Origin of the sequence: Psychrobacter sp. UBA6291, assembly GCF_002439405.1 — a bacterium.
In the GTDB taxonomy this organism is placed as follows: domain Bacteria; phylum Pseudomonadota; class Gammaproteobacteria; order Pseudomonadales; family Moraxellaceae; genus Psychrobacter; species Psychrobacter faecalis.
Window position 1 is genome coordinate 1 of sequence record NZ_DJUD01000014.1, and the last position, 55,474, is coordinate 55,474.

68 protein-coding genes and 3 tRNA genes (1 of these 71 cut by a window edge) are annotated in these 55,474 nt (G+C 43.9%); 15 read left to right on the top strand and 56 right to left on the bottom strand.

Features of this window, described 5'->3' with window-relative positions:
- Positions 1–290: 290 nt before the first annotated feature.
- The 4 genes from B3R91_RS01405 to B3R91_RS01420 all read right to left on the bottom strand — a co-directional run bounded on the left by B3R91_RS01405 (position 291) and on the right by B3R91_RS01420 (position 5,205).
- Complete coding sequence (locus B3R91_RS01405) at positions 291–1,937, bottom strand: GMC family oxidoreductase (protein WP_286796061.1); 1,647 nt, start codon at positions 1,935–1,937, stop codon at positions 291–293.
- A 109-nt stretch (positions 1,938–2,046) separates the two neighbouring features.
- Positions 2,047–2,379, bottom strand: a complete 333-nt coding sequence (locus B3R91_RS01410) for a DUF779 domain-containing protein (protein WP_201620128.1) — start codon at positions 2,377–2,379, stop codon at positions 2,047–2,049.
- A gap of 173 nt (positions 2,380–2,552) precedes the next feature.
- Positions 2,553–3,581, bottom strand: a complete 1,029-nt coding sequence (gene adhP / locus B3R91_RS01415; RefSeq protein ID WP_286796064.1) for an alcohol dehydrogenase AdhP — start codon at positions 3,579–3,581, stop codon at positions 2,553–2,555.
- 97 nt (positions 3,582–3,678) lie between these two features.
- On the bottom strand, positions 3,679–5,205 hold the full coding sequence (locus B3R91_RS01420; RefSeq protein WP_286796066.1) for an aldehyde dehydrogenase family protein: 1,527 nt from the start codon (positions 5,203–5,205) through the stop codon (positions 3,679–3,681).
- 322 nt (positions 5,206–5,527) lie between these two features.
- Between B3R91_RS01420 and B3R91_RS01425 the strand changes: the two genes are divergently transcribed.
- The 3 genes from B3R91_RS01425 (at position 5,528) to B3R91_RS01435 (ending at position 8,967) form a co-directional block, all read left to right on the top strand.
- Positions 5,528–7,471 (top strand): AAA family ATPase, encoded by a 1,944-nt coding sequence (locus B3R91_RS01425; RefSeq protein WP_286796069.1) that lies wholly within the window; start codon positions 5,528–5,530, stop codon positions 7,469–7,471.
- A 118-nt stretch (positions 7,472–7,589) separates the two neighbouring features.
- Complete coding sequence (locus tag B3R91_RS01430; protein WP_286796232.1) at positions 7,590–8,723, top strand: type I glyceraldehyde-3-phosphate dehydrogenase; 1,134 nt, start codon at positions 7,590–7,592, stop codon at positions 8,721–8,723.
- Between the two features lie 153 nt (positions 8,724–8,876).
- Positions 8,877–8,967: transfer RNA gene (locus B3R91_RS01435), tRNA-Ser, on the top strand.
- A gap of 222 nt (positions 8,968–9,189) precedes the next feature.
- Here B3R91_RS01435 and B3R91_RS01440 read toward each other — a convergent pair.
- The 13 genes from B3R91_RS01440 to B3R91_RS01495 form a co-directional block, all read right to left on the bottom strand.
- Positions 9,190–10,359: an Arm DNA-binding domain-containing protein gene (locus B3R91_RS01440; RefSeq protein WP_286796071.1), complete on the bottom strand. Its 1,170-nt coding sequence runs from the start codon at positions 10,357–10,359 to the stop codon at positions 9,190–9,192.
- A gap of 310 nt (positions 10,360–10,669) precedes the next feature.
- Entirely contained in the window at positions 10,670–10,924 is a 255-nt protein-coding gene (locus B3R91_RS01445; protein WP_286796072.1) for a hypothetical protein, read from the bottom strand.
- A gap of 2 nt (positions 10,925–10,926) precedes the next feature.
- Entirely contained in the window at positions 10,927–11,124 is a 198-nt protein-coding gene (locus tag B3R91_RS01450) for a TraR/DksA C4-type zinc finger protein (protein ID WP_286796074.1), read from the bottom strand.
- 4 nt (positions 11,125–11,128) lie between these two features.
- On the bottom strand, positions 11,129–11,287 hold the full coding sequence (locus B3R91_RS01455; RefSeq protein WP_286796076.1) for a hypothetical protein: 159 nt from the start codon (positions 11,285–11,287) through the stop codon (positions 11,129–11,131).
- Between the two features lie 77 nt (positions 11,288–11,364).
- A complete protein-coding gene (locus B3R91_RS01460; RefSeq protein ID WP_286796077.1) occupies positions 11,365–11,904 on the bottom strand; it encodes a hypothetical protein in 540 nt (179 codons plus the stop codon).
- Positions 11,904–12,080 (bottom strand): hypothetical protein, encoded by a 177-nt coding sequence (locus tag B3R91_RS01465; protein WP_286796079.1) that lies wholly within the window; start codon positions 12,078–12,080, stop codon positions 11,904–11,906. The genes B3R91_RS01460 and B3R91_RS01465 overlap by 1 nt, the downstream gene beginning before the upstream one ends.
- An 86-nt stretch (positions 12,081–12,166) precedes the next feature.
- Positions 12,167–14,833, bottom strand: coding sequence for a toprim domain-containing protein (locus B3R91_RS01470; protein WP_286796080.1), 2,667 nt, complete (start codon positions 14,831–14,833; stop codon positions 12,167–12,169).
- A 28-nt stretch (positions 14,834–14,861) separates the two neighbouring features.
- Entirely contained in the window at positions 14,862–15,206 is a 345-nt protein-coding gene (locus B3R91_RS01475) for a hypothetical protein (RefSeq protein WP_286796082.1), read from the bottom strand.
- Between the two features lie 11 nt (positions 15,207–15,217).
- The gene (locus B3R91_RS13525; protein ID WP_414707486.1) at positions 15,218–15,436 is read right to left on the bottom strand and encodes an ogr/Delta-like zinc finger family protein; all 219 of its coding nucleotides are present in this window, start codon (positions 15,434–15,436) and stop codon (positions 15,218–15,220) included.
- 74 nt (positions 15,437–15,510) lie between these two features.
- Positions 15,511–16,149, bottom strand: coding sequence for a hypothetical protein (locus B3R91_RS01480; protein ID WP_286796083.1), 639 nt, complete (start codon positions 16,147–16,149; stop codon positions 15,511–15,513).
- Between the two features lie 64 nt (positions 16,150–16,213).
- Positions 16,214–16,840: a hypothetical protein gene (locus tag B3R91_RS01485; RefSeq protein ID WP_286796086.1), complete on the bottom strand. Its 627-nt coding sequence runs from the start codon at positions 16,838–16,840 to the stop codon at positions 16,214–16,216.
- Between the two features lie 53 nt (positions 16,841–16,893).
- On the bottom strand, positions 16,894–17,175 hold the full coding sequence (locus B3R91_RS01490; RefSeq protein ID WP_286796087.1) for a hypothetical protein: 282 nt from the start codon (positions 17,173–17,175) through the stop codon (positions 16,894–16,896).
- Positions 17,165–17,374, bottom strand: coding sequence for a hypothetical protein (locus tag B3R91_RS01495; protein ID WP_286796089.1), 210 nt, complete (start codon positions 17,372–17,374; stop codon positions 17,165–17,167). The genes B3R91_RS01490 and B3R91_RS01495 overlap by 11 nt, the downstream gene beginning before the upstream one ends.
- Positions 17,375–17,483: 109 nt before the next feature.
- On the opposite strand from B3R91_RS01495, the gene B3R91_RS01500 reads away from it, so the two are divergent.
- Positions 17,484–17,813, top strand: a complete 330-nt coding sequence (locus tag B3R91_RS01500) for a helix-turn-helix domain-containing protein (RefSeq protein ID WP_286796091.1) — start codon at positions 17,484–17,486, stop codon at positions 17,811–17,813.
- A 3-nt stretch (positions 17,814–17,816) separates the two neighbouring features.
- Positions 17,817–18,074, top strand: coding sequence for a hypothetical protein (locus B3R91_RS01505; RefSeq protein WP_286796093.1), 258 nt, complete (start codon positions 17,817–17,819; stop codon positions 18,072–18,074).
- A gap of 6 nt (positions 18,075–18,080) precedes the next feature.
- On the opposite strand, the gene B3R91_RS01510 is transcribed toward B3R91_RS01505, so the two are convergent.
- Positions 18,081–18,293, bottom strand: a complete 213-nt coding sequence (locus B3R91_RS01510) for a hypothetical protein (RefSeq protein ID WP_286796095.1) — start codon at positions 18,291–18,293, stop codon at positions 18,081–18,083.
- A gap of 99 nt (positions 18,294–18,392) precedes the next feature.
- Here B3R91_RS01510 and B3R91_RS01515 point away from each other — a divergent pair, with 99 nt between their 5' ends.
- Together B3R91_RS01515 and B3R91_RS01520 are read left to right on the top strand one after the other, a co-directional pair.
- The gene (locus B3R91_RS01515; protein WP_286796097.1) at positions 18,393–19,034 is read left to right on the top strand and encodes a hypothetical protein; all 642 of its coding nucleotides are present in this window, start codon (positions 18,393–18,395) and stop codon (positions 19,032–19,034) included.
- A 423-nt stretch (positions 19,035–19,457) separates the two neighbouring features.
- Positions 19,458–20,030, top strand: coding sequence for a hypothetical protein (locus tag B3R91_RS01520; RefSeq protein WP_286796099.1), 573 nt, complete (start codon positions 19,458–19,460; stop codon positions 20,028–20,030).
- A gap of 5 nt (positions 20,031–20,035) precedes the next feature.
- Here the strand turns inward: B3R91_RS01520 and B3R91_RS01525 are convergent, their stop codons facing one another.
- The 29 genes from B3R91_RS01525 to B3R91_RS01665 all read right to left on the bottom strand — a co-directional run bounded on the left by B3R91_RS01525 (position 20,036) and on the right by B3R91_RS01665 (position 38,635).
- The gene (locus B3R91_RS01525) at positions 20,036–21,028 is read right to left on the bottom strand and encodes a contractile injection system protein, VgrG/Pvc8 family (protein WP_286796101.1); all 993 of its coding nucleotides are present in this window, start codon (positions 21,026–21,028) and stop codon (positions 20,036–20,038) included.
- A gap of 1 nt (position 21,029) precedes the next feature.
- Positions 21,030–21,464, bottom strand: coding sequence for a phage tail protein (locus B3R91_RS01530; protein ID WP_286796103.1), 435 nt, complete (start codon positions 21,462–21,464; stop codon positions 21,030–21,032).
- Positions 21,464–24,073 (bottom strand): phage tail tape measure protein, encoded by a 2,610-nt coding sequence (locus B3R91_RS01535; protein ID WP_286796105.1) that lies wholly within the window; start codon positions 24,071–24,073, stop codon positions 21,464–21,466. Before B3R91_RS01535 ends, B3R91_RS01530 begins: the two co-directional genes overlap by 1 nt.
- A gap of 19 nt (positions 24,074–24,092) precedes the next feature.
- Complete coding sequence (locus B3R91_RS01540; RefSeq protein ID WP_349681526.1) at positions 24,093–24,212, bottom strand: GpE family phage tail protein; 120 nt, start codon at positions 24,210–24,212, stop codon at positions 24,093–24,095.
- A gap of 5 nt (positions 24,213–24,217) precedes the next feature.
- Positions 24,218–24,625, bottom strand: coding sequence for a phage tail assembly protein (locus B3R91_RS01545; protein ID WP_286796107.1), 408 nt, complete (start codon positions 24,623–24,625; stop codon positions 24,218–24,220).
- Positions 24,626–24,798: 173 nt separating this feature from the next.
- Positions 24,799–25,314: a phage major tail tube protein gene (locus B3R91_RS01550; RefSeq protein WP_286796109.1), complete on the bottom strand. Its 516-nt coding sequence runs from the start codon at positions 25,312–25,314 to the stop codon at positions 24,799–24,801.
- 27 nt (positions 25,315–25,341) lie between these two features.
- Positions 25,342–25,941, bottom strand: coding sequence for a phage tail sheath C-terminal domain-containing protein (locus tag B3R91_RS01555; protein ID WP_286796111.1), 600 nt, complete (start codon positions 25,939–25,941; stop codon positions 25,342–25,344).
- Positions 25,942–25,952: 11 nt separating this feature from the next.
- Complete coding sequence (locus B3R91_RS01560; RefSeq protein WP_286796113.1) at positions 25,953–26,537, bottom strand: hypothetical protein; 585 nt, start codon at positions 26,535–26,537, stop codon at positions 25,953–25,955.
- Positions 26,537–27,493, bottom strand: a complete 957-nt coding sequence (locus tag B3R91_RS01565; protein ID WP_286796115.1) for a hypothetical protein — start codon at positions 27,491–27,493, stop codon at positions 26,537–26,539. Before B3R91_RS01565 ends, B3R91_RS01560 begins: the two co-directional genes overlap by 1 nt.
- A 2-nt stretch (positions 27,494–27,495) precedes the next feature.
- Positions 27,496–27,933 carry a hypothetical protein gene (locus B3R91_RS01570; RefSeq protein ID WP_286796116.1) on the bottom strand — a complete coding sequence of 146 codons (438 nt, stop codon included), beginning with the start codon at positions 27,931–27,933 and terminating at the stop codon, positions 27,496–27,498.
- Entirely contained in the window at positions 27,909–28,454 is a 546-nt protein-coding gene (locus B3R91_RS01575) for a hypothetical protein (RefSeq protein WP_286796117.1), read from the bottom strand. Before B3R91_RS01575 ends, B3R91_RS01570 begins: the two co-directional genes overlap by 25 nt.
- A gap of 26 nt (positions 28,455–28,480) precedes the next feature.
- Positions 28,481–29,020: a phage baseplate protein gene (locus tag B3R91_RS01580; protein WP_286796119.1), complete on the bottom strand. Its 540-nt coding sequence runs from the start codon at positions 29,018–29,020 to the stop codon at positions 28,481–28,483.
- Positions 29,021–29,036: 16 nt separating this feature from the next.
- Entirely contained in the window at positions 29,037–29,828 is a 792-nt protein-coding gene (locus B3R91_RS01585) for a phage tail protein (protein WP_286796121.1), read from the bottom strand.
- Positions 29,829–29,857: 29 nt separating this feature from the next.
- Positions 29,858–30,307 (bottom strand): hypothetical protein, encoded by a 450-nt coding sequence (locus tag B3R91_RS01590; protein ID WP_286796123.1) that lies wholly within the window; start codon positions 30,305–30,307, stop codon positions 29,858–29,860.
- A 9-nt stretch (positions 30,308–30,316) separates the two neighbouring features.
- A complete protein-coding gene (locus B3R91_RS01595) occupies positions 30,317–30,844 on the bottom strand; it encodes a phage tail protein I (RefSeq protein WP_286796125.1) in 528 nt (175 codons plus the stop codon).
- Entirely contained in the window at positions 30,837–31,781 is a 945-nt protein-coding gene (locus B3R91_RS01600) for a baseplate assembly protein (RefSeq protein WP_286796127.1), read from the bottom strand. Before B3R91_RS01600 ends, B3R91_RS01595 begins: the two co-directional genes overlap by 8 nt.
- Positions 31,778–32,143 (bottom strand): GPW/gp25 family protein, encoded by a 366-nt coding sequence (locus B3R91_RS01605; RefSeq protein ID WP_286796129.1) that lies wholly within the window; start codon positions 32,141–32,143, stop codon positions 31,778–31,780. The genes B3R91_RS01600 and B3R91_RS01605 overlap by 4 nt, the downstream gene beginning before the upstream one ends.
- Positions 32,140–32,700: a phage baseplate assembly protein V gene (locus B3R91_RS01610; protein ID WP_286796131.1), complete on the bottom strand. Its 561-nt coding sequence runs from the start codon at positions 32,698–32,700 to the stop codon at positions 32,140–32,142. The genes B3R91_RS01605 and B3R91_RS01610 overlap by 4 nt, the downstream gene beginning before the upstream one ends.
- A gap of 120 nt (positions 32,701–32,820) precedes the next feature.
- Positions 32,821–33,000 (bottom strand): hypothetical protein, encoded by a 180-nt coding sequence (locus B3R91_RS01615; protein ID WP_286796133.1) that lies wholly within the window; start codon positions 32,998–33,000, stop codon positions 32,821–32,823.
- A gap of 8 nt (positions 33,001–33,008) precedes the next feature.
- A complete protein-coding gene (locus B3R91_RS01620) occupies positions 33,009–33,449 on the bottom strand; it encodes a phage virion morphogenesis protein (RefSeq protein ID WP_286796134.1) in 441 nt (146 codons plus the stop codon).
- Complete coding sequence (locus B3R91_RS01625; RefSeq protein ID WP_286796136.1) at positions 33,446–33,853, bottom strand: phage tail protein; 408 nt, start codon at positions 33,851–33,853, stop codon at positions 33,446–33,448. Before B3R91_RS01625 ends, B3R91_RS01620 begins: the two co-directional genes overlap by 4 nt.
- Complete coding sequence (locus tag B3R91_RS01630; RefSeq protein WP_286796138.1) at positions 33,850–34,365, bottom strand: glycoside hydrolase family 108 protein; 516 nt, start codon at positions 34,363–34,365, stop codon at positions 33,850–33,852. The genes B3R91_RS01625 and B3R91_RS01630 overlap by 4 nt, the downstream gene beginning before the upstream one ends.
- On the bottom strand, positions 34,358–34,696 hold the full coding sequence (locus tag B3R91_RS01635) for a hypothetical protein (RefSeq protein WP_286796140.1): 339 nt from the start codon (positions 34,694–34,696) through the stop codon (positions 34,358–34,360). Before B3R91_RS01635 ends, B3R91_RS01630 begins: the two co-directional genes overlap by 8 nt.
- Positions 34,693–35,157, bottom strand: coding sequence for a hypothetical protein (locus tag B3R91_RS01640; protein ID WP_286796142.1), 465 nt, complete (start codon positions 35,155–35,157; stop codon positions 34,693–34,695). The genes B3R91_RS01635 and B3R91_RS01640 overlap by 4 nt, the downstream gene beginning before the upstream one ends.
- A 1-nt stretch (position 35,158) precedes the next feature.
- Positions 35,159–35,383 carry a tail protein X gene (locus B3R91_RS01645; RefSeq protein WP_286796143.1) on the bottom strand — a complete coding sequence of 75 codons (225 nt, stop codon included), beginning with the start codon at positions 35,381–35,383 and terminating at the stop codon, positions 35,159–35,161.
- The gene (locus B3R91_RS01650) at positions 35,380–35,820 is read right to left on the bottom strand and encodes a head completion/stabilization protein (RefSeq protein ID WP_286796144.1); all 441 of its coding nucleotides are present in this window, start codon (positions 35,818–35,820) and stop codon (positions 35,380–35,382) included. The genes B3R91_RS01645 and B3R91_RS01650 overlap by 4 nt, the downstream gene beginning before the upstream one ends.
- 103 nt (positions 35,821–35,923) lie before the next feature.
- Positions 35,924–36,661, bottom strand: a complete 738-nt coding sequence (gene gpM / locus B3R91_RS01655) for a phage terminase small subunit (RefSeq protein WP_286796146.1) — start codon at positions 36,659–36,661, stop codon at positions 35,924–35,926.
- 3 nt (positions 36,662–36,664) lie between these two features.
- Positions 36,665–37,666 carry a P2 family phage major capsid protein gene (locus tag B3R91_RS01660; RefSeq protein WP_286796148.1) on the bottom strand — a complete coding sequence of 334 codons (1,002 nt, stop codon included), beginning with the start codon at positions 37,664–37,666 and terminating at the stop codon, positions 36,665–36,667.
- 63 nt (positions 37,667–37,729) lie between these two features.
- Positions 37,730–38,635: a GPO family capsid scaffolding protein gene (locus B3R91_RS01665; protein WP_286796150.1), complete on the bottom strand. Its 906-nt coding sequence runs from the start codon at positions 38,633–38,635 to the stop codon at positions 37,730–37,732.
- Positions 38,636–38,788: 153 nt separating this feature from the next.
- On the opposite strand from B3R91_RS01665, the gene B3R91_RS01670 reads away from it, so the two are divergent.
- Together B3R91_RS01670 and B3R91_RS01675 are read left to right on the top strand one after the other, a co-directional pair.
- A complete protein-coding gene (locus tag B3R91_RS01670) occupies positions 38,789–40,591 on the top strand; it encodes a terminase large subunit domain-containing protein (RefSeq protein WP_286796152.1) in 1,803 nt (600 codons plus the stop codon).
- Complete coding sequence (locus B3R91_RS01675; RefSeq protein WP_286796154.1) at positions 40,588–41,592, top strand: phage portal protein; 1,005 nt, start codon at positions 40,588–40,590, stop codon at positions 41,590–41,592. The genes B3R91_RS01670 and B3R91_RS01675 overlap by 4 nt, the downstream gene beginning before the upstream one ends.
- A 995-nt stretch (positions 41,593–42,587) precedes the next feature.
- Here the strand turns inward: B3R91_RS01675 and B3R91_RS01680 are convergent.
- From B3R91_RS01680 to B3R91_RS01690, 3 genes are all read right to left on the bottom strand, one after another.
- Entirely contained in the window at positions 42,588–43,343 is a 756-nt protein-coding gene (locus B3R91_RS01680; protein ID WP_286796156.1) for a hypothetical protein, read from the bottom strand.
- A gap of 235 nt (positions 43,344–43,578) precedes the next feature.
- Entirely contained in the window at positions 43,579–43,908 is a 330-nt protein-coding gene (locus B3R91_RS01685) for a CopG family transcriptional regulator (protein WP_068408103.1), read from the bottom strand.
- Positions 43,909–44,115: 207 nt separating this feature from the next.
- Positions 44,116–44,191: transfer RNA gene (locus B3R91_RS01690), tRNA-Asn, on the bottom strand.
- A gap of 455 nt (positions 44,192–44,646) precedes the next feature.
- Between B3R91_RS01690 and B3R91_RS01695 the strand changes: the two genes are divergently transcribed.
- The 3 genes from B3R91_RS01695 (at position 44,647) to B3R91_RS01705 (ending at position 46,585) form a co-directional block, all read left to right on the top strand.
- A complete protein-coding gene (locus B3R91_RS01695; RefSeq protein ID WP_082894398.1) occupies positions 44,647–44,991 on the top strand; it encodes a DMT family transporter in 345 nt (114 codons plus the stop codon).
- A 51-nt stretch (positions 44,992–45,042) separates the two neighbouring features.
- On the top strand, positions 45,043–45,531 hold the full coding sequence (locus tag B3R91_RS01700) for a M48 family metallopeptidase (RefSeq protein WP_286796159.1): 489 nt from the start codon (positions 45,043–45,045) through the stop codon (positions 45,529–45,531).
- 103 nt (positions 45,532–45,634) lie between these two features.
- Positions 45,635–46,585, top strand: a complete 951-nt coding sequence (locus B3R91_RS01705) for a DMT family transporter (protein ID WP_286796161.1) — start codon at positions 45,635–45,637, stop codon at positions 46,583–46,585.
- A gap of 72 nt (positions 46,586–46,657) precedes the next feature.
- Here the strand turns inward: B3R91_RS01705 and B3R91_RS01710 are convergent, their stop codons facing one another.
- A complete protein-coding gene (locus B3R91_RS01710; RefSeq protein ID WP_286796163.1) occupies positions 46,658–47,407 on the bottom strand; it encodes a type 1 glutamine amidotransferase in 750 nt (249 codons plus the stop codon).
- A 211-nt stretch (positions 47,408–47,618) separates the two neighbouring features.
- Between B3R91_RS01710 and B3R91_RS01715 the strand changes: the two genes are divergently transcribed.
- Positions 47,619–47,695, top strand: a tRNA-Val gene (locus B3R91_RS01715).
- Between the two features lie 267 nt (positions 47,696–47,962).
- Here the strand turns inward: B3R91_RS01715 and B3R91_RS01720 are convergent.
- The 4 genes from B3R91_RS01720 to B3R91_RS01735 form a co-directional block, all read right to left on the bottom strand.
- Complete coding sequence (locus tag B3R91_RS01720; RefSeq protein ID WP_068406030.1) at positions 47,963–49,465, bottom strand: tripartite tricarboxylate transporter permease; 1,503 nt, start codon at positions 49,463–49,465, stop codon at positions 47,963–47,965.
- Positions 49,466–49,470: 5 nt separating this feature from the next.
- Positions 49,471–49,926: a tripartite tricarboxylate transporter TctB family protein gene (locus B3R91_RS01725; RefSeq protein WP_068406033.1), complete on the bottom strand. Its 456-nt coding sequence runs from the start codon at positions 49,924–49,926 to the stop codon at positions 49,471–49,473.
- 117 nt (positions 49,927–50,043) lie between these two features.
- A complete protein-coding gene (locus tag B3R91_RS01730; RefSeq protein ID WP_068406035.1) occupies positions 50,044–51,081 on the bottom strand; it encodes a Bug family tripartite tricarboxylate transporter substrate binding protein in 1,038 nt (345 codons plus the stop codon).
- Positions 51,082–51,381: 300 nt separating this feature from the next.
- On the bottom strand, positions 51,382–52,671 hold the full coding sequence (locus B3R91_RS01735; RefSeq protein ID WP_286796167.1) for an SLC13 family permease: 1,290 nt from the start codon (positions 52,669–52,671) through the stop codon (positions 51,382–51,384).
- A gap of 298 nt (positions 52,672–52,969) precedes the next feature.
- Between B3R91_RS01735 and B3R91_RS01740 the strand changes: the two genes are divergently transcribed.
- Positions 52,970–53,695, top strand: a complete 726-nt coding sequence (locus B3R91_RS01740) for a GntR family transcriptional regulator (protein ID WP_286796169.1) — start codon at positions 52,970–52,972, stop codon at positions 53,693–53,695.
- A gap of 37 nt (positions 53,696–53,732) precedes the next feature.
- Here the strand turns inward: B3R91_RS01740 and B3R91_RS01745 are convergent, their stop codons facing one another.
- A complete protein-coding gene (locus B3R91_RS01745) occupies positions 53,733–54,506 on the bottom strand; it encodes a sulfite exporter TauE/SafE family protein (RefSeq protein WP_286796171.1) in 774 nt (257 codons plus the stop codon).
- A gap of 425 nt (positions 54,507–54,931) precedes the next feature.
- Between B3R91_RS01745 and B3R91_RS01750 the strand changes: the two genes are divergently transcribed.
- Positions 54,932–55,474, top strand: partial view of a glutathione S-transferase family protein gene (locus B3R91_RS01750; protein ID WP_286796173.1) — the 5' portion only. Its footprint extends 435 nt past the window's final position; 543 of the gene's 978 nt are visible here — the first part of the coding sequence; the start codon lies at positions 54,932–54,934; the stop codon falls past the right edge of the window.

Below are 55,474 nucleotides of genomic sequence, written 5' to 3' on the forward strand. Positions count from 1 at the left end.
TTGCTTATGTTTTTCAATGGTTTTCAATGGTTTCTCAATTCTATACAGCACCTATGCAAAACGAAAATAAGTCAGGTGTTTTTAACTCAAATTGTGGGCTGCGATAAATATCGATATAAATAAGCGGTTTAAATATACTACCTTACGCAGTTGTAACGCAAGGTATCAATATATTTAATTTGATAGAAAATGTCCCGTTTTAATATCTGTATTTTTGAATGTAAGTGCTATTTTCAATAGAAAAGTTATGAGATAAAAGCGCTTGCCGTAAAATATTTTACTTATTTTTTCTATGATGCGATTTGCTCAGCGTGATGATGTTTTGCTTTAATGAAGTCAGCCATTTTTTCGGCAATCATAATGGTTGGCGCATTGATATTAGCGCTTATCAAGGTCGGCATCACAGACGCATCAATAACCCGTAATCCATTGACGCCGCGCACTTTTAGTTCTAAGTCGACCACAGACTTATCATCTGAACCCATACGGCATGTGCCGACTGGATGATAGATGGTATCTGATTTATTACGAATATAGCCAAGCATGCCGTCTTTTTCGATATAAGGGGCAGGGTAGTCTTCGGTGATATATTTGGCGATGGGTGCTTCTTGCATGATGGCGCGCGTACGCTCAGCGCCTGCGACCATATACTCTACGTCTTTAGGATGGGAGAGGAAGTTGGGATCAATCAATACGCACTCTGAGGGGTCAGCTGACGCAAGCCTAACCGTACCGCGGCTTTCAGGGCGCAAGTAGCAGGCGTGACAAGAAACAGCAAAACCGCGTCTAAGGTCACGACCGTGTTCAATCACGCGAGATATGACAAAATGCAGCTGGGTATTTGGCCACTCTTTTGGGGCGTCACCAACGCTAAAGAACGCACCAGCTTCGGCGTAGTTGGTAGATAGTAGCCCTGTGCCATCTTTTCTCCATTGGCGAATGCTTTTAGACAAGGTTGAGAGCGTTGCCATACCAATACCGATCACATCGGTAGTATTGACCTCGTAATCAAATACCACGTCTAAATGGTCTTGTAGATTACCGCCAACCTCGGGCGCATCGACCAATACATCGATACCGTGCGCCTGCAAGTGCTCGGCAGGACCAATACCAGATAGCATCAAAACTTTCGGCGAACCAAAAGCGCCACCTGACAAAATAATTTCCTGACGTGCCATCACTGTATGCTCGACGCCGTCTTTTTCATAAGCGACGCCAACGGCTTGTTTGTCTTCAAAGATGACACGGTTGGCTTGGGCGTGGGTGATAACGGTTAAATTTGGCCGACTTTTTTGTACGGGGTGTAAATAGGCGGCGGCCGCAGAGCAGCGTTGACCTTGTTTTTCACCATGAAAATGGGTGACTTGATATAGTCCTGCGCCGTCTTGTTTTTTACCATTAAAATCAGCATTTTTATCTAAACCATTAGCGACAGCCGCTTCTACAAATGCTTTTGAGATTTCACGCGGGCTTAATAAATTACTGACGTGCAAAGGGCCGCTATCGCCATGCAGTTCATCCGCGCCGTGGACATTGTTTTCAGCTTTAATAAAGTAAGGTAGCACATCGTCAAAGCCCCAACCCTCACAGCCTTGCTCAACCCAGCGCTGATAATCAAGCGCGCTGCCGCGAGTATAGATCATTGCATTAATGGCGGATGAGCCGCCCAAGCATTGACCGCGCGGTTGAAAGCCGCGTCGATTATTAAGATGGGTTTGCGGAGTAGTATGAAAGCACCAATTGTTTGATTTTAGCGGTTTGCCTGGTACTAAAAGGATTAAACCTGCCGGTACGCGAATCGCAAGGTCTTTGCCTTCACCGCCGTACTCTAATAAACACACACTGATATCGGGATTTTCTGTCAGCCGGCTAGCGAGCACACAACCTGCAGAACCGCCACCAACGATGACGTAATCAAATTTTGCGTCAAATTCCATTTTTATATTCCTTATAGCTTCCATGCCAATCAAACTGGAGAGCTAGCTTTCCAGTATATAGGTCATTGATTAGTATAGACCTAACAGAATACTGACGCTAGGCATTCATTCAATCTTCAATGGCGCATATTTCAGAGCGCACAATAAAGCGTTTGCCTTCAGGTATTTCCAGTGAAAAACTCGCACCACGACCATCGACTACATCGATAGTTAAATCAGTATGTTGCCAGAGTTTATACTGGGCTTTACCCATATAAAATGGACAACCAGCGAGCTCACCGATGAGCACGTCTTGACCACCAACTTTGAACTCACCCAGCGGATAACACATCGGTGAGCTGCCATCGCAGCAGCCGCCAGATTGATGGAACATCAGGTCACCGTGTTTGGACTTTAATAGCTCAATTAACGCAACGCAGGCTTCTGTCGCTTCAAGTTTCATAACGTGCTCCTTATTTTTAAACTTTTACCCAAACTAATCGGTAAAATATAAAAGGTCGTATCATCTTCACTCACATCATTCATAGCATGTGACTGAAAACGATACGACCTAGCGTTAGTGATTAAGTGATGTTTTGTGACTAAACGTACCAATCACTGAGACAGTTGCAATGTCTACATAGCGTAGTCAATCACGATACGTCCCTCAATCTTGCCATCACGCATACGATCAAGAATATCATTGATATTCTCAAGCGGCTCAGCGGCAACGGTCGCTTTTACTTTACCTTCCGCTGCCATATCTAGCGACTCTTGTAGGTCTAGACGTGTACCAACGATTGAGCCACGAATGGTAATACCATTTAGTACCGTATCAAAGATAGAAACAGGGAAGTCGCCTGTTGGTAGACCATTACAGACCAAAGTACCACCGCGGCGCAGCATGGTCAGCGCTTGATCAAAGGCCTTAGAGGAGACGGCTGTCACTAGCACACCATGAGCACCGCCGATCTCTTCTTGCAGATACTCACCAGGATCGGTGTTTTTGGCATTGACGGTGACTTTTGCCCCCAGTTTTTTGGCAAAATCGAGCTTTTCATCGTCAATATCGACGGCAGCAACGTTCAGTCCCATGGCAATAGCGTACTGTACCGCCATGTGACCAAGTCCACCGATACCTGAAATGACGACCCAATCACCTGGTTTGGTGTCTGTCATTTTCAGACCTTTATATACCGTCACACCCGCACATAGAACTGGTGCAATCTCAACAGAGTCAACGCTCTCAGGAATAATGCCAACATAGTCAGCATCTGCCAATACGTATTCTGCAAAGCTACCATTCACTGAATAACCAGAGTTCTCTTGACTTAGGCACAGGGTTTCCCAGCCGCCTAGACAATGCGTACAGTGACCACAGGCAGAGTAGAGCCAAGGCACACCGACACGGTCGCCTTCTTTAACATGCTTAACACCTTCACCCACAGCAGTGATCAGGCCGACACCTTCATGACCAGGGATAAACGGGGGGCTTGGTTTGACTGGCCAATCGCCTTCGACAGCGTGCAGGTCGGTATGACAGACACCTGATGCCTGCATTTTTACTACAATTTGACCAGGACCTGGGGTAGGGATATCAACTTCTTCAATCTGCAGAGGTTGGTTGAACTCATGTAGTACGGCCGCTTTCATTTTATTACTCACGTTGCATTCTCCTTATCGTGGATGGTGAGTTGATAGATGTCATATCTACCAACTCATTACTTTATGGTGGCTGCCATAAAGTGCGTGACAGACAGGCTTAAAAGAAGCCCATCTTTTTGGGACTATAAGAAACCAGCATGTTTTTGGTTTGCTGATAGTGATCGAGCATCATCAGATGGTTTTCGCGGCCGATACCCGATTGCTTGTAGCCACCAAATGCAGAATGCGAAGGATAGATGTGGTAGCAGTTGGTCCACACGCGACCTGCTTGGATGCCACGTCCGAAGCGATAGGCTTTGTGTACACTGCGTGTCCAGACTCCAGCACCAAGACCATATAAGGTATCATTGGCAATGCTCATGGCCTCTTCGTCGTCTTTAAATTTCGTGACGGCAAGTACTGGTCCAAAGATTTCCTCTTGGAACACGCGCATGTCGTTAGTGCCTTCAAAGATAGTGGGCTGCACATAGTAGCCATCTGCAAGGTCGCCGTCATGCTTGGCTTGTTCGCCACCGACCAATACTTTCGCGCCTTCTTTTTTACCGATATCCAGATAAGATAAGATTTTTTCTAACTGGTCTGAGCTGGCTTGTGCACCAATCATGGTGTCAGTGTCTAATGGATTGCCCATTTTGATGGCTTCAACACGCTCGACACAGCGTTTGATAAATTCATCATAAATACTCTCATGTACCAGCGCACGCGACGGACAGGTACAAACCTCACCTTGGTTTAAGGCAAACATGACCAAACCTTCAACGGCTTTATCCAAGAAATCATCGTCTTCGTCCATGACATCAGCAAAGAAGATATTTGGACTCTTACCACCCAGCTCTAGGGTAACTGGAATGATATTTTCACTGGCGTACTGCATGATTAGGCGACCAGTAGTCGTCTCACCAGTAAAGGCAACTTTATTGATACGTGGATTGGAGGCAAGCGGCTTACCAGCTTCAACTCCGAAACCGTTGACCACGTTGAGGACACCTTTTGGTAAGATATCAGCAATCCCGATCGTCTCTAGCATAAATAGGATAGAGGCAGGCGTTTGCTCTGCAGGCTTGAGTACTATACAGTTACCAGCAGCAAGCGCAGGGGCTAGCTTCCATACTGCCATGAGGATCGGAAAGTTCCATGGGATAATTTGGCCGACGACACCAAGTGGCTCATGGAAGTGATAAGCAACCGTGTCATCATCAATTTGACTGATGCCGCCTTCTTGTGCACGAATGGCACTGGCAAAATAGCGAAAGTGATCGACAGCTAATGGAATGTCTGCTGCTAGGGTTTCACGTACAGGCTTGCCGTTTTCATACGTTTCGGCAATGGCGATGGCTTCTAAATTGGCTTCCATCTTATCTGCAATTTTGAGCAGTAGATTGGCACGTTCAGCGACACTGGTTTTGCCCCAAGCGTCTTTGGCAGCATGAGCAGCGTCTAAGGCTTTTTCAATATCCGCTTCTTTTGAACGCGCTACTTGGCAGATGACTTTACCGTCAATGGGGCTGGTGTTGTCAAAGTATTCTCCATCGGCTGGTGCGACCCACTCACCATTGATAAAGTTGTCATATTTTTCGCGGAATTGGACGGGGCTGTTTTCTGTATTGGGATAGGCGTGTAGCATTAACGACTCCTTGTTGTATTAATTTATAAAGCAAATAAACGTTCAAGCCTTTGATATATGATCTTTTGAGGTCATATCTATAAAGTCACTTGCACGGTTTTGCTGGATCTTCCTGATCAGGTTGTCAGTCTATCCTACTGAACTTTTATACATAAGGATAGTTACTTTTACTAAAGCAAATCAGGTTGTTTCATAAATTTAGGTTATGCATAAGTATCTGCTTAAATTGGTTCGAAAACTTGGTACAGCTGTTATAATTGCTACCATTATGATGCTACGACGGTAGTTTCCTTTTTCTTATGTTATTGGTTGGTTTAGATATATGCGTCAATCTTCTGCTCTTGATATTTTAAAAACGGGTCAAAATGTATTTTTGACTGGCTCAGCAGGTTCAGGTAAGACCTATACACTCAACCAATATATCGATTATCTACGCGCACGCCGTGTCCCTGTGGCTGTGACCGCGAGTACGGGCATTGCTGCTACCCATATGAACGGCACGACCATTCATAGTTGGTCGGGCATTGGGATTAAAGATGAGCTGTCGGACCGCGATTTGGCCAACTTATCTCGTAAGCAGTTTTTGGCCGATAGATTAAAAGACACGGCGGTACTTATCATCGATGAGATATCGATGCTGCATGCCAAACAGCTGAACTTGGTCAGCCAAGTTTTAAAGTATGTGCGCAAAAACGACAAGGCCTTTGGCGGTATTCAGGTTGTCGTCGCTGGGGATTTTTTCCAGCTGCCACCGATTGGGAATAAAGGCGAAACCAACCGTGAAAAATTTGCCTTTATGAGTGAGGCGTGGCTTGATGCCAAGTTTCATATTTGCTACTTGTCTGAGCAACATCGTCAAGTGAGCGAAGCAGCAAATGGCGGCCTTGATTTAGACGATATCCTCAATCAAATTCGCCGTCAAGAAGTGACCTTTGAAGCCATTGCTGCCTTAGAGGCGACCTTTGATCAAGACGTTGATATCAAGCGCACCCGTCTCTATACCCACAACCTCAACGTTAATAAAATCAATGATAAAGAACTGGCAGCGCTTGAAGGCGAAACCATGCGGTTTGAGGCCACCGCGACAGGTGATAGCAAACTGGTTGAGACCCTCAAAAAAACGGTACGCACTCAAGACGATTTGGTATTAAAGGTCGGTGCTAAGGTGATGTTTATCAAAAACAACAGCGAGCTTGGCGTCTCTAACGGTACGATGGGCGAGCTGATTGGTTTTGCTGCGGTAAAAATTGACGACAGTAAAGATACGAGCGACGATTTAATTGAAGACAATACGAAAAATGCTGTAAGCGCTACTGATAAGAGTATAAAAAACAAAGGCCAACAGACTACCAAAGATAAAGGCAGTGATAAAAAGCCGCCAAAAGATAAAAAGCCAACCACGCAAAAAATGCCGGTAGTGCGGCTAAACTCTGGTCGTGAAGTGATTGCTGAGCCTGAAGAATGGATTATCGAAGATGAAACCGGCGACGTGCTGGCAAGCTACTTACAAGTGCCGCTATGTTTAGCTTGGGCCATTACCATTCATAAGTCGCAAGGCATGACCCTTGAGGCGGCCGAGATTGATTTATCGCGCACCTTTGAGCTTGGGCAAGGTTATGTGGCATTATCACGCTTAAAGTCGCTGGCAGGTTTGCAACTGCTTGGTATGAATGACATGAGCTTGCAGCTTGATCCGCTGGCACGCGGCGCCGATAAACGCTTTTTGGCACTGTCTGACGAAGCGGATGCCAATTATGCCATGCTTGATGAAGAAAGCATGACGCAGGCGCATGAGAAATTTATTCTAAAATCAGGCGGCACGCTTAGTAAGTCAGTGATTGAAGCGTATGCTAATTTACAGAAAAAACGCCGCGAGCAACAACAAGCTCAGATAGATAAAAAACAGAAACTCGGCAATCAAGTTTCTGATAAATCGGACAGCACCTTGCTGGCGACTCGTATTTTATTAGAAGAGAGCTTATCGATTGCCGAGATTTCGCAGATGCGGCAGCTGTCACAATCGACCATCATGCGCCATATTGCAGAATTAAAATCGCAAGATCCAAGTTTGGCGTGTGATCATCTGCGCCCAGACGACGAAGTGATGACGGCGGTTGGCAACGCTTATGTGGCCATTAAGGTCGCCAATAACCCTAATGACTTTAACGATGATGGTAGTATTAAGCTGCGTCCAATCTTTGAGCATCTAAAACAAGCGATTGATTACAACACCATTCGTTTGGCATTGATTTTTATTACGCCGTAGCCTCCAATCAGTGAGAAAAAATCTCTAAAGATAGACTCTCATCATGCTGATAATATTCAATGTAGCGCGCCACTCTTTTTATATCTCTTTATAGCGATACCCTTTTATGTCTGACGTTATGCCTGATTTTTCTAGCGCAACTTACCAATTGAACGCCGAACCTAGAGTGGCGCTTACGCATGCGACAGGCGAGCATACGCAGCCGCTGAGAATTGCTATCAATGGCTTTGGCCGTATCGGACGTAATGTACTGCGTGCCTTGTTAGAGCGCTTTGAGGTGTTAGGGCGCGCTATCCATGTGGTGGCGATTAATGATTTGGCATCGGCTGATATCTTATTGCATTTGTTAAAATTCGATAGTACTCATGGCCGCTTAAGCCGACTTGGCGTCAGTGCAGAGGTTTTAGACGATAAAAACAATACTCAGCTGTGTTTGACTAAAAATAATCTGACCTACTGCATCAAAATGCTCTCAGAAGCTGACCCAAAAAACCTGCCATGGCACACGCTTGGTATTGATGTGGTGCTAGAGTGTACGGGGCATTTTCGCTCTTATGAGCAAGCACAGCTACATATAGCAGCGGGTGCACAACAAGTCATTATTGGTGCTGCGCCCTTTGATAATGTCGATGCTTGTATTGTTATGGGCGTCAATACCGCTGAGCTCACGCGCAAGCTGCCGATTATCTCGAGCGTTTCTTGTACCACGCAGGCCTTGGTACCGCTGATTGCTACCCTTGATAAGGCATTCGGCGTTAGGTCTGCAATGATGACCGAGATTCATGCTGTGACTGCTGACCAGACAGTGCTCGATCAAGCGCACCGCGACCCAAGACGCGCACGCGCCTCTGGTTATAATATTATTCCGACCACCTCAAGTAGTATTGCTGCGACAGAACGGGTATTGCCTGCGATGGTAGGGAAGATAAACGGTCACTCGATACGCGTACCGACCATTGATGTGGCGGCGATTGATGTGACGTTTGTCTTTGATACGCCGGATGTCAGCGTCGATGCGATACGAGAAAAGTTAAGAGCTGCTAGCCTTGGTGATTTGATAAATATCATGGCGTATACTGATGAACCGCTCGTTTCCAGTGACTTTATCCATCAGCCAGAATCGCTGATTATCGATGGGCAGCAATTGATGCAAGTAGGCGAGCAATATAAGGTTTTTGCTTGGTACGATAACGAGTGGGGGTATGCCAATAGGCTGCTTGATATGTGCTTACATCTCACTTTAAGTAAATAACATATTTGAAGTGAATATATTGAGATAAAAGGCTGAGTAGAAAGAATTGACACAAGCTAAGTCATTGATTTAAAAATGGCTGTAAATTAATTTCATTTTTTTAGTATGAAGCGCTTGCATTATACGATGATATCTATATAATGATGCACCAATGGAGACGTGGCAGAGCGGTTGAATGCACCGGTCTTGAAAACCGGCAAGGGTTCATAGCCCTTCGAGAGTTCGAATCTCTCCGTCTCCGCCAAACATCGGGTAATAGCTGAAAACGTTGGAACCCTTAAAGAGCCTGCCTTGCGCAGGCTTTTTTAATGCCTGTAATTTGAGGTTGGTTTGGGGTGCTGGGCTAAGCTGTGGGCTAGGTATTTTGGTAAAACTGTTATGTTGGCTTTGTGAGCGCCCGTAAATAAAGGCTTTCTAGCGTTGTTACGCTAAAAAGCCTGATTCTTTTGCCGTGGGCTGGAATGGGCTATATCTGTAAGGCGTGGTCTAGTATCTTGATGATGTGGCCTGAGTCTTGCGGAATGAATTTGCCGTAATGCTTGTGGATCATGTCAGTGTTGCTATGGCCAAGTTGTTTGGCCAACCATTCAGCAGTGACGACGCCAGTTGATAGTACCTGACTGGCGTAAGTGTGCCGGCCATTATTTAGCGGTCGATAGTCTACATTGATGCGCTCTAAATAATCCGCCCATTGGTGGCGCAGCTGTTCATATGTGTGATGGGTACCAGTGTTTGGATTGTGCCAAAGAAACTGCAGCGAGTGCGGCCGCTCAGTGCGATGGTCACGTTCAGTAATCATAACTGTCTGCAGGGCAGTGTCTTTTATCAAATCAATCTGACTACGCAGTGCTTCTACGACGATAGGCAATAACTCAACTTGACGCTTACGCCTTCTGTTCTTTGTGACACGATAAACGCCTTTGACGACACCACGTCTGATATAAGCGTGACCACTCTCTAAATCTAAATCTGATACGGCCAACGCTAATAGCTCGTGTGATGACAAGCCTGACCATATCATAACTGTCCATAGGTTTTTGCGTGCTTGATCGTCTTCGTTTTGTATAATGAGACTTATTTCACTCTTGGAAAAGGGTCGTATGTCTTCTGGGTCATTATAATTGAGCTTTATATACTGTGATGGGTCATTCGCTGTGCTCTGATGTCTTGACCAGTAACTATAAATTTTGCGCCATAACCCTAAAATTTCTTTAATCGTATTTGAGCTGAGCTGCTTTTGTTTGATTAAGTCTTTATATACCCAATTCTCAACGTCTTCGACTTTAATTTTGGCAATTTGTTTGTGTGACCAGTACCCACTGATGTGATTGTTCACTTTGCTTAGATATGTTGTCCATGACGTATCAGAAACCAATGATTCTTCCGTCGTTTTCCATTGATTAAGATAATGGCCAAAATAACTTGCTTTGCGCTTGGGGGAATGAGGGAATGTCTGGTCACGGTCAAACGTACCCATTTCTATCTGAGTGTCTATCGATTGTGCTATGGCATTGGCTTTCTTAAGATTGGCATCTGTGGGCGGGGTGTCATATAGTGTTTCGCGGTCGCGCTTACCACTGGCGTCACGCCACCAGATACGGATACTGGTTTTTAATGGTTCTATGCCTGCAGACATAATATATCCTTTGATTTCAGGTCAAAAGTAGCGTTATAACGTGGATGTGCTCTTTATGTGAGCGGTAAATGCGCCGTAAAACTACGGTAGTAAAAAAGAGGTAATAAAGGTAATTACTTTATTATCTCTTTATATGTTACTGATTTTATTTAGATTATTTATTACCTTTGACTGGTAAATTTAAGGTAGTTTTACTCGCTTAAAATCGCTACTGCCACAATAATCCAAGTTTTCTCTTGTATTGCTAGGGCAAATAAGGTCTACTATTTTTCTTTTTTCTGTCTTAATCCAAGTTCTTATCATTAAAGATTCAGAACCTACCCACCCGCATTTTTTGCATTTCCATATTTTTTCTTTCATTTCTAGCAAATCCTTTATTATCTAGCTCTTGAATAGCTATCATGACAATTGCATCATTAACTTGTTCTACGCTTGCCATAATTACTTCGACACCATTCTGTTGTTGTTTTTTAAATTCGATAATAGCTGATCTTATTATTCCAGATAACTCCTCATCAGATTTTTCGTGAAGTTCCGATAGAGAGTATTTGCTTTTATCAGGCATAATTATCGCCTCCTCTCTAAAAAATTTTGACAGTCGATGCAGCGTTTGATACCGCCGATTTGTTGCCGTTGATAGGGTATATCTTCGCCACAATCCAGACATTCAGGATATGACACCCCGCTGAACTTGGGCGCGTTGGCGATAATTCTATCCATTGCTTCTTGAGCTACGTCATTCGCTCTATCGATATCGTCTGCCATTTATTTATTCTCCAATCCTAATTTCAGTGAGTGATTCGAACTTACGTTCTTGATAGACTTCGACCTCGCAGCGCATTTCAATTTTGTCTTTATTGATGCTGTAATGTTTGTTTTGATAAAGCGCTCGATGCTTGTGGGTTGGATGCATTGAGCAATCGATCATCTGACCGCTTACGGTGTCGAAAGTCAGCCAATGCAAGGGACTTTCTCGGTCATAGGGGAATAGGGCGCGGACTAAGTTCATTGCATTGACACTCTGTTTATTGGACTTTTTTGCCAATTTGTCTTGTCGTAACCCCAGCCAATTGGGTATGAAGTCACTTCTCCATACCTTGTCGTCGGTGCAAACTCCCCTCCGCTTGGCTGCAAATCCTCAGCTACGCAGCTCCATAGTTCAACAAGTCCGTCTTTGCAAACAGCTGCACTTCTCACATCTGGCGGCGCGTCTATAAATACATCTTGATTAAATGGCTTGCCTTTTATCAGTTCCGCGGTCTTTTGAACTGTTGTGCGTGTAACTTTTTCCGCAAACTCTGTCATTGCTTTTATTTCTTCTTCAGCTGCATAGGTATTGTTGTCAGAATTAGATTTTATATAGTCCGTTACAGCATCAGCAGACTTTTGCAATTCCACCCCAATTTGATAGGGGCTTAGTAGTCGATTGATAGTTGCTGACAATATTGTTACCCGCAATGATTCTAAGGTATCGTTAAAGGCGTTAGCGTCAGATTGCTTCTGCTGATGCTCTATCGCCATTTGCATTAATTTGTTTAAGTCCATTATTCGTCTTCCTTATACATAAAGTGGCCAATTGGGGCGGGGCATTCTTCATTGATAATTTCTAGTTCATAACAATCATCGCAGAGGTCGGCGTGAGGTGCTGCGCTCTGCCCAAGCCATAGCTCGCAACCGCATTCATCGCAACCGTCTTCCATGTTTTTAAAGTCGTAAGTCATAAAAAGGCTCCTATTAATTTGCCCAGTAAATAAGCAATAGTTATTAGCGCTACTAAAAAAGCTATCAGTCCGTTGTCACTCATGCTCTAAGCCTCCGACCCATTTTCAAACACCCAGCACTTGACCGTCTTGGCGGTATATACCTTGCTATAAACCGCAACATTCGAGTCTATAAACTTATGCTTGCGGCTTGATTTGAGCAGGCGCTTCATTTCAGTTTGTTCTGGTAGACGCTGCCCTTCTTGCTGGGCAATTTTGTAGAATGCCGGCAAATTGATTGCAATCTTAGTTTTGTCCGACGAATGATTCATCTCGCACTGGGCCCAGGTGTCCAGATACTCATAAATCTCCCAGAACTGCTCAACTAATGGATGGTCGCTCGATAGTCTGGCCACGCGCTGTTCTGACATCGCAACTAATGTACTCTTGGCAGTTTTGGCTTGGTCTTCACTCATAACGCCATCTAAGACATGCAGATGCAGACAATCGACCATCGCTGCTATCTGTGCGTGATTGAGTGCGATACGGGTATGAGTAATGCCTGCTGAGTGATAAAAGGTTTCGTAAATGCGCACCTTTTCTTTGTACGTCTGTAGGATGGCTTCTTCGTTGCGGATAGCCTTTGCCATAAACTGACTGGTGATCTCGAGCGGAATGCGGTCAAGCTCATCGACAATGTGTTTGCCTTCTAACGTCTGGCCTTCACGGGTTAAACGAATATGAAGTAAACGCGTGAGCATAGCTTCAGATGCTTGGATGGGTTCGTTTTGGCTGATCATGATGGCCGCACGAAACGGCGGTGAGTAAGTATCGTTGCCGTTATTCTTGACGCCGCGACTACGGATAGAGCGACCGTTGAAAGCGTCCTTTAGTTGGTCCCATTCGAATTTTGAATAAGATTGTTTGCCGTCTTGATCGTTACGGTCACCTTCAATTAAAGCAATGGGTATATTGGATACCTGGGCAAACTCTCGATAGATAGCAACTGATGTGGCTTTCGATGGGTCAAAGCCCTCATAGTCCTCACGGCCTGATAAACGCCATAAAAACTCAAGTAAGCGCGACTTACCCGCACCTGCTTGGCCAACCAATTCAAAAAATGGAAAGCTGCGATCGATGCCGCGTATCTGCTCGGCAAAATAAGTGCCAAGCCACCAAGCCATGACGACGGTACCATAGTCGCCGCGCACTCTATTAAACTTGGGCCACCAATCAAAGTTTGGTTTGTCTTTGGTGTTGAGTTGTATGGTAGGAGAGTTAGCCAATGATTTGACCTCCAAGCGTCCAAGCTTGAAGTAGTCTTGATTGTTGATAGCAACTGATTTGCCTTTATGTATGGCCACATCATTAAAGATATAGGCGCCAAACTCTTTGCTGTAGCCAATGAAGTCAGTGGTTTTTACTTCTTTGAGTGCTTCGGTCTGATGACGCATGATGATGTCTAGCTGACCTGCTGCACCTGTCCAAAATACACCAGCATAGACAGATAATAAGCGGGGCTTGAATTTGGATGGACTGGATAACTGGTCACCTGTAATAGTCGTCGTCACATCGCCTTTTGCCGTACTGACGCGCATGAAGTACCAGGACTCATCGGTAATCTCGTTACGCTGAAAATAAAGGGCTTCGAGCTTTGCATTACACAGCTCGGTGACCGTACTGCAGCTCTTAACAAACTCTGGCATTTGCTCGTCAACGTCGGTCAAGTCGCTGACTGAGTCAAGGTAAGCGCCTACTTGGTGTTTCTCTACGCCAATACAGGTGGAAAGCGCTTTTGTATCGAGCTCAAACCACCATGTACGGTAGTTATACTCAAAGTAAAAGCTGCCGCGCTTGGTATGCATATACATGATGACCGCGGCTTGCATCGCTGATGTGGCCGTTAGTAAGTCGCCAAAGTAACGATAGTTTTCAATATGTTCAGGTGTGAGACGGCCCATTTCATGCAAGTCGTTCCAATCTAACTGGCGGTGCTTTTCGTAGGGCGGCTGAGCGGCCGCGCAGTCAAAGCCCATATCAGTCGCTGCTTTTACACAGCGATGAATGCCATCCTTACCAGCCTTATCATTATCAAATGCCCATACTAGCTTGGGCAAGGTATGCTTGGCTTTAGCGTACTGACTCTTTAACTCATGCAGGCTGTGCTCAGGGAAGTTTGAGCAGCTGATAGAGCTGACAGCATCAATACCATGCTCACCCAATGCAATGGCGTCAAAGATACCTTCGGTAATCCATATCTCTGTCGGCATCTGAGTATTGGCTGGATGCCACCACCAGTGGCCCTTTACGCTATATCCGAACTTAATGTTTGCTTTACGCGGGAATCTGTCTGCCTTATCAATGATGCGCTCCCACCAGCCGCCATTTGGCAGCTGGAAACGGATAGTCGCTGATGAGATGTTTAAATCACGATTAACATACAGCTCCTGGTTATAGCTGCCTTTAACTGACTGAATGTTAAGACCTCGGCCTTCGTTTAAATAAGCATCGGCAGCGGCATTGGGACTAACGTCGGTTTGCTTGTACGTCGCCGACCAATCGGTGAATAAGTCGGTAAAGAGATCCTTTACATGGACCTCCATACCGCATTTATTTAGACGGCCGCACTTGACGACGCGGGGTGTGGTAGCGTGAGTAAATAAAGATTTTTTACTGCAATCTGGACAGCGACCCTCTCTGAGCCATTCGCCTACAATCTTAAATCCGTAGTCCGATACCAGGCGGTCTACGACTTTGTCATTAATTCGTGTCATGGTGTTACCTAAGTTCTTTTGAGTATGATTAAGCGGTTTGGTTAGCTGCAGCGATGACTTTTTGTAGCTCGTCAAGCCAAAAGTCGCTGCCCATTATCGATTTGTAGGTTTTGGCTATATTGCGCATATAGCGCTCTGAGAAATCACATAGTGAGATAAGGTTTGCATCGTGCTTTTGGTCTCTCTCATCTTTAGCTAGGTGCTCAGCTAGCCAATCCTTGCGCTGTAGGTAGTCTCTTTTGTGAGAATGAAAGGCTGCACAAAATACTTCAGACAATGAGTCTCTAATATCATCAGTAAGTCTGAATGGGTTATGCGCCGTACTTTGAATAGCTATGTCGCTAACAGGCGCTTGAGTAGTCGGATTATTCATCGTGATTATCCTTATCTAGTCAGTGCCGCCGCAATTTCGGGATTGGGCTGCAGACTGGGCTGTAGTTGTTGAGATATCTCTACAGTTACCTTGGCTGTAAATAAACAGTCTGGATTATGGCAAGCTGCTGTGAGCTGCTTGGTTAAAGCACTGAATATAACGTGCCCATGTGTACGCATGCGCGAACCGCAGTGAGGGCAGCGGATGCCAGCCGGTGTTGAACTTGCCATAGTGTCTCCAGATATGATTATTGGGTGTGGGAGGTCATCGTGGCGACTCCTTTCAGGTGAGTTATCGTTATGTTTTACAAGCCAGTGAGTAAGTCTTTATCTTCTGTTCTAGCAATACCCAAACAGGCATCTATCTGCTGAGATACAACATACTTTTGCTGCTTGTCATTCAGGCCTTTATATATGTCAGTTAGGAGCTTGAGCTGCTTTGTGTTATTGAACAGACTGGACTTGATGGCTATACCATGCGTCTCATAGCTATGCAGTGCTTGTGCCCATTCTGTCTGTAGGCTGAGTAAGTAGTCAGCCGCATCTTCATTGCCGTTTGCCCTAATTCTCGATGTATTAACCCGAGCTAAATACATCTGAACTCGGTCTAAACGCATACATAAAATGTCCAAAAATTGCGAGTTCTCAGCTATTTCTGTATCAGTGGCGACCATATCACCGCCTAAAAGTGGGGTGTCGGGGGTCTTAAGACCCCCCAGATTGTCAATTTTTGGCGTAATTACGCGAAGAACACCGTATAAAACTTTGTTGTCTTCAGCTTCAAAGTTTCTTTTGACATTACGCCAGTCGATACCAATCGCATCAGTGATTGCTTTAGCAGGTACGTATTCAATATCTTTAAACTTATAAACAAGTAGGTTTAAGTTGTGGAAATTAATAATCTTATTCAGAGTCGCTAATGGATATTCATTTACATGTGGCATCGTGGTGTTTCCTTGTGTGGTGGTTGAAAGTGTGGGGGGAGGTGTCTCTCCCTAAGAGGGTTATTTAGTCGATCGGTGGGAGTAGTAGACCGACCCGCTGGTAGAAGGCTTGGGTATGCTCACCCTCACGGCGCTCTTTGAACAATGGTACTAGCACGCGCTGCTGGTCGCCGTTTTCATCGTAGTAGGTCTTTTCTGCGAAGCGGCTGACATCGATGTCATGATAATAAGCAGGTAGCTCTACGCCGTATCGGTTGAGTGCTCCCGTAGATGTGCATCTATCTCTTTGCTCCGCTGAGATACTAGGCACGTAGAACTGGCTTCTTGTGGTTTTGTTATTGCGGTTGGTCACACTTCGTTTAATGATGCAAGGCTCTGTCATCTCTATCACTGGTGCTACTGGTGCTGACTCGCTAAGCTCCTGCTCAAACTCTCGGCATGCTGGGCCAAAGTCAATCTCCGACTCATCGAATTCTGATAGTTGAGCGCAGACACCACTAATGGTCTGTTGGATATCAGCAAACGCTTGCTGCAAGTCTCTGCGGTTAATACTAATCACATCGCCCTGCGCAGATTGGGTAAGCTGCGACATGATCGCAGTGTGGGCTTGGAGCTTGCCTAGCGTGGCTAGAATTGGGTTAAGTGGTAACATCGCGGTGGTTTCTGTTTGGGTTGGGTTGATCGTTGACATCGTGGTATATCCTTTTTGAGTTGAGTTAAGTAGTGGCATCGTGGTATTGAATTTCATAAAGTCGCTTGGCTAACTGCTGAGTCAATCACGGTATATTTACCGCTCGGAAAGCGTAGTTTTACCGTTGGTACGCTGACATCCTGTTGTTTAAAATTACGCTGATCATGATGGATGATGATTTGCTCTGAGCGCTCGAGTACAAACTGCCTGATGGCTGTCGCCTCCTGACTGATCCCTGCTAGGCGCATGGCGAACTCGAACCGCGCATGCTCTGGATCATTCATGTAGCTATATAGGCGGCGGTCGCGGACGTTGTCCCAGTTTTTATGAGTCATTGCTGATCCCCTTATCTGCACTGTCTACTGGCGGTAATAGGGCGGCAAACCTGGCCATAAACTCCTGATCGTGCTGCTGGTAGAAAGCGATGATCTCGGCTATCAGCTCCTGCTGCTGCTTACCTGTGTCCATCGCCTTGTACTGGATGTACTTGCGCTGTGATTCAGGCAAGCGCGTGGCAAACATTACTTGTGACATCGTGGATACTCCATAATTGCGTTTTGTGATAAAGTGATAGCTGTCTTACGAGCTAACAATTGCATTATTACTTATCAAAAATGATAAGTCAACAGGTTGAGTTAAAAATATGGATAAGTACTTGGAGGTCATATCAGATCGATTGGCTCAAGAACGTAAAAAATTGGGTCTAGAACAGACGGAAGTTTGTAAAATCGTTGATATAAGCATTCCAACTTTGTCTCGTTACGAAAATGGAAAGCGTTCACCTGATCTTGTCTTATCCAAACGGCTATCCGATTTGGGTTATGACATACCATATGTGATCACTGGCAAACGCCTTGATGAGTCTGCTAGTGATCTGACTGAAGATGAGATGCAGTGGTTGGAGCTATATAGAAATAGCCAGCGGCGTGCTGAACTGGTGAGACTGATAAAGGCTTACGAGTCTATGGAGTAGATGATGAGAGAAGCAGACCGACTAATTAAGAAAGTAAAGACCGGCACAGAGGACTCGCTCGAAGATGTCTGGTATGGCGTCGCATATGCTGTAGAGTCGTCTTTAATGAGTGCTGGTTCAGTACAAGGTGATTACACCTTGCTGGATTTATACTCTCTAGCACAACCGTTTGTACTAGAGATGTGGAAAGATGAAAGTAGAAACATGGATTATGATGTGCCTTTTGAAATAATGATCAAATCACCATCACTTAATCCGTAATCAGCCTTATAACGTTATTAATATTTCTGATGCTTTGCCTGTCACCTGTGCAATGTCTTTAAAGATGACCTCCAGCTGCTCCAATGATAGCGGCTCGGTATGAGGCGCAAGCTCACATAACTGACCAAGTGTGTGAGCATAAGCGGCTACTCTCTCTAGGTCGGCGGCTATGGCTGCGGTATTCATGCTAGTGCTGTTTGCTGTTTTGTTATTAATCATACTGATTGTCTTCCTAGACTGGTTAGTTTGATTAACTTTTGTTCTGTTGATAGATATTAGTTCAAGGTAGACTAATGTTTTTTATTTGAGGATTGAGGGATGTTAAAACGAATTGCAGTGTTGATGTGTGTGTTCGCTATAGCGGGATGTAGTGAACCTGAGCCACAGGTGATAGATTTAGATAAGGCAGCTGCTGATGCAGGTCTGTCTCTTGAAGACTATGAAGTACATGAAAACGGGGCGATTGAGATTAATTCGCAGGTTGAGAATGAACCCATTCAAGACAAGACCTTTGGTATAACGCCTGATGAGTTTGGTAGCCGTTTGAGTGCTGAAGCGAAAGAAGTAGGGTTAGGTGATATCGCTGTCGATAAATTTAGCGTGACCGAAGGCTCTGTGAATGATGTCTTTAGCGAAAAAATAAGCGATGCTATCGCTATGAATGGCACTGTCGATAAGAATGGTGAACTGAAATCAGTCACGTTTATAATGGGTCAAACAGAAAATGGCGACACTGAAATCATGAATATGATGATGATGGCTGGATTGTCAGCCCGCGCTATTAGCCCCAATCAGCCCAAAGAGCAGTCCGCTGGTGTTTTAACTGAAGTAGTCGTTGATGCTGTGAAGCAGTTCGGTGAGAAGGGTGATGGTGAAGCTAGCAAAATAGTCGGTGATATTAAGTATAGTTCATTGGCAAATAGTCAGTTAGGGATTTGGGCTGTTATTGAGTCTGTATAGATATACGTTAAACTTTAGGTAACTACTATGAATATAGAATCTGATAGATGGATGACTCTGTGGCTTGATCATTTCTTTAAGCATGCTGAACTAGTGAACACGCTGCCACATGGCTGGTGTGTTTATCGTGAGCCTGTGGATTGGAATTAATTATTATCGCTATAATCTTTATAAGCTAATAATGCCAATCTCTTAGTTAATACAGTAGAGGTAGTAGTCCCGATTTTTAGAAACAAAAAAACCCCTGCTAAAAAGCAGGGGTTTTGGGATTGTACAATAGCTTGCTTGGGGCTGAATCCGCGCCACGATTACACGGCCGCCTTATTCGTCTCTACAGTACTATAGAGCTTATATCAGCGCTCCCAAGCAAATGTTATTATAACTTATCTAATAAAAAAAATGTTTAATTTATGGAGATAAAATATGGACCCATTTGCATTTGCAACAATCGTAAGCCTACTTGCTACTTTCCATTCTGGTAGAGAAGGTAAGAAAGACATAGAAGAATTTAAGAATTGGTTAAATGAAAATAATTATGGCTACATGACTGCGATAATTGACAACAATAAAAGCTTGCAACAAGACCTTACCTCTTTTATGAGCCAAAACCATGAGCAGATGATGGCGCAACTTTCTACCCTCAATGATCTTATGATAACAGTATCAAGTCGCATAGAAGGTTTAGGTAGTATTGCTGCAAGTTTTGATTCTAATAACGGGTTTTCCGAGCAGGCTATTGATGTGCTGAGGCAATTTGTTAAATCAGATGGTATCGAGATGCGTCACTTACAAACTTGGAATTATGAAGGACAATCTAATGCCTACTATTTAGATAATGGCGAAGTTGAATATAATGAACCGAGATTTATTGAAACAGATTTAGATAGTTTAGTAAATGCTGGTTTAATTACTTTAACGAGAGGATCAAAAGGGAGTGCTATATATAAAATCACTCGTCAAGCTGTTCGTTTCATAGACTTCATTGACAATAATTAATGAATTTATTTATTCGAAGCCAGTAATTCTAACTGTGAGGTCAAGCCGCTAGATTTACTATAGCTATGCGTCGCCTTGTCTACTGTCCATTTTAGCGCGTCTATTTCTGCTTTAAATCCTTGCAAGATAATAGGACTTTCGGTTGTAACAGCAGGGTAGGCGTAAGCGGTAGTGATACTGAATTTTGCTTGCTGTTCTTTTATGCGTTTTGACTCTGCTTGAGCCGCTGCATGAGCAGCATCTTTACTTTTATATGTACCTTTTAGTTTTTTAGTCTTACCTTTTTTACCTTTTGTATTCACCGTTTTACGCTTAGCCTCGCTTTTATCCTGATAACTCGCTGATACATTATCATAATCGGACTGCCTATCCTCTACGCTATAGCGAAACTGATCGCCGGTCTGACGGGTGATGAGAGTTATGTTTAGTACGTGACCACTAGCACTGATATTGCTATTGGCAGTAAATATAAGTAACTTGCCATGCTTGATATTTACCACCGCGCCGTATTGATGACATAGCCGCGTCAATAGATGAATGTCTGACTCATCGGTCTGGTCAACATGACCAACATTAATACTGACAAGCTCCGGTTTAATCGATAAAGTAAGCTGTTGTCGCTTGGCGACTGTTTCTGCAACCTCACCTAGTGTCTTATTATGATACGACTGGCTATGGCCAGACTTGAGTGATGACTTAAAGTCTGCAGACTTGGCGCGTATGCTAATAGTGTCCGGTGTCCCAGACCATTCGCTACTGTCTACGATATAGATACCCATATCGTGAATGCCTGCATCCTCAAATCCCATCCAGCACTGTAACTTTACCCCGCGCTTAGGCAGCGCCAATGCGCCATCGTGGTCATCCAGTGTCAGTGTCAGCTCATCAGCATCAAGGTTCTTGTTGTCCGTCACAGATAAAGTCATGATGCGCGCCATGACCTGATCGTTAAGTGGCTTGCTGTCAGCGGTCAGCTTTAGTACAGGTGTGCGTAACACGTCATACTCCTTGTGCTGGTGTGTTTGGCTCGTCTACTTTATCTGCTTGGATGCGGTCATCATCGATACGCACCAGCTTCATCGTGCCGTCTATCTTACGTGCCACACCTAGATTGGTGATATGGCTGCGTGTCTCTTCAATCGCAGTGATAGCAAACACGCCGTATATATAACCACTGCCATCTATTAGCACGTAGCCACTACCGCTGTCTGCCATCTCTGATAAGTCGTCGATAGATTGCCGATTGCCAAAGCCGTGTGACTGATAGATCATAAAGGGAATGGTCACCGTCTCCTCACCAGCACCGGTAAACTGGTGCTGGTCACGACCTTGGGCAATGGAGTTACTAGCATGAGTCCATGACCTGCTGCGCTGCAGCTCGCTGTATGTGATGGTGTCGACACTAAAGACGAACTGTCCTAAGGATAAAAGCATTACCATTGCTCCGCTAGATCGTAAAGTGCTGTGTTATTGTTGCTTTGGTTGCGTTGCTGTTTAGCCAACGTTGCGGCTACTAATTCAGCAATCTGCTGCTCTGACTGATGCGGCTGGGCATTTACAATAATAGTAATAGGCGCGGTGCTTTGGGATTGATTAGCATTACCGCCCATCATGGCTGAGGCGCTAATCGGTTTACGATTGTCAAAGCGAATCTCACTGGTGTCCATCGCATCGCGTAAGCTATCGCTTGTTTTGAGCATAGCTTGAACAGGGCTATTGTTTTTGAGTAGTCCATTATTGAGGCCTTGCATCATGAAATCACCATACCCGGCAAAGACACGACTAGGGGAGTGTATACCCATCAAGCCAGTAAATGCGCCTTTGATTCTACCTGCTACACCTTTGATACCTTCAACAACGGCTGTGGCTCTGCTCATAATGCCGTTTTTTAGACCTTGTAGCAGGTTTGCTCCATAGCTATAGAATGTTTCACTCAATCCTGACAGATATGTCCAAACCGCTGTAAATGCAGTCATAAAAAAACTAACGGGATTGAAGCTTGATAAAAAAGAATTTAGCGCTTGGATTCCAGCATTAAATATAGACTTGATCCACTCCCAAGCTGCTGAAACGCTAGCGGTAATCGCTGCCCACAGATTAATAAAAAACTCTTTAATAGGACCCCAGTTTCTATAAACAAGATATGCTGCTACTGCCAATAGAGTAATTGCAATAAGGATAGGGTTTGCCATCATTGCCATGCCAACTACTCTTATGATGTTTAGTAAAAACATCAAAGACTTTCCTATCAAAGCTACGGCAGACACTACCGCTTGGCCGACAAACCCAAATAACGACCACAACATCTTTAATGGAGCAAGTAAGCTACTAAATATCCCTGCAAACCCACCAAGCGTCGCAAATGACGCACGCAATAACGCCATAGGACCAAGTATTGTTAATAGTATTGCACCAAAGCTACCTATTACGACTGCACCAATCGCCAAGATAGCAAAGGTCTTGCCAAGCGTGGCCATCAACTCAGGATTGGTATTTGCCCATTCCGTCATTTTTTGTGTCATGGTTGTTATGCTTTGCAAAAATTCACGAATGCCATCCCTATTTGCATCAAACAGCGCTGTTCTGAAAGCATCAATTGCGCTAGTCGTACCCGCCCAGTCCCCTGATGTATTGTCTGACATAGTTTTCGCTAGTTTGCTTAACTCTCCGTTCGATCCTTCTAGGTCTTGAATAAGTGTTTGCAGTTCGCCACTACCTGCATATTCAACTAATTTTGTCATTGCGCCACTGGCATTAAGCCCTGAAATATCCGATAAAAATGTTGCTTGTTCGGCTGTACCTAAATTTTTGGTTTTATCATAGATATCTTTTAAGATGTCGGGCATCGAACGTAGATTACCATTTGCATCTTGGCTTTGAACGCCTAGTTCTTTCATAGCGTCCGATACAGGCTTAGGTAAGCTTGCTAAACGCTGCATAATAGCTCGTAGTGCAGTACCAGCTTCTGAAGCCTGAATACCAGAATCACCTAATTTACCTGACATACCTGCTAGCTGTTCCAAACTAACGCCCAATGCTGATGCACCAGGCGCAGCATACTTCATGGTTTCGCCTAGCATTGCTACATCTAAGTTGGCTCTAGTAAAGGCGGCGGATAGTACGTCTCCGACTTTTCCCATATCTTTCGTAGGATCAAGTTTCATCCCTGAAAGAATATTTGAGGCGATGTCTGCAGTTTGTGGTAAGTCCATTTCACCAGCTAGTGCTAAGTCGAGCATGCCTGGCATAGCGGCTTTAATAGCTTTAGGAGTGAAGCCAGCCATCGCTAAGAACGCCTGACCACTCGCGGCATCACTTGCAGTAAATGAGGTGGTTGCACCAAGTTTTTTGGCTTGCTCTGCTAGCGCTTTATATTCAGGACTGTTTTTATCCAACCTTGTGATTGCTTCTACTTTGCTTAATTTAGCTTCCAACTCAATACCTGGCGCAAGTAAGCGTGCTGCTCCATAAGTCGCTGCTGCACCACCAGCTGCGAGCTGGATTGACTTGTTGCGCATATCCCCCATCTGCTGTGACTGCTGCTGCGCGCGCCGAACACTATCCATACGTTGTCGCTGTTGATCCAACCGCCTATTGGCCTCCGCTATTTGATCGGCCAGGCGACTTTGATCCCTACCTAAGTTGCTGGTAGAGACGCCAGCAGACTCAAGCCGTTGCCTAAGTTGTGCTAATGACTGCCGCTGACCATCGACACTACGATCTAAGCGCTCGACACTGCGCTGGGCAGTATTGAACCGATTAATTAGGGTTTGGGATGGATTGTTTGTAGCCGCTATCTGTTGTCGCAGTGCTTCCATGCGTTGTTTAGCAGCTTGAAGTTTGCCGCTTGTCTCTGTCAGCTCACGGCTCATATCCTTAAATGCAGTGATACGATTTTGAGTGGCTTCCAGTTTTTTGACAGCATCACGCGCATCGTTGAACGCATTGACCGAGCGTGATACCTGCGACTCTATACCGCGCAGGGGCGCGGAAATATCATCGATCAACTTCAGTGTTGCGGATAGATCTAAGTTGTTCGCCATATAACGCGCCTATTAAAAGTTATTTATCCGTCTCACTACGCTTACGGGCCTTGTCGTGCCAATTCATCAGCTCATCAATATCCATATCTTCACAGTCAGACGGTCGCCAATGAAATACGACCGCCAAGTCTGCAATCACATCATCTACGCTGTGAGGGATGCCCCGGCTTTCGCGGCTTCTGCTTCCTGACGCGCCTTCGCTCTCTGATCCTTGCTGGCGAAAAAACCGACCACCGCTGTAGATAGGCTTAAAAAGTCAGTAGGGTCTAGGGCAGCAACTTCATGCTCTGCGAGTGGTGGGGTACTCACACGAGGTACGAGCTTGATAACGGTATCAACATCTAGTTTTAGCAGGTCAGATAAAGATAGACCACGCAATGCGCCAGTCTTGGGTTTATTGATATTAACTTGACTAATGGTTAAGTCGCCGCGTTGGATAGGATTATCAAACTCAACCGTTTCAATATCTGGATTGGTTGGCATTGGCGGTGGAGTAATAGCGTCTTTTTGTTTTAGTTCTTCGATGATAGTAGCTGAAGTATCTTTGCTCATAATATTTGTCCTGGTATGTGTGGTTGTTTTAATAAAAGTAGTGTTAAAAAAATTGGCCATGTTTGAATGGCAGTGAATCTGTTCATTGCCTGAAGATCGTCGCCTTGGTGAGCCGTCACCTCACCAACTAGCTAATCGCCATTTATCCAAACCCTGACGGTTGGCCAAAAGAGTTATAGACCTAACTTGGCGTTGATTTCGCCGGTCATGTCTTTGCCTGCGACGATGAATACACCATTCACAAAGTCGACTTCTAGTAGGGTAATGCCGTCATCAACAATCTTGAGATACGTCACACTATAGGTCAGTTCATGCTCGTTGATACTGCCAAGCTCGAGCTCGCCTAATGGTAAGTTGGTCACTGAACCGCGCATGTACACGTCTCGCACAACGTGAGTACAAGTGTCTTGACGCTCATAAGCACCGATGTAGCGAATAGGCAAGGCGTCAACGCCGCAATAAGCCAGCTGAGTGATATGCCGGGCATCGACACCTGTATAAGTAACGGTCGATTCCATCGCCTCAAAGCCCATATCCAACTTGATATCGCCAATCATACCGGCAGCCCGGTAGTCTTCAGTCTTTTTGACAATCTCAGGTAGGTTGATGGTTTTGGCTGTGCCGGCGTAGCTGTCGCCATCGACACGGACGTTAAAGTTTTTGAGTACTGCAGGCATCTGTTTTGCCATGTGAATGTTCCTTTTAGTCGTTTATGCTTATGCGCCCTGAGCGATGAGCTTGCCAAAGTCAACGAGATAGCGATCGGTAATGCGTTGATTTAAGCGCAGATTCTCAAGCGTTGGTACTGGTGTATAATCGTAGTCAACGTAGAGTAGGCCCTGGCTTAAATCCTGCTCGTTATTCAAGTCTTCGTTGTACCAGCAGCTGGCTCCAATTAACCAGCCTTTTGAGACGGTAGCGCGGAGCTTGGCATTGATTGAGTCGATGATATCTCGGACCAGTACGGGCGTAAGCGGCTGATCAATAAATGGGGCGCAGCCGTTGATAATCGTATCAAGCAACCACTGAGCCGTTAAAGTGCCAGTCTCAAAAGCAAAGCGCGGGTCTGATGAACAGGTGCGATTGCCCCAGAAACGGAATCCTTCATGCTGGATAACTGAGGTGACCTCATTAGCATTTAAGTAGCCAACTTCGGTATTAGGGTCCTCCAAATCCCATGTGCGAGGCTGCACGATACCATCGACACCCGGCACTGGAATATTAGAGATGGATTTGGTAAAGCTCGCAGGATAGCTCTCATCGATGAGCGTGCGCATTGCAAGGGCAGTGGCGATGATGGGGGTTATTTGGGTCATTCGGTATATCCTTAATTGGTTAGGAATAAAAATCGGTTTGCAGTACTCATGCCGATTACGTTCAGTTTTAAAGGTTCATCTACTGACTTTGTTGTGTCAGTTACAAGTACATGCTCAGCACCGTAACGCTCGCGCTGTAAGCGGTAACACAAGCGATTGTGGTCAGTCACATAAGCAAAAATAATGTCGCTATTGCCAATGTTGAACTTGCGCTTATCATCAAGCGACAAGCGTGGATTAGTGATATTGGGGTATAGTGTCAGCACGTTTTTAGCCACGCTTGAGTCATACCAATACAGCTTAGCTACGCCATTCTCGACGTATGCGATCGTTGGACGCATGTTCTGATCAAAGCTAAAGCTCATCTCAGTGACATCACCTGCAAACGCTAAGACTGCGACTGGCTCAGCACCGCTACGCTGTAGGTAAATAGCTTTACCTTTGACGTAGCCGTACCAGTAGTACTGCATAGGCTCACTGGTATCAGATAGGGCGATGCCACCAAGCTCCCAACACTTTGTCGCTGTCTGCGACTTATTGCGTGGTGGTAAAAACGAGGCACTATCAAGTTCAGTAAGCGTATTGTCGGGTAACATTACAATTCGCCCTCGTAACGACCCCAGCTGAATTCGAGTGGGATAGATAACGTATCTTTATTTGTTTTGGTTAATGGTGCGTCATCTGACACGCGCCCAAATCTAATTTGCACATTAAAAAATGCGTAATTTTGTCCTGTCGCAGCTCCAATAAACGTTGTTAAGGTGCGGAACGTTGTGTTTGCGGCGTTCAACCCTATAGAGCTAGTTATCACAAGTTTAGAGCTACCCGCCACGTATGTGCTATAAGTCACTGCTGTAGCTGCATCAACTTGACCTGTACTAGGAAATGTAGCTATTGCTACCAAATCACTTGTGGTGAATTTTAAATTTGAAGGGAAAATTAGAGCCGATGGAGATACCGAATTTGTATTATTGTTACCAACAAGCACAGGCCTAACTATCATGTTGTAAGGTACAGATCCTCCAGCACCATCCAAAATATTCACGACAAAAGATTTGTCAGTTGTATCAATTACTTTATAAATCTTATAATAAATATCTAGCGTCTCTCCTAGTTTGAGGCTAATAGACCCAGCGGCGCCCGAACTATCTTTAATCAAAGCACGAGTAGTTAAGTAGTAGTCGGTAGTACCGCCTTGACTGACTAGACCTACTTCACTGATATTTACATTGTCTAAATTTGTGAAACGATATTTTCTCTGCTCCCACATTTTGTAGAGACCATCACCTTCATCCACGTAGCTATAATTTGATGTGGTGTCAGAACCTGAAGCAATCGCAAGAAACGAATCAAGCTTGGTTTGCGTGATTGCAGGGGAGCTGTTACCGCTACCGATCGCGCAATTGGCATTCATATAGAGACCTTTACCACCGCCGAAGAAATCTAAACCTTGATTTAAGATTAGGTTTTTCTGATAACCGGTATCTATCTTGATATTGCCGTCTGCTTTGGTGACAACGCAGCGGACTTCTCCTGCTATTCCTAGGTGCATTTTTAAACCCCTTTCTTTAATGTAATGTCTAACGGCTTGACTGACGGCATATACGCATCACTGTCATATACGTTATGACTAATCAGTACCTGCTTGAGCGTGATATCTAGCGGCCTGGCGGATGGTATATAAGCATCATCGTCAATTGTTTTATCTTTCAAAATATGCCGTAAAGTAATATCTAATGGCTTAACTGTCGGCATATACGCGTCATTGTCGTCAATGTCTTTACGCATGAGTAGCGAGCGCAATGTTATGTCTAACGGTCTGATGCTAGGCTGGTACGCATCACTATCAATCGTTGTGTCTTTTAGTATCTGCTTGAGCGTGATGTTTAACGGCTTAACTGTGGGCTGATAAGCATCTTCTTTTTCGACCAGCGCAGGATATGGCTTACTTGCCCATAGCCGCCGTGTTACTTTCCCGCTGGAACACCCCATTCGCCATCAATAAGACAAAGCTCACGGTCACCGTAGGTGTCACGGTATGTCACGATTGCAGCCTTATCTGTGATTAATGCACCATCAGCGGTACGCGGAGATGCGTAGACAATACCACGGCGTTTTTTGGCGATAGATACGAGTTTAAGTACAACATCAGGCGTATCAATTTCTGGCGCCCCTAGGCGTTTGGGCATCAAACCAAAGCGAGAGGGGCATGTTAACAACACATCTAAGGTATCGACATCCAGTGGTTCGGTCATACGTAAGAGGACGATGGTAGGGTTGTGGATATCGCGTATCGCCTGAAGGCAATCGCGCAAAGTGCCATTAGTGCCTGCGTTATCAATATTGTCTTGTGTAATGCCAGTCAGCAGTACTGGGGTATCAGATGGATACATGATGTCATCCGCATCCGTGCTGGTGACGACTAGACCAATTACGCTGACATTGGCATTGCGCATAGGCATAATGCCTTGAGTTAGCTCTTGAGCTGATATGCCGTGATGAAATGCTGTCATAGTGTTTATCCTGTGAATTTATTGAATTAAGCGGTACGTAACCATTGAGCCACGACTTTAGAGGGCTGAATATTGTTGTGAGGTTGGTCACCGCCAGCAGATTCAGTCACCAAATTTCCCATACTGCTTGATTGGCTTTCGGTTGCAGGGCGTCCAGCCCCACCAATACCTCCTGTCCGGAAGCTAACAGGATGGGTATGGCTTGGAGCTTCATCAATTGTCAACTTATGCGTATTTGCGCCAAATTCATTGCCCATCGCTTTATAATCAGCAGGGTCAGATGCCTTGGTTGAAAAACCAACTAGCGTTCTGCCTTCCGCGAATCGCGTCCATGTACCGTAACCATGATGAGCTCGCACCGCTGCGGCATTAGTATGGTTAATAGTTGTTACATAGACATCGCCGACCTTGTATGCCTGCATAAATTCTTTTAACCAAAGGATGTTTTCTGCCAATTGTTTGGTTGCAAGGTTTGCATTACCCGAAGCACCGCCCAGTATTTTTTCCGTAGTTTCGACTTGATTGATGTCGTCATGCCACTGTGCGGTTAAACTCAGATTACTCATAATATTTACCTAGTTGTTATTGATAATAAGCTGTGCCATCGTATTTACTTTGTCCGTCGTAGCGGACTGAAACATTAGAAGGATCGTAGCGCTCCCAAAGATGACTGGTGTAAAGCTGATAGTGATCAGGTGCTGTATTACTAGGTGTGATATTGCCATTTAACCCTGCATAAATAGCAGGAAGACTAATATGAGGGTCATTATCATCGGTAGCTACAAGCTCAACACCTTGTAAACGTCGCCAAAATGTTGGAATGCCTAACAGTTGATCAAACAGAGGTTTAGGGCTTTCTGGCAAATGCGTCCAGTATTTATAACCAAACGGTACCAGCATTTGACAGACCATATTAAGTCTAGAATCAACCCAAGACTGAGTAGCTGTGACCACGTTGGCGTCAATAACTAAATTGACGTTAGGGTTATCAATACTGATAACGGCTTTGATACGGTAATCAACAGCGGCTGTAGAGCTGGCAACTGGCTTTTGCACCTCTGGCACTTGACCAACCCAAATTAAATCACCAGCATTATCAATCAGACCAATCTCACGAATAAACCAACCGCCTTGATCTTGTGGAACGATACAAGTAATCTCGTATTGTCCAGTGACTGACGTGGCTGCAACGCTCTCAACCGCACCTTGATAACGCTTACTAACCAGCACTTGTTGATCAAGCCGTTGGCTAAAGTCAACATTAACGCCTTGGCCCACGGCAAACTGGGTAATGCGCACAGGTGGGCTGCCAGCACTAGCAGCAGCGGCCAGTTTTTGTTGTCCAAGCGTGGTCAGTAAGAGCTGATATGTCATGGTGAGCCTTTTGTTTGTATTTATCTAAATTATGGTCGGAGGCCAGCACCGTTGTCAGGTGCTACCGGCATTAATACACGGTCAATAGCAGCGCCATCAAATACAATAACGTCGCCTAGTTTTTTGACAGTGAATAATTCAGATTTATCAGCAGTAATCTCGAGGGTGCGCTTTGGTGCAGTGGTGTAATCGACCAGATGCTCAGGCTTATGCAATGTATAAATATTAAGATTAGTCGCTATACCACTGACTACTTCGATATGCACTGAGTCCATGCGCGTACGTAATAGCGCTGGGTCAAAGATAATATCGATATCAGCACGCGCCTCGGCGTCATCAATAATTAAGGCTAAATGGCTAGCGGTAGCTATACCTGAATCTTCTAGCACTTTAAAATCAACGACAAACTTACCCGAATCATTGGCGATAGGGTTGGTGACGTGTTTAGTAACACCTTGGGGTTGTTGGTTATTTGGCATGGTCAATCCTTAGTTAGTGATAGTAATTTCAACGCCGACCGCGGGAACAGCATAGGCGGCGATAGTTGCATTAATACTGGTACCAAAATAAATATCGTAATGAGCAGACAAACGCTTAACGGCATCGACGACAGCTCGAACTTGGCGTACTGAATCAGTGATAACCCCGTTCATCGGATTTACTTCGATACTAAAAGTACCAGGCATTCCTTTCGGGCTTTTCTCAAACCATTCGATCACGTTGGTTTCATAGTTCATGACGGCAAGTGCCCGTTTTACGGCACCCAACGTACCTTTACGCTGATGGACCCAAACAGAGTTTTTGATCACGTTGCGCTGTGTCTCAATCGACCAAGCGTCATTCCACTCATCGACTGACCATGCGTAAGCTAAAAACGGTAAGTATTCGATAGGGCAGTTATCAGCATCCCAAATCAAATCAAAAGGCACATCTATCGATTCAAGATGCGCTGTCAGTGTGGCAAGCTCACGCTCAAGCGGTTTACTATTAGCCGGCAGCAAAGATAAATCAGTCATTGCTACTCACCGCTGTAATGTTGTGATTGGTGCAGTGTGCTACTTGTGAGACATCAACTAACACATCAGTCGCGGGGCTAATTAGCTCAATTCGACTGACGCCGTTTACATCCAGTGCGCCAATAATACGGCTAGTAGCAATGCGGCGACCAGGCTTAAACTCTGAGCGTAAGTAGGCGCGTAATGCTGCCAAGCCTTGCGCTAGTATGAGCTGTGGGCTAATACCTGCTTTAATATAAATAATCGCGTTAATCTCATAAGCTTTTGCTATGGCGCTATGCACACGCACCAAGTCGGTCAAAGGCCGTATATCATCAGCGGTAAGCGCGGCCACGACGTCATTGATGGCTGTTTGGCCAACGCCAACAGTCAGATCAGCTTGTTCAAGTACGTCGCCTTCAATTTGACCAGACAGGTAAACATCTACTTCAGTAGGAGCCGGGCTATGTACAGTGGCGTTAAACACTTCAGGGCTAGCAGATAGCGCGTGGAATAAATATGCTCCTGCGCTGCCAGCTTTTGTCTCGGCTTCGACTGACAAAGCCAAGCGATCACGATAATCGGTATCGGCTTCTAAAATCTCAGGCGTGACCGGATTGGTTGTTAAGTCTTCTACTTGTAAAACTTTGCGCTGGACACGGTAATAAGTGACACCTACATGATCCAAGTCAGCACCATTGGCATAAGCTAGCATTAGGCTACGCGCAGTTCGATTGATTTCACTCACTTTTATACTGTAGCGATAAGCCAGGACTTCCAATATCTTATTAACTGGTTCTGACTCTAATGCCAATGCCGCATGTATCGGGTGATTTACAGGGAATTTGGCGGCAAACTCGGCGCGAATTTCAAGCAACTCAGCTTCAGGCGAAATAGGCTTGATTAAATTTGGTGGTGGTAAGCCTTGTAAGTTAATAGCGGTAAATACGTTACTCATGTAGCGCCCCTTACCAGCGATAATGATGTAGTCAAAGTGGAACTGTCGGCACGTCGCATCTCAATTAAAGTATTCCAGCCGCTATTGATGCCATCATGAATCAAAGACAGGCTAACTTTGCTGACTTTAATCCTAGGCTCCCAGCGGATAAGAGCGGTTGCCGTGGCTGCCATCAACTTTAAACGCGTAGCGTCATTGGCTGGAGCGTCAATTAGAAAAGGTAGTAGACTGCCATATTCACGGCGCATCAATCGTGTGCCAATTGGCGTAGTCAAAATGTCATGTATCGATTGACGTAAATGCTCGTCTTGGTTTAATAATTCGCCGTTGGTTCGGGACATGCCCGTTGCGTGCATCATCATTGCGGCTGACCCGTACTTGATCCGCCAGATTCAACCCCGCTATGAGTATGCGCAGTTAGTTTTATGCCGTTGGCCGTTACTTCGTCAGACGCAGAGATTGACTTTCCGCAATCAATAGAACCGTTAACTTGCAAATCACCAGTCAGTGTGGCTGATGGCGTGTCCCATACAATGCTGGCCGCCGCTTGATTGGTGATTTGGCTGACATGCATGGTAAGCTGACTATTAACCACATCAATACTGCAAAAATCAGTGTCGTTATAACGGATGCGTATCTCATTAGGGTCGGTACTCGGACTAGGATTGTGATCGCTATATAAGCTGACAACCGGGATGGCATTAGCCAATTCACCGCTAGGCGATACGAGCAAAAATTGCTCACTCATACTAGGGCAACGCCATACACTAACCATACCAGCGGCAATAGTTGGTATCGATAGCCAGTCGGTCTCGTTATCACCAACTGCTAGACGCATTAAAGCAGCATCGGCGTCAATCTCTATGACGGTACCGATAGTGGCGATGTTATGTAGGCGGCGTTGGTGTTCTGCATTCATGGCTATAGTCTGCATTGCAGCAGAGGCAAGCGCACCAAGTGCTTAACCGTAAGTCCGATTTGCGGATATAAAAAAGCCCCGCTTGTGGACGGGGTTGAGGAAAGAGGACAGAACTTATTATTATATTTTTTCGATAATATCTACGATAAAAATCTCACCTTCAAAAAGTGTACCGTGTTCAAACTTATTACCATCAGGCTTATTTTCACACCAGTCTGAAAACTCTTGAAGCTTATCTACTGGAATATAATATTTATTACCTTCGTAATCTGTAGTGATCACCACATTCTTAGCTATCATAACCATACCTATTCATTCAATAAAAAATCTTTAATTTCATTAATGATTAACTTTCTATCCTCATCTGACCAACCGACAGTTTCACGTATTGGGTAACGCGTTGGCTTTGAGTTTTCATTAGGCTTAATGGTTTTACCATATTGGTGAACGGCCATCACTTCAGCGGTACGACCACTATACCCAATCTCAGCGTGGCGGCTGCTATAAGCAGTCTTTAACATCTTAGGTAAACGCTTAAACATTGCACCTTCACGAATACTACCAACCTGACTGCGCTTACGAGGTTTAAAGCGGCGGCCGTCTGGGTCTTTTTGTGCTTTGATACGGCGTTTCCATGCAGTACGCATCTTAGTAGAAAGTCGGCGGTTTAGTTTACGCTTTTGATTGTCATTCAACTGCTGGTTGATGCGGTTAAGCCAAGGCGCTAATTCGTCAAAGTTATCACTCATGGTCCGACCGCGTCAGCAATATCTTTGGTAACCCAGTTACCCAATGCATCAGCCCACACTTTGGGTGGACAGAGGTGATAGTCGCCGCTTTCGTTAATGACCAGTTTATCCATTAAACCAATATCAACCGTAAGATCATAAGTTTCGGCATCTATGATTTCACTGTCAAAATTCAAGTCTGGTACCGGATAGCCTTTTGATTCAAACCACTTACGAATGAACGTCATTAAGCTAAAAGGATCATTGTCACGGCAGTCAATAAATAAGAAGCGGGCGATATAGTTAATATCGCCGCTATTGGATGGCAGCTCACCATTCACTAAAAAAAGATGCACTTTGTCTGCGGTCAGTTGCGCTGCAAACTTGGCAAGTAAATCGTCTTTTAGCTGCTGCAGGTATTTCATGAAAGTTCAGCCGCGGCTGCTTCGAGCTGCTCAACAATACGACGTGACCAGCCTTTACCAAAAGCGCTCCAATTCCCAAGATCGGTAAAGAATTTTAATCGTTCAGCCAAGAACTTAAAGACAATTACATTGGCGGGTAAACGATTAACAGCCCCAATAGTTTGAGACCCAACAATACCATCGACTTGACGCCCTGTAATGCCTGCTGCCTTTTGCAAGAGCTTTATAGCGCGGTTAGGTCCGTGATTGTAAGCAGCGTCAAAGACTTGAATGGCAATGGTAGAATCAAACTTATCGCAGTGCGCTGCGTCCCAATAAGACTTTTTAGCCACTTCTTTGGCAAACGACTTCGGTAGGTTACGCATATTGCCATAATAGCCATGAGCGACCGCGACGCGCTTAGTGACACCGTACATCGTCTCGCCACCTGGGTCACGCGGGTGATTCACATAACCACCTTCGTTGACCATTAAGCGGTCAAACGCCTTATCAAAAGTAGTGTTATTAGTCATCACTAGCTCCTTTATTAAAAATACCATTCAAACGAGAATTAAAATCCTGTTCTCGCGTTTTCTTACTTTGTTTAATGAGTAAATACCATGACAAGTACATCGCGGCAACGAGTGCCAAACACCCAAAGCGTATAAACATATAACGGATAGGGAGTTTGTCACCGAGAATGCTAGTGTCATAAGCAAGATAGACAAAACAAACCAGTGCATAGCATGCCAATACACGAAATGCCCACCAGCCCACACTGTCATGGCATCGGGTACGCATTAGCATCCAAAACAACATGAGCGCAGCCAAAACCATTGCAGATATATTGATAATCACCATCATTTGCTGACTCCTAATAATTTAGCAGCCCAATCTGGCAGTAACTCCACCATTTTTTCTGACTTAACAACAGCAACGACTAGGCGTAAAAAGAAATAACCGATACCAGCCCAGAGAAAACTCACGAGTAAAACAACATCATCACTACTATTGATGTAACCCATTAGCTCCAGACTGCCACGAGTAAAAAATAATCCCGCACCAAATCCTAATAAAATATGGCCAAGGCTGGTCGCAGAGGGTGGAAACTTCTTGTCTTCACCAAAAGCTAGAAAACTACCAACCGTACCAATGATAGTTGCAACAAGCATCGATGGAGTAATGAAAGGGAGGGCAGTAAAAAAAGGGGTGTCGGCCTTGGCATGAGAGATGGTTAACAACATCCAAACAGCTATCGCAGCGAGCCAACCTAATGCACAACCTATACGCAGTAGCCAGACTTTTTTAGTTGTCGGTTTTTTCATATTAATCCCATAGTTTTATAGATGGTGCTGCAGCAACAGCATTATCGTTTGGCAAGATAACAACGGTACCAGTCGGCAATAGAGCTTGAGGCGTATATTCGGCATTACTCTCTATCAGTTTAGGTAGCATATCCATAGATCTGTGTGCGTATATGCGATAAGCGATGGCGTCAAGCGTATCGTTTTGTGTAGCGCGTATAGTCCGCTGATATTGATTAGTACTCATAAAAGTTTCACACGATTACGGCGGCGACCAGTCATATCGGCGATACAGTGACTGACAATACGACGTAAGCGGTCAGATTTTGTCAGCTGAACATCACCACTAATAGTGCCTTGGCTGGTCGTATCATAATCAACATAATTATCAGCGATGAGTGCGGCCGCTTCATTCATAATGGCGCGCTTATAGGTGCGCTCAAAGATATCAGTGCGGAGACGCTTTTCAGATAAGTGACGCTGCAAAGTGAGTAGACTAAAAAAGGAGGCAGGTAATTCGCCATTGATCGTGTCATAAGCATTGTCGATATAACCTGCGATACGGTCAGCGCCAAGCGTTTTATCAATCCGCATTAGCTGCACCATGTCTTCAGTACTAACTGAGGGCAGATGAGCGTAATGGTTAGGGACGTTTTTCGCTTGGACTTGCTGATTGATCAGCATGATATTACCTGCAGATAAAAGAAAAGCGGTAGTCACTTTGACGTTGGTATGATGCGATCAGCAAATAGCATTGTCTTAGTGAGCCGCTTCCCGGGTGGGGACGTTACTCTCCAGCTTTCTCAAGCTGGGTGAGGTCTTTTTTGCAGCCGACTTTGTCATCAAGCTTAATCGCAGTCTTGTAAGCGTGGATAGCATCGTCTGGCTTGGCATCTTTTAAGCTGTCACCAAGTACACGATATAGTTTGGCGCGGACTTGGTCTGGCATATCTTGTGCGGTCGTACTATCAATAGCTCGCTGAATCAAATCAGCATACACAGAGACATCATTATCTTTTTCGAGTGTCAATAATTCGTCAGCAAGCTGCTCAACGAATACAGTGGCCACATCACGGGTAAATGGCTCTGGCATCACAAAATCATTAAGTAATGCGTATTCGGCAATATCGATAGCAGTCTTAAACTCATGAGTGTCTAAGCACCAAACCATAAGCTTAACCAGCATGTCATCTTGACCACCGACGCCTTCAGCGATAGTGCCTTCAATCCATGGCATATAAAACGGTAGAAACTCTTTTTTAAGCTCTGTTTTATGATTGATGGATTGGATGTTTGATAGATGCTGATCATCGTTCCAAAACTTCAGCTCAATATTGCTACTAGCATCAGGATTGGTGTCGCCATCAGATGGTGCATCACTGATAGGAGTCGATTGACTGACCATCGTTGTACCGGTGCGACGACCCAGTACTTGAGCAGATAATCTCGGATCAGCGGTGGCAGCAGCAGCTTTCTTGGCAGCTTGAGTACGGACAAAGTGATTGCGCAGGGAGTTGGTTTTCATTTCTTAGCCTTCTATTACGATGTTTTCGATTAAGACCGTTTTGCTATAGTCTTCGACAACATAGCACTCGTTGACCGATTGATAATCAGTTGTACGATCCCATTGCGGCTCATCAATAATATGACGACGCATAGAGCCGCGTTGCTGATAGATAGATAGGTTGTCATGAGTAGTAATTAACAAGCCATTTGGTACAAAAAAGGCAGGCGTATCGACAGGCAAACTACCAAGTTGCTGACGTTGATAAAGTGCTTGCGCTGCTGTGGCCTCCACAGGCGACAAGTTCTGGTTCAATAGACCAACATACTTGTCAGAAACTAAGTTGCGGCTAGTAATAGCGGTTAAGCCATTGGCTTGACGATGTTGCTCGCCAATTAGCTCATTGATAGCCATTTCTACTAAGGCATCTAAGTTCTTAAACTCATGCGACGCACCAATCGTAATACCATCGATATGACGCTCTTCGTTGTAAGCTCGGATCTTCTCAAGCCAACCGATATTAACGTCTTGAAGCAAAGGATTGAGTTCACGGTTTGAGGTCTTGGCGCGATAGAGACCGTTAAAGCCAACGCGCTGCTTATCTTCAGCGACTATCTTGACCGCTAAATTTGCAAGCTTAGTCTGAAAGTCTGGTAAATAACCCCAGTTGTCGATAACTTCATACAGGTAAGCGATATCAGAGTTTGTCTGAGTACAAAGGTAATCATCGATTGCTTCAAGCGTACCCAAATGAGTAGGGCGGCGGGGCTGAATACGAGTGTCAGTAGTGCTAGCAGCAGACTGATTGCCACCAAGACCTAATTTCTGACCATGAGCTTGCTTGACGCCTTGAATGTTAATTTTGCCCAAAAAGTCCGTCATTTGACGGTAAACCTCAATGAGCTTTTGCTCAACTGCGGGAGCGATTGGAAAAGCAGCGGCGTAGTTTTGGGCGCCGTTAACACGGGCTACTTGCTGTTTGTACTGCTCAAGCTGTAGCGCCGTTTGCGGATCTAAAGTAAACATAAATATCCTTAATAATAGAGGTAACGCAACTGAGTGCTGGCACTCATGGGTTAAAACTGAATGTTAGTATTCAGTTAGTTGGGAGCCAGTCCCAGCGGAAGGAGGGATATTCGTTAAATTAGTAGAAGGCTGAGTCGACAATTGGTTCTTTAGCGATTCAAACTCAGTCTTTAATTCTGATAATTGAGTCTTCAACGTTTCATTTCCTTCAGCTACGCCCTCTGTCTTTTCGTTGAGCGTTTTAAATGATTGCAAGACCAATTCTTGCTCTTGAGTACTCATGCCTGATTTCTTAGATGCAAACATGGTTGACAGCTTTTGCAAAAAATTATTAGCTTCAGGCTGGGTGTTTAGGTCTTGAGTCTGAGTGTCGGTAACTGGCTGCTCTGTGGTGTTATTAACTACTGGTGTTGCAGGATCAGTATTGGCTGCTGTAGCTGGGGCGGTTTTAGTCATAAGGATAAGCTCTTGATCATTAATGTCAGTGCGCAAGGCATCTGCATTACGGTTGAATTTTAGTGGTTCGATACCGCGGGATGCCGGTCTGTCAGTAACCGCAAGTCCAACTAAATAGGCGCGTCCAGTATCAGCAAATTTGGGGTAGAACTCGATAGACGTAAAAATCTTATTACCTTTTTGGTTCGCTTCGACCAAAGTAGGTAGAACAGATAACGTGGCATACAGACACATTAATTGAACGTTAGAACCATTTTGTGTGAAAGTTTCTACGCCATGATCAACTTTGATAATGTCACCTAACGCACCTTCATTATTTCTACCATTGAGCCCTGACCAATAATCGCTCATGTGCTCGCAGTTAATACGAGCAGTGTACTCAACAGGATCATATGTCTCAGACATATCAATAATTTGCTGCTGCGAGAGTGAACGGCCATCGACCGTTTGACCCTCACGGGCGACGCGAAAGCGTTTGACAACTCGTTTACCGGGCAATACAGGATCAGCCATAGTCAATCTCAGTTATTAATGTTTGATAATCTTTAAATAAGCTTTAGTTTGTCGGTTAAGAGGCATAACGGGCAACTGGTTGTTAACCGCAAAGTGGGTTTACGGTTACAAACAGCGTGGTTGCAAGGGTTACGCGCTATAAGCTATTGCCTTATGACTATTGACCAATCCCATATCATCGAAGACAGTAATGCGGATAACCGCGAACGCGCGCGCTTACTCTACGCGCAAGGCTTGAGCGTTACTGAAATATCCAAAGAATTGAGTGAAAAGCGCCCAACTGTCGCCAGCTGGAAAAAGCGTGACGCTTGGGTGCGCGCAAGTATTTTTGAAAATGTAAAATCGGCAATGCAAGCTCGATTGCTTATGCTGATTAACATGAAAAACAAAGGAAATGCCGAATATAAAGAAATCGACTTTTTTAACCAGCAATTAGAGCGGACAGCAAGAATAGAGCGTTATAACGAGGGTGGTAATGGTGCGACACTTAATCCAAAACTATCCAAACGATACAAAGAAGATCGTAAACCAGCCGTTAAGAACCTATTTACTGAAGAAGAAATCGACGCGTTAGAAGACGCCTTTAAATTAATGATTGAACCCTATAAGTTTCAGCAGCGTTGGGTTGAGATATTAAACGGCACTAAAAAGCATCGCGCTGCACGTATATTTATGATGCTGAAATCCCGCCAGATTGGGGCTACCTATGTCATAGCAATTTGGGCGCTTATTAATGCACTACGCACCAAAAAGAATAAAATATTCTTATCAGCGAGTAAGGCGCAGGCGTACCAATTTATTGAGTACATCAAAGCGTTTGTGTTTGAAGTGCTGGGCAGGAATATTGGTGGGGAGCCAATCGTACTGTCATTAGAAGACAATACTCAGGTTAGTCTTTATTACATGGGCACCAATGCATTGACGGCACAGGGTCGTCATGGCGATGTAATAATGGATGAGTTTTTCTGGATTCGTAAATTTAAAGAGTTCCGTGCCGTCGCCTCTGGCATGGCATCACAAAGTCATTTCCAGCAGGTCTATTTATCTACGCCAAGCAGTGTCTTGCATGAAGCCTATGCGTTTTGGACAGGTAAAGATGGTGTTAATAAAAAAGATATCGATACGTCACACAGCGCTTTAAAATCTGGGCGCTACTGTGATGATGGCAAATGGCGTTTAATCGTCACTATCAAAGATGCTATTCGTGGTGGTTTTGACAAACTTGACATAGCACAGCTGCTACTGGAGTACACACCCGAACGCTTTGCCAATCTGTTTATGTGTGTATTTCTTGATGACAGTAATAGTTATTTTCCTTTATCAGTACTGCAACCAAACATGGTGGATAGCTGGCAGATCTGGGATGACTTTACACCGCTAGGCAGCAAGAAATTTGCCAAACCAGTTTGGGTAGGCTATGACCCTAGCTTTACAGGCGATCGACCAGCATTGGCAGTCATCGCGCCGCCTGAAAAAGAGGGACAGCCGTATCGCATCTTAGAGCGTATGCACCTTGACCATATGCCACCACACGTCCAAGCACAGCACATCAAAAAGATTTGCGAGCGCTACGATGTTGAGTTTTTAGGTATTGATACAACAGGAGCTGGGATCTCAGTCGCTGAGCACGTTAAAAAATTCTATCCAAACTACACCGCCATTATCTATAGCGTTGAGAGTAAGACGCGTATGGCGCTCAGGGTTAAAGAGCTTTTCACCCGGCGCAAACTACATTTTGATGCGGGCAGCATTGATATCGCAAAAGCATTTATTGCTATCAAGCAAGCACTGACTGGCAGTCAACGCCAAATGACGTTTGTAAGTAGCCGTAGTAAAGAGGTTGGCCATAGTGATATTGCGTGGGCAATTATGAATGCGCTTGAAAAAGCACCACTTGCTAGTACGGATCAAATCAACGATGGCGTCCACAAATCACGAATCGGGGTACACAGATGACAGAAAAATCAATAGACAGCAATGGTCAGAAGATAATCATGCACAGCTTTGGGGACCCAGAGCCAGTGCTAGATGGGCGCAGTATGTTCGAATACGAATATTGCCCAATGTATCAAAACCACTATGAATATCCTTATGACATTGATGCGGTGGCCAAGCTGTATCATGCGACCAGCCACCATACAAGTGCACTGATCACCAAGCGCAATGTATTGGTCAGTTTATATAAGCCACACCCTAAATTAAGTCGCCAGGCTTTTATTAGCCTCGTAATAAATCTACTGGTATTTGATAACGCTTATGTTCAAGTAGTACGTAATAGATTAGGAGACGTATTACAGCTTCGACCAAAGCTTGCACGACATACACGTAAGTCAATCAGAGGCGATGGTTATCATCATGTTGATTATAGACAAGGCGCCGCAATTGAATACAATGAACAAATTATCCACATATTTAACCCTGATATTAATCAAGAAATCTATGGCGTCCCTGATTATCTGAGCAGTGTAAATGCCATTACTTTAAACGAAGCCGCAACATTATTCCGGCGCAGGTATTATAAAAACGGTGCTCATGCTGGATATATACTGCATGTATCAGATCCACTATCGACACAAGAGGATGTTGACGATTTAGAAGATGCAGTAAGAGAGTCGAAGGGTGCGGGTAACTTTAAGAACTTATTTATGTATACGCCTAATGGTAAACCTGATGGTGTTAAAGTTATACCTTTGGCAGAGGTAGCTGCCAAAGATGAATTTGCTAATATTAAGATTGCATCTCGTGACGATACATTAGCTGGTCACCGCGTGCCGCCACAGCTGATGGGAGTAGTACCAAACAATGCGGGAGGATTTGGTGATGCAAAAAAAGCAGCCGAAGTATTCTACTGGCATGAGATACTGACACTACAAAATATGCTACTTGATATCAACGAACAGGTTGGTGAGATAATTATTAGCTTCAACGAATACCAGCTGACCAAAGCTGACTGTTAAAATTATTTTTTAAACAAAAGGCCACTCATTATTGAGTGGCCTTTTTTTGTCATCTGACCATGGCAAAAATCGCTCCCTCCCGCCCGAGTTTCTTATACTTAATGCCTTTATTTTGATGCATCAGAATAGCCCCAGAAAGCCTACAGCTGTACGCTATTGATATGAGGGCGTGATGCAATATAATGCATTTTGATGCGCATTATGCAGCAATCTTAGAGCGTTTAAATATAGGGACGACGAAAAGAAAAGGTAATAAAGGTAATGGCTCTAAATTAACAACGTAAGTACATGATATAAAAGATTAATTTTCTTACCTCCAAAAGGTAATAATAGGTAAGGGAAAAGGTAATAAGTATAAAAATATCAATTAAATCATGCGTTTATATATATAGATATATTACTTTTAATAAAGGTAAGTTATTACTTATACATTACCTTTTTATTACCTTTTGAGAAATCGCTATAAGCCTTACAGATAAAGGGATATAAGCTACATAATTATTAATCTTACCTCTATTACCTTTTTATTTGACTGTGTGAAATATCTAGTGATTAAAACAAATAGTTTTCTATCGTACACTTTTGGACATTTTATTAATTAATCGTGGGTTAGGTGTGGGCTGCTATATAACGTACATAATAAATAACGCACTAGCTATAACCCTTGATATATAAGCGTTTAACATATTTGTTACTGTAGAGGTTGGCATATATAGAGGTTTCGAATCTCTCCGTCTCCGCCAAATTCAAAAAAGCCCCAATCAGTTATTGATTGGGGCTTTTTTTATGTTTGTATAAATGTGGTTTTTAAAAGCTTTGCGACCGCTTCATAGCAGCCTTACGTTAAAACTGATACCGTGCGACTGGGATGAATTTTCCGCAGCCTCTGCACTAGTAGAAAGCAAGGAAGATTTATCTCAGTCGTATATTGCTATAAACGTAAATTTTATTTTGCATTGATGATATGAGTTCTCTGTTATTTCGCTAGCGTTTGGTTATTTCGTTAACGTTTGCTTAAATACGACTTCTTGTCCATCTACCAAAACCAGTTTGCCTTCGCTAATCTCAATATGTATGCCCGTATAGTTTTTAATCGCGCGCATGACATTGATGTCTTCAATACTACTTTCGATGATAATTTTACCAGACTGCTCAGGTTCGATTGGTGGTTTGAACTGGGTCAATGGTACATTAAAGCTTTTGCTTTTGGTCAAATTCGCCTCTTGCATGGTGAGCTTACCTTTAAAGCTTTTAATTGCCACCTTACCGTGGTTTGAAAGCATAAACTGTAGTTTTACTTGGTTCAAACTGTCACTATCGCTGGTTTTTACGGGGAGTAAAGCGACAGGGTAATTTTGTGCTTTGGCAGTATGCACTTGCGGACTGGTGACAATCGGGCTTTTTTTGCCAGTAGGATTATTTGGATGCAAGCGCTCATATTCACGCTGCTGGATAAGCGCTTGCTTGATGGTGATACGTGGCATCGCTCCGGACTCATACGCGCCGCTGAGCTTCATCCGTAGCATATAACGGCTCAAGAGCTGTCTGTCAGCCTCAGGCAACCGCTCAAACGTATCGCCAAGCTTTTTTTGCCATTGGTCAGAGTTGGTTGGTATGGTCTGCCTGCTTGGATCTGCTGGCGGCTGCATGCAACCATTGATAACTGGCAACATCGCTACAGTGAATGCCAATAACATGGCCTTTTTTATATAGCGTGCACGGCCTGCGTGTTTATATAAACCAATCATCATATGCCTCCTTCTCAACCCATATCAATGCGAATAACTTTTATACCAATATAGCGCCTATCAATATAGCGCTTATGATAATTTTGTATGTTTGTTTATCGCTAATGGGTATTCGATGTTATTAAGCGTATTGAGAAGGGCATGTTTTGTGTAGCAAGTTCAAATTAAATAGCAAAAAAAAGACCAAGCGCCGTTAAGCAAACTTAGTCTTTTTTTTGTATGTATGATAAGCCAAGCGCTACTCTTTATCTTGCAGCTCAGACAGCGGGTGGGTGGTGGTATTATTATGCGTGACCACAATCGCCTCATCAATGATACGTTGGCTGACCCCGCGCTTACGTAGGCTTTCAATAAACACTTCATCATGCGCCAAGGTATAATCTTGATGGTCGCGATCCAATCCTTGACGAATGTATAGACGAATCAGACCTTGGATACGTTTAAAGCCCAGCTCTGCTGAGGTAGACTCTAATAATCTAATCATCTCTTCAGACAAGCGAATACTGATCGGACGCGTGATTTTTTGTGGATGATCAGAGAATTTATTTTTTATACGAACAGGTATCATAATAAACCATTACTTTTAGTGAGTAGGAATAAAACACTCAGACAAAAACGAACTTGGTCACAGCTCTTCTTACCATACAATAAAAATCGCCAAAAGAACACCGTCGCCGTATGAATATTGTGTTGGTGAATAAGGTAAGCTATTAAGGATTAAATAGCGACCATAAAAAAACCTCCATCAAATAGTTGATGAAGGTCTTTTAGAATATGGCTCTCCAACCTGGGCTCGAACCAGGGACACACGGATTAACAGTCCGTTGCTCTACCAACTGAGCTATTGGAGAATAAGTTGTCATAACGGTTGATTAAACAAGTTTTACAAAGCCTTTGGTAGGTGCGATTGCTTATCTTGTTTGCGTTATGTGGGGCACATTTTAGCCAAGTAGTTCTGGGCTGTCAACCTTATTAGGCGATAAATAATAAATATAATTATAAATAGGATAAAATTGTGGGTGTTTCTTGTTAAAGCGGCGCCTTTATTGACAGTGACGATGATTGCTGCTACTAAAATGTGTATAAAAACTAATTTTTCTTAATATTATAATAACTTACTTTATTCCTTAGTTTGATAAGACTATCTATTTGAAACTAAAGAAAAACCTTATATCACTTTAACCCTTAAAATCTTTATTTCATGCACCCATATAAACCTATAAAATAGTTAGCCCAGATTTTTTATCGTTTTGTTTAACTGACTGTTTCTAATTCAATACTTTCTACCAATATAGGTGCCCTACATATGAGTCCAACCATGATTGCTTACGGTTACCTTGCCATCGCTATTGTCTGCGAAGTCATTGGCACTACCTTTTTGGTCAAGTCAGAGCAGTTTACGCGCTTTGTGCCCACGCTCATTATGGCGGTGCTTTATGCGATTTCGTTCTATTTATTAACCCAAACCATAAAAACCATCCCTATCGGTATTGCTTATGCATTATGGGGCGGGCTTGGTATCGTATTGACTTCATTAGTAGGACTGTTCTTTTTTAAGCAAACGCTCGATACCGCAGCGATCATCGGCATTGCGATGATTGTTGGTGGGGTAGTGGTGATGAATTTATTGTCTAATTCTGTGGCACATTAAGTAAACAGGCATTAGTAGTCGTTAAACATTGAAACGTCAAGGACAAACACATTGACCACATTAAAGTATATCGCGCATTACTCTGAGCAAATTCAAAGCCAAGCGGCGACGCTGATTAGCACGGGCAGGCTAGGTGAGTATTTGGATAAAAACTATCCAAACCGTCACCAAGTACAAAGCGATAAAGCGCTATATCAATATAGTAATGAGATCAAAAATCAGTATATGCGCAAAAGCAGTCCGCTGTCGCAAGTTTCTTATAACAGTAAGCTTGCGGTGCTCAATCAGGCACTTGGCATTCATACCTACCAATCGCGCGTGCAAGGCAGTAAGCTAAAATCACATAATAGCATCACGGTAGCCAGCCTATTTAAAGAAGCGCCGCCTGAGTTTTTGCGTATGATCGTGGTGCATGAGTTGGCGCATTTTAAGGAGCAAGAGCATAACAAGGCCTTTTATCAGCTTTGCTGTCATATGGAGCCAAACTATCATCAATATGAGCTTGATACTCGTTTATGGTTGCATTGGCGCGAGTGCTAATCTATCGTGATGAAATAAAAGCTAACAATAATGCTAAGTCAATAAAATAGTAATAGGGCTAATGGCGATGAATAAAGCCGCTGTTTTAAGAGTAAGGTAGTCTATGAGTCAGTCAGCGCCGCAGTCCATGGCTAAAGATAAAAATAAAAAAGCATGGCTCATTCCTGTGCTGTGTCTCATCGCGGGTGGCGGATTGATCGGTATTTCTACCAATCTAGCCAAATTTGCAGGAGAGGTTGGTCTGACGCCGCTGGCATTTCTGTTTTGGTCTATCACAGGTGCGGCGTTTATTTTATTTAGTTATGCGTCGTTACGCCGCGAGCTGCCGCCGTTAAGCAAACCAACCTTGAGCTATTATTTGGTTGCGGCGTTGGTGAGTGTGGCAGGCTCCAATCTCATTTTCTTCTCTGCTATTCCGCATGTCGGCGCCAGTTTTGTCGCCTTGATTATTTCTCTGCCGCCGCTATTGACGTATCTCGCCGCTATCATCCTAAGAATAGAGCGCTTTACCAAGCTGCGCGCGCTTGGCGTGGTCGCGGCACTTGCCGGCGCCGGGGTGCTCGCCGCCCGTAAATTCGCTGCGCCCGATGCCAGTGTTTTTTGGATTGGGCTAGCGCTTTGTGGTCCAGTGTTATTGGCGATTGGTAATATTTATCGCACCTTATATTGGCCTGATAATCTCTCTCCGAGCGCGCTGGCACCGGGTATGCTGATAGCCGCATCCGTGCTACTTGGTTTGTTTAGCATTTTACCTAATTATTCTCTTGCCGTTCCGCTAGCTGAGATGTTGCCGTTAGGGTTGATTGCAGTGCAGGCGTTCGTTTTCGCTGGTCAGTTTTTACTGTTATTTTTACTGCAAAAAACGGGCGGCCCAGTATTACTAAGCTTATTAGGTTCGGTTGGGGCGGCCGTCGGTGTGCCTGTCGCTATCTTTTTGCAGGGAGAAAGTCCGCCAGAAGGGTTGTTTTTGGGTGCATCATTGATAGCGCTTGGGGTCGTGTTGGTTACCTATGGCGGGGTAAAAATGGCGGCATCAAACCAGCAGAATCGATAAAGGGTGGGCTTACGGCTAAAAGGGGTAAAAAGCAGCTAAACCGTTAAGTTTTTTAGGATTGAAAGATTAGGTTTAAATGTCCGCCGTCTTTGTCATACGATTGAGCATGGCTGCTAAGCGCGCATTGTTATCGGCAATATATTTATCACCAAGCGTTATTATCTCAGTAGGTGATTGTATGGTTTTAGGATAGTTAATTAGTCCTTTTTGAATGGCATTGTCGCCATTTGCTACCATCTTAACGATGCTTTCTTTGGTGACTTCAAAATGACACTGCCAAGCCATGACCCAAGTGCCAAGCGCTTTTTGCTGCGGCGTTTGATAAAGAAAGCCTTGATTAGGCCATGCTGCTGATGTCGCTAACGGAATCGCTCCTTGTGGATATTCAAACCCATCGCCATGCCAATGAAAGACCGTAAACGCCTGCTTTGGTAAGTCCTGTAGTAAAGGATGCGCCTGAGCGTCTTTAGTCAACTGAATGGGTAACCAGCCGATTTCTTTTACGCCTGCCGGCTTTACGCTCGCCCCCAAGCAGTGCGCAATAAGCTGCGCCCCCAAACATACACCTATCACTGTCTTTCCGCTATCCATACTTTGTTTAATCAGACGTTTTTCTTCAATTAACCAAGGATGGTTGTCCTCATCGTGGACACTCATCGGCCCGCCCATCACAATTAACCAGTCAAAACTGCCAAGCGCTGGCAAGGTGTCTTTATTATAAGAACGCGTGTAGGTAATAGTGAGTTGATGATTAATTGCCCAATGCTTAATAAAGCTGAGGTCTTCGTAATCTGTGTGAAATAAAGCATGAATGCGTGTCATCTGATGATCTCGATTAAGAAGTTATATTTTTATAATATTGACAGTCTATAAGCTATGAGCTGTCTTAGATAGTGGAAACTATTTAGAGTACTCTAATTCTCTTAAGTGTTTCATTATAAAGCGTAAAATTAGCTATTCTTATAATAACCTAATATTGTGATAGAAAAGGCTTGCAAAGTTTTAAAAACTTGCTAAAATGCATGTCCTAAATAGGCGTATAGCTCAGTTGGTTAGAGCGCTACCTTGACATGGTAGAGGTCGTTGGTTCGAATCCGATTACGCCTACCAGATTCGAAAGCCCCAATCTTTATGATTGGGGCTTTTTTTATGCCCGTTTTACAAGCGTTGTAGCAGGAAATATCTGCACCCAACATTTTATAAACACAGTTAGATAATCAGCTCCGCACGATTCAAAAAGACGACATTAGCTAATGCAATGGTTATGTTTTTTGTAGGAAAATTAGACGATAGACGCTAATTTTCATAAAAAAATGGTGATCATACTTAAAGTACAACCACCACAGCAGAGTGTTTCAAAAACAGAATCGCTAAAAACTAAACAGCAGGCTTAAATTTTCTACGATAGATACTTCGCAACACTGGCATAAACACCATTAAAATAGCCAATAACCATAACACCATAGTGATAGGGCTGCCCCACAGAATACTTAGCTCACCTTGAGAAATAGATAGCGCGCGTCTTAAGTTAGATTCCATCAGCTCGCCCAAAACATAACCTAAAATAAGCGCTGATAATGGGAAGTTTAACTTACGTAAGAAATAACCGAACACCCCGAGTGCGACCATAAAGACCAGATCAAAAGTCGTACTATGAATCGAGTATACGCCAACAAAGCTGACCGCAGCAATTGCTGGTACTAAGATATAATTTGGCACGTTTAGCAATTTTGCAAATAAGCCAACCAATGGAATATTCATTACCAGCAAAATAACGTTACAGATAAATAAAGAGGCAATCAGACCCCAAACGATATCAGGCTGCTCGGTAAATAACTGCGGACCTGGTGTGATGTTATATAGAGTCAATGCGCCCATCATGACCGCTGTGGTACCTGAACCTGGCACACCTAAAGTCAGCATAGGCACAAACGAGCCACAAGCTGAGGCATTATTCGCTGCCTCTGGCGATGCAACACCGCGCAGATCACCGTCGCCAAACGTACCTTTATCACCAGCGATTTTGCGTTCACTGGCATAAGTCATGGCGCTTGCAATAGTAGCCCCTGCACCTGGCAAGATACCAACGACAAAGCCCATTAAACCACTACGTAACATCGCGCCCAAGGTAAACATAAACTCTTTAAGGTTTAATAAACTACGCTTACCTTGCTCAATGACCTTGTGTCCAGTAGTAGTTTTTTCGAGTAAGATTAAGATTTCACTGACACTGAAAAAACCAATTACAATGGTGGTAAATTGGATGCCATCAGATAGATTGACCGAATCAAAAGTAAAGCGGTAAATCCCTGTAACCGCATCGACACCAACCGTCGCCAAACCAAGACCGATTAGAGCGGCAATACCAGTTTTAACCGGTTGATCACCGACCAAACCGCTTAGACACGTAATAGCAAATACCATCAATACAAAATATTCGGCGGGCCCAAATGAGATGGCCCACTTGGCTAATAACGGGGCAAATAAAACCACACCGATCGTGGCAATCGTTGCACCAATGAAGGAACTAACGGCGGATAAAGACAGTGCAATACCAGCTTTGCCTTGTTTGGCTAATGGATAACCATCTAACGTCGTCATAATAGCGCCAGCATCACCTGGTACGTTGATAAGAATGGCGGAGATACGACCACCATATTCACAACCAAGATAGACGGCGGCAAGTAAGATGAGCGCACTTTCTGGTGGTAATCCTAAAGCAAAGGCGAAAGGCAGTAATATCGCCACACCGTTAATAGGACCAAGTCCAGGCAACATACCGACAATGGTACCCAAAAAAGCACCGATAAGTGCAATCAGTAAGTTCTCTGGGGTAGATGCAATAGCGAAACCATGCATCAAAAAATCAAAAGTATCCATACTGGCTATCCTATTATCCCTGATAACAATCCAAGTGGTAATTTGACATCCAAAAGTATGTCAAATAAGACGTATAAGCCAATACTGATTAACACTGAAAAGATAAAGCTTTTAAGCGGGTTGCCAGCAAATAGTAAACCTACGGCAAAGGACATCAGAATGGTGGCAACAATAAAGCCCAGTACCTCAAAAATCAAACCATAGACAAGTAACGCAAGCGCACAAAGTACTAAGTTTCTAATGATTGGTTTGGTAAGCCCTAATTCTATCGGCTTGGTAAAGCTTGCTGGACGAAAAGCAACAACTAGCGCGCCAAATGCCAGCAATGAAAAAATTAAAATCGGGTAAGGGCGAGGGCCGATGGGATCGTAGGCAATAGGGGCGACATAGCCAATGGCTAGGTATATCAAAAATAAGCTCACCAGTGCCATTAGCCCAGAAAACAGACGTTCCATAGTCATAATAGGACTCCTAGAATGTTAGGGCAAAAAGGCTGGCATCTCTATTTTCTGCCAGCCTTTTGAGAATACGATTAAACTTTAGTATTCAATCAATAACGTGATTGAACACCAAGCTCACTATTTGGCTTCAGCCTCAACAAGACCGTATTCAGCAGACAACTCACGAAGCTCGCCCGTACGCTTATAAACATACTCTTGTAGCTCTTCACCGGTCATAGAGAACGGCAATAATTCTTGCTGTTCACGTAGCTCAGCAAATTTTGGATCGGCAAGCATCTTATCAAAGGCATCCTTCCACCAGTTATAAGCACTTGGGCTCACATCTGGACCCATGTAGTAACCACGAACGACCGGCCACGTGACATCATAGCCTTGCTCTTTAGCAGTAGGAATATCGCTCATAGTGCCATCCAACCTTTCATCGGCAAATACGGCTAGGACGCGCAATTTGCCAGCAGTGGTTTGCGGCATAAGCTCGGCAATGCCGGCACTAACGGCGGTGATGTGATTACCCATGACTGCTGTAATAGCCTCACCGCCGCCTTCCATCGCAACATAGGTCATATCGTTAGGATTGACGCCAACGGCTTTGGCCAATATGGCAGTTTGCATCCAATCTTGACCGCCGACACTGCCACCTGCGCCAAAGCTGACTGATTTTGGATTTGTTTTTAGAACCTTAACCAAATCATCTAAAGTTTTGATGTCTGAATCCGCATTGACGGCGACAGCGCCATAATCTGTGCCGACACCGGCTAGCCATTTCACATCTTTTTCAGTGAATTTACCAAATTTACCTTGTGATAAATTAAGAATAGAGCCGGTTGAGAAGGCAATAATGGCATCACCATTATCACGATCATTGGCAACGATTTTGTTATAAGCAACCGCACCAACCCCGCCTGGCATATAAGTCACGCGCATAGGATCTTTTAAGATGCCAGTGTCTTTCAAACCCGCTTGAGCAAGCTTACAAGTCAAGTCAAAGCCGCCACCTGGCTTGGCAGGTGCGATACATTCAGGACGTGAAGGAGCAGTCAGCTCACTTGAGCCATCTGTCGCGGCTGCATCTGTACTGGTCGTTTCATTAGCGTTGTTACAGGCAGTCAAAGATAGAATAGATAGGCCAAGAGCCAGATAGGAAAGTTTTTTCACACGACACTCCTTGTGTGTATATTTGTACTAAAGTTTCAATAGAATTCTGATCGGCGCAACCCGTTATTAAAGCTTGGAGCTACGATCAGACTAACGAAGTTTCTGCATTTCATCAAAATATGTTTTTTTGTCACTGTATAAAAGTAACAGAATATTTTGTAAATGACAAGAAACATATGTATGTCTGTATGAATTTTATTATACTATAGAGACGCATAAGGGTATTGACTATTATTCTTATGCTTAGCTTTCAGTTATAAATAACAAACACTTTTATAGCTTTCTCTTATTTATAAGGCATTAAAAGATAAGTTGGATCACTAAGATTGCTATTATCCCAACACAGATGTCTAAGGGCACAGCTTTGAATAACAGAGCAGTAAAGAGCTTATTTTTTTCTATAACGACTTGAGAGGCGCCTAACATGAGACTACCACCTGATGAAAAAGGTGACAGTGATGAGCTTTGCGCGCCCACAACAATACAGGTAAAGAGTAATAAAGGACTTATGCCAGAGGCAACGGCTAGGGGTAACACTATAGGAAACAAAGTAGGGGCGACGACGCCAAGTGTACTGGCAAATACGGACATGATTGCGCTGATAACGAAGACTAGCGTCGGTATCAACCAGATAGGGACGTTGGTACTGAGCCATTCGGTGAGCTCGTAAATGACCCCTACCTCTACACCGAGGCGAATCAACATACCGACACCGCAAATCATAATAAGCGTATTCCAAGGTATGAGTGCTATCACTGCTCTTTCGTCGCCTAACTTTAAAAATAGGCTGATTAAAGCAAAAATAACCGCGATAAAACCAATATCGATCCGAGCGTTCAAAAACTCAATCGCTGATACTTGCGGCATGAGTAGATTTAAAATAGGGACAATCAGCACAGTCGCCATCATGATAAAAATCAGCATAATAGATTGTTTTTGCTTACTATCAAAAGGCTCTGGCATTGTCGTTTCAATCGAGATTTTGCTATTTTTGGCACTGAACACGCTATAGCCACCCAAGAGAATTACAGGTATGACAAAAGTAGCAGCGAAAACCCCTAAAACATACGTAAAGCTATTATCATTGGCAACGCCTGCGCCGCGCATCAGCTCCCTAAAGATAACGCCGCTTTGTGAGGTAATAAAGTTAGCACCGGCGAGCGCACCATAATTGACAGATAAGGTGGCAATAACGATATTTAAATTGGTACGTTTAGACAAAAGCAGAATCATCGGTGCCATTGTCGCCAAAACGGTGTAATAGCCTGCGCCTAAGCCTGCGACAACTGTAGCAACAAAAAAGATAATCAATGGCAAAAATGCTGGAAAATGACGACACCTATAGATTAAATGGTTCGATAGTTTTTCTAACGCACCGTTTGCCAGAGGGAAGTTATAAAAAAGCGTCACCGCAAAAATGACAAAGAAGATTTTTAGCGGCCATAGCTCAATAATCTCATAAGCCTTTAGACCCATACCGAAACAACCAATCAGATATGAAAACGCAATAGCAAACAAGCCGATATTGATTTTGGTGGTATAGCCTAAAATGATGCATATTACGATGGCTGCGAGAATATAAAGTGTCACAACTGCCCCTTGATTTTAACGGTATGAATTCTATAAAAAGCCATAGCAGCTTTTATAGAGTAAAAAGCAGTACGCTAATATCGAAAAATAGCTTTATAAACGACAAGTCATATAAGCCTTAGCAGCGCCTCTAATTAAGTAGAATGATAGCAAAAAAACTCATATGAACTAGATAAGGTTGATAATAACAAGCGGATCAAAAATACCTATTAAAACGATTAGAATGGTCTTACTTTTACGGCAATAATGTCGCTTAAAAAGAATCGAGTTATTAAAAATTTTCCATGACGGTGAAACAATGATAGATAATTTCAAAAACTTTAAAATGCCACGATATGAGCAGGTAAGATGGCACATACAAACCTTACTGACAGAGAGCAAGTGGGATGAAAACACACCTTTACCTAGCGAGCAAGAGTTTGCTGATAAATATCAGGTATCGGTAGGCACCGTGCGTAAAGCGGTTGAAAAACTGGTGGAGGAAGGGGTTTTAATAAAACAGCAGGGCAGAGGGACGTTTTTAAAGCGTCCAGATTTTAATAGCTCATTATTAAGATTTTTTAAATTTCGTGATAAAGAATCTGGTTATGTCACGCCAACAGGAATAATTAAAAAAATCTCAGTGATAGACGCGATTGATGATATTAACCAAAAATTAGATATAGATGAACATGAAGCGCTCATTTATATAGAGCGGGTTCGTATTGTCGAAGATAAAGTCTTACTGAGTGAAAAGATATGGCTTCCTAAAAACTGTTACGAAGCCTTTGCAAACTTGGCGCCTGAAGATTTTGAGAATCTTCTTTATCCTTTCTATTATACAAAGTGTGGACAGTTTGTGTCGTCTGCCGTAGAGACGCTATTTTTTATAACCAATCATATAGACCCTTATTTAGGCAATACTAAACAAGAAAGTTTGGTTAAAGTATGCCGTATTGCCAGAAATTTAGAGGGTGACTCTATCGAGTATAGAGAGTCATATGGATTGGCAGGGAAGTTTAGTTATGAAATCAATATCATTTAATCATTATGATAGACCGTCAATGAAACCAAATGACTTATTAAAACAGCACATTAACGTTTCTTATTATCATTATTATCCCACTAATAACCATGAGTATGAGTAGCATTATTCTAAACTGACTAATCGTCATTCCCGCTAAAAAATGCTTGCCAATGATATTGCCGACGACCGCCCCTAACCCTAGTACCAGTCCATATAGCCAAAGCTTGGCAGGAAATACGCCAAAGAAAGCGTAGCCGCCGATTTGCATGATACCCACAAAAAAGGAGTTGGCAGTTTTGGTAGCAATCAGGTTTTCTTTTTCTAGTCCAGCATTCATATAAAAAGGGTTGAGTATAGGACCGAGACCACCGACCAAAGTACTCATAAAAGCAATGACAAACCCCAAAGGGATAAAGCCGAATTTTGGCATATCAAAGGTTTTATCGACTTTACCGAACCTATATTGGAAAATGGTCGATACCAAAAATACGCCAACCAATAACTGAATCCACCCTGCATCCAAGCGACTAAATACCAAGGCGGCAAGCCATGCCCCTACAATGGCACTAGGAACATAGTATCTGGTCAAGGACCAATCAATGTCATGCCAAAATAGATAGAGCCGTGAGGCATTGCTGATAAGCGTGGCCAAATTGATCACGGGAGGCGTAACGGCTGTTCCTATCATTGAAGAGGTGACAGGTATCAATAGCATGGCCCCGCCGCCGCCAGACACCGTAGAGATGATAAAAGCGACCATGCCAGCGACAAATAAGCCTGCCAAGTGCCAATTCGGGATGGTGTGCAATAGCTCTAAAACACTGGTCACTATAAAATCCTATTCCATCAAATTCTAAAGTATCTTAAATGACTGATAGTATGAGTAGTCGAAATGTTTAAACTAGTAATCTACTTTATTAAGGCCTCTAAAATGCAAATCGCGGCAATAGCCTGTAAAACTAATAATAGCTCAGTTCAAAATAACGGGTATTTAATGCTGTTTGAAAGAGACTTACATTATCTTTATCTTTGATAAAGTATGGTGGCACCAACGCTTGCTCATTGTTGTTCCGATAGACCTGCTAGCCATTAAGCTTTGTTTGAGAGACGAACAAAGCTTAATGGCTAGGCAACATAGAAATGTTACTATAACTCTTAAAACTAATAACGATGACAGTTATTTAATGCTGATTGTTTGCTAGCAGTCGTTTTTAGTATCCATTCATTTAAAACTAAAATAAACAGGAGCAAAACATGGGCTTATTGGTTGATGGTCAATGGCAGGATAAGTGGTATGACACCGAGGCGAGCGGTGGACGCTTCGTACGCGAAGATGCTGGTTTTAGAAACTGGGTAACAGCGGACGGTAGCGCAGGGCCAACCGGCGTGGGTGGCTTTAAAGCCGAAGCCAATCGCTATCATTTATATGTGTCGCTTGCTTGCCCGTGGGCGCACCGCACCACGATTTATCGCAAACTAAAAGGCTTGGAAGATATGATTTCGCTGTCTGTCGTGCATCCCTTTATGGGCGATAAAGGTTGGACGTTTGCAGAAGGTGCTGGCGTGATTGCCGATCCGATTGTCAATGCCAGCTATTTATATGAAGTATATGTCGCTGCCAAGCCTGATTATACCGGACGCGTCACAGTGCCAATATTATGGGACAAAAAAACCAATACCATCGTCAGTAATGAATCCTCTGAAATCATTCGGATGTTAAATTCTGCTTTCGATAAAGTAGGGGCGACGGACGTTAGTTTTTTACCATCAGAATTGCTCGCAGAAATCGATACGATT

Coding starts and splice junctions, on each gene's coding strand:
- B3R91_RS01405 (WP_286796061.1), bottom strand. CDS start 1,937: ATGGAATTTGACGCAAAATTTGATTACGTCATCGTTGGTGGCGGTTCT.
- B3R91_RS01410 (WP_201620128.1), bottom strand. CDS start 2,379: ATGAAACTTGAAGCGACAGAAGCCTGCGTTGCGTTAATTGAGCTATTA.
- B3R91_RS01420 (WP_286796066.1), bottom strand. CDS start 5,205: ATGCTACACGCCTATCCCAATACAGAAAACAGCCCCGTCCAATTCCGC.
- B3R91_RS01425 (WP_286796069.1), top strand. CDS start 5,528: ATGCGTCAATCTTCTGCTCTTGATATTTTAAAAACGGGTCAAAATGTA.
- B3R91_RS01430 (WP_286796232.1), top strand. CDS start 7,590: ATGCCTGATTTTTCTAGCGCAACTTACCAATTGAACGCCGAACCTAGA.
- B3R91_RS01440 (WP_286796071.1), bottom strand. CDS start 10,359: ATGTCTGCAGGCATAGAACCATTAAAAACCAGTATCCGTATCTGGTGG.
- B3R91_RS01445 (WP_286796072.1), bottom strand. CDS start 10,924: ATGCCTGATAAAAGCAAATACTCTCTATCGGAACTTCACGAAAAATCT.
- B3R91_RS01450 (WP_286796074.1), bottom strand. CDS start 11,124: ATGGCAGACGATATCGATAGAGCGAATGACGTAGCTCAAGAAGCAATG.
- B3R91_RS01455 (WP_286796076.1), bottom strand. CDS start 11,287: ATGATCGATTGCTCAATGCATCCAACCCACAAGCATCGAGCGCTTTAT.
- B3R91_RS01460 (WP_286796077.1), bottom strand. CDS start 11,904: ATGGACTTAAACAAATTAATGCAAATGGCGATAGAGCATCAGCAGAAG.
- B3R91_RS01465 (WP_286796079.1), bottom strand. CDS start 12,080: ATGACTTACGACTTTAAAAACATGGAAGACGGTTGCGATGAATGCGGT.
- B3R91_RS01470 (WP_286796080.1), bottom strand. CDS start 14,833: ATGACACGAATTAATGACAAAGTCGTAGACCGCCTGGTATCGGACTAC.
- B3R91_RS01475 (WP_286796082.1), bottom strand. CDS start 15,206: ATGAATAATCCGACTACTCAAGCGCCTGTTAGCGACATAGCTATTCAA.
- B3R91_RS13525 (WP_414707486.1), bottom strand. CDS start 15,436: ATGGCAAGTTCAACACCGGCTGGCATCCGCTGCCCTCACTGCGGTTCG.
- B3R91_RS01480 (WP_286796083.1), bottom strand. CDS start 16,149: ATGCCACATGTAAATGAATATCCATTAGCGACTCTGAATAAGATTATT.
- B3R91_RS01485 (WP_286796086.1), bottom strand. CDS start 16,840: ATGTCAACGATCAACCCAACCCAAACAGAAACCACCGCGATGTTACCA.
- B3R91_RS01490 (WP_286796087.1), bottom strand. CDS start 17,175: ATGACTCATAAAAACTGGGACAACGTCCGCGACCGCCGCCTATATAGC.
- B3R91_RS01495 (WP_286796089.1), bottom strand. CDS start 17,374: ATGTCACAAGTAATGTTTGCCACGCGCTTGCCTGAATCACAGCGCAAG.
- B3R91_RS01500 (WP_286796091.1), top strand. CDS start 17,484: ATGGATAAGTACTTGGAGGTCATATCAGATCGATTGGCTCAAGAACGT.
- B3R91_RS01505 (WP_286796093.1), top strand. CDS start 17,817: ATGAGAGAAGCAGACCGACTAATTAAGAAAGTAAAGACCGGCACAGAG.
- B3R91_RS01510 (WP_286796095.1), bottom strand. CDS start 18,293: ATGATTAATAACAAAACAGCAAACAGCACTAGCATGAATACCGCAGCC.
- B3R91_RS01515 (WP_286796097.1), top strand. CDS start 18,393: ATGTTAAAACGAATTGCAGTGTTGATGTGTGTGTTCGCTATAGCGGGA.
- B3R91_RS01520 (WP_286796099.1), top strand. CDS start 19,458: ATGGACCCATTTGCATTTGCAACAATCGTAAGCCTACTTGCTACTTTC.
- B3R91_RS01530 (WP_286796103.1), bottom strand. CDS start 21,464: ATGCTTTTATCCTTAGGACAGTTCGTCTTTAGTGTCGACACCATCACA.
- B3R91_RS01535 (WP_286796105.1), bottom strand. CDS start 24,073: ATGGCGAACAACTTAGATCTATCCGCAACACTGAAGTTGATCGATGAT.
- B3R91_RS01545 (WP_286796107.1), bottom strand. CDS start 24,625: ATGAGCAAAGATACTTCAGCTACTATCATCGAAGAACTAAAACAAAAA.
- B3R91_RS01550 (WP_286796109.1), bottom strand. CDS start 25,314: ATGGCAAAACAGATGCCTGCAGTACTCAAAAACTTTAACGTCCGTGTC.
- B3R91_RS01555 (WP_286796111.1), bottom strand. CDS start 25,941: ATGACCCAAATAACCCCCATCATCGCCACTGCCCTTGCAATGCGCACG.
- B3R91_RS01560 (WP_286796113.1), bottom strand. CDS start 26,537: ATGTTACCCGACAATACGCTTACTGAACTTGATAGTGCCTCGTTTTTA.
- B3R91_RS01565 (WP_286796115.1), bottom strand. CDS start 27,493: ATGCACCTAGGAATAGCAGGAGAAGTCCGCTGCGTTGTCACCAAAGCA.
- B3R91_RS01570 (WP_286796116.1), bottom strand. CDS start 27,933: ATGGGGTGTTCCAGCGGGAAAGTAACACGGCGGCTATGGGCAAGTAAG.
- B3R91_RS01575 (WP_286796117.1), bottom strand. CDS start 28,454: ATGACAGCATTTCATCACGGCATATCAGCTCAAGAGCTAACTCAAGGC.
- B3R91_RS01580 (WP_286796119.1), bottom strand. CDS start 29,020: ATGAGTAATCTGAGTTTAACCGCACAGTGGCATGACGACATCAATCAA.
- B3R91_RS01585 (WP_286796121.1), bottom strand. CDS start 29,828: ATGACATATCAGCTCTTACTGACCACGCTTGGACAACAAAAACTGGCC.
- B3R91_RS01590 (WP_286796123.1), bottom strand. CDS start 30,307: ATGCCAAATAACCAACAACCCCAAGGTGTTACTAAACACGTCACCAAC.
- B3R91_RS01595 (WP_286796125.1), bottom strand. CDS start 30,844: ATGACTGATTTATCTTTGCTGCCGGCTAATAGTAAACCGCTTGAGCGT.
- B3R91_RS01600 (WP_286796127.1), bottom strand. CDS start 31,781: ATGAGTAACGTATTTACCGCTATTAACTTACAAGGCTTACCACCACCA.
- B3R91_RS01605 (WP_286796129.1), bottom strand. CDS start 32,143: ATGATGATGCACGCAACGGGCATGTCCCGAACCAACGGCGAATTATTA.
- B3R91_RS01610 (WP_286796131.1), bottom strand. CDS start 32,700: ATGAATGCAGAACACCAACGCCGCCTACATAACATCGCCACTATCGGT.
- B3R91_RS01615 (WP_286796133.1), bottom strand. CDS start 33,000: ATGATAGCTAAGAATGTGGTGATCACTACAGATTACGAAGGTAATAAA.
- B3R91_RS01620 (WP_286796134.1), bottom strand. CDS start 33,449: ATGAGTGATAACTTTGACGAATTAGCGCCTTGGCTTAACCGCATCAAC.
- B3R91_RS01625 (WP_286796136.1), bottom strand. CDS start 33,853: ATGAAATACCTGCAGCAGCTAAAAGACGATTTACTTGCCAAGTTTGCA.
- B3R91_RS01630 (WP_286796138.1), bottom strand. CDS start 34,365: ATGACTAATAACACTACTTTTGATAAGGCGTTTGACCGCTTAATGGTC.
- B3R91_RS01635 (WP_286796140.1), bottom strand. CDS start 34,696: ATGATGGTGATTATCAATATATCTGCAATGGTTTTGGCTGCGCTCATG.
- B3R91_RS01640 (WP_286796142.1), bottom strand. CDS start 35,157: ATGAAAAAACCGACAACTAAAAAAGTCTGGCTACTGCGTATAGGTTGT.
- B3R91_RS01645 (WP_286796143.1), bottom strand. CDS start 35,383: ATGAGTACTAATCAATATCAGCGGACTATACGCGCTACACAAAACGAT.
- B3R91_RS01650 (WP_286796144.1), bottom strand. CDS start 35,820: ATGCTGATCAATCAGCAAGTCCAAGCGAAAAACGTCCCTAACCATTAC.
- gpM (WP_286796146.1), bottom strand. CDS start 36,661: ATGAAAACCAACTCCCTGCGCAATCACTTTGTCCGTACTCAAGCTGCC.
- B3R91_RS01660 (WP_286796148.1), bottom strand. CDS start 37,666: ATGTTTACTTTAGATCCGCAAACGGCGCTACAGCTTGAGCAGTACAAA.
- B3R91_RS01665 (WP_286796150.1), bottom strand. CDS start 38,635: ATGGCTGATCCTGTATTGCCCGGTAAACGAGTTGTCAAACGCTTTCGC.
- B3R91_RS01670 (WP_286796152.1), top strand. CDS start 38,789: ATGACTATTGACCAATCCCATATCATCGAAGACAGTAATGCGGATAAC.
- B3R91_RS01675 (WP_286796154.1), top strand. CDS start 40,588: ATGACAGAAAAATCAATAGACAGCAATGGTCAGAAGATAATCATGCAC.
- B3R91_RS01680 (WP_286796156.1), bottom strand. CDS start 43,343: ATGATGATTGGTTTATATAAACACGCAGGCCGTGCACGCTATATAAAA.
- B3R91_RS01685 (WP_068408103.1), bottom strand. CDS start 43,908: ATGATACCTGTTCGTATAAAAAATAAATTCTCTGATCATCCACAAAAA.
- B3R91_RS01695 (WP_082894398.1), top strand. CDS start 44,647: ATGAGTCCAACCATGATTGCTTACGGTTACCTTGCCATCGCTATTGTC.
- B3R91_RS01705 (WP_286796161.1), top strand. CDS start 45,635: ATGAGTCAGTCAGCGCCGCAGTCCATGGCTAAAGATAAAAATAAAAAA.
- B3R91_RS01710 (WP_286796163.1), bottom strand. CDS start 47,407: ATGACACGCATTCATGCTTTATTTCACACAGATTACGAAGACCTCAGC.
- B3R91_RS01720 (WP_068406030.1), bottom strand. CDS start 49,465: ATGGATACTTTTGATTTTTTGATGCATGGTTTCGCTATTGCATCTACC.
- B3R91_RS01725 (WP_068406033.1), bottom strand. CDS start 49,926: ATGACTATGGAACGTCTGTTTTCTGGGCTAATGGCACTGGTGAGCTTA.
- B3R91_RS01740 (WP_286796169.1), top strand. CDS start 52,970: ATGATAGATAATTTCAAAAACTTTAAAATGCCACGATATGAGCAGGTA.